Annotated in this window: 49 protein-coding genes and 1 pseudogene (1 of these 50 running past the window's edge); 41 read left to right on the plus strand and 9 right to left on the minus strand. The window is 36.0% G+C overall.

What is annotated here, in order from left to right:
- The 4 genes and pseudogenes from IKS50_RS07585 to metK all read left to right on the plus strand — a co-directional run.
- Window positions 1–3,006 (plus strand): annotated as a pseudogene (locus IKS50_RS07585) (hypothetical protein); the annotation flags it as partial.
- Window positions 3,007–3,231: 225 nt separating this feature from the next.
- The gene (locus IKS50_RS07590; protein WP_292847859.1) at window positions 3,232–3,525 is read left to right on the plus strand and encodes a hypothetical protein; all 294 of its coding nucleotides are present in this window, start codon (window positions 3,232–3,234) and stop codon (window positions 3,523–3,525) included.
- Between the two features lie 4 nt (window positions 3,526–3,529).
- Window positions 3,530–3,946, plus strand: coding sequence for a HEPN domain-containing protein (locus IKS50_RS07595; RefSeq protein ID WP_292847862.1), 417 nt, complete (start codon window positions 3,530–3,532; stop codon window positions 3,944–3,946).
- Between the two features lie 353 nt (window positions 3,947–4,299).
- Window positions 4,300–5,475 carry a methionine adenosyltransferase gene (gene metK, locus IKS50_RS07600; RefSeq protein ID WP_292847865.1) on the plus strand — a complete coding sequence of 392 codons (1,176 nt, stop codon included), beginning with the start codon at window positions 4,300–4,302 and terminating at the stop codon, window positions 5,473–5,475.
- A gap of 124 nt (window positions 5,476–5,599) precedes the next feature.
- Here the strand turns inward: metK and IKS50_RS07605 are convergent, their stop codons facing one another.
- On the minus strand, window positions 5,600–5,965 hold the full coding sequence (locus IKS50_RS07605; protein WP_292847868.1) for a hypothetical protein: 366 nt from the start codon (window positions 5,963–5,965) through the stop codon (window positions 5,600–5,602).
- 103 nt (window positions 5,966–6,068) lie between these two features.
- Window positions 6,069–7,499: a flippase gene (locus tag IKS50_RS07610; protein WP_292847871.1), complete on the minus strand. Its 1,431-nt coding sequence runs from the start codon at window positions 7,497–7,499 to the stop codon at window positions 6,069–6,071.
- Window positions 7,500–7,762: 263 nt separating this feature from the next.
- Between IKS50_RS07610 and IKS50_RS07615 the strand changes: the two genes are divergently transcribed.
- On the plus strand, window positions 7,763–8,596 hold the full coding sequence (locus IKS50_RS07615; protein WP_292847874.1) for a phosphorylcholine transferase LicD: 834 nt from the start codon (window positions 7,763–7,765) through the stop codon (window positions 8,594–8,596).
- A 53-nt stretch (window positions 8,597–8,649) separates the two neighbouring features.
- Here the strand turns inward: IKS50_RS07615 and IKS50_RS07620 are convergent, their stop codons facing one another.
- Genes IKS50_RS07620 through IKS50_RS07630 form a run of 3 tightly spaced genes read right to left on the minus strand, consistent with a single transcriptional unit; the run spans window position 8,650 to window position 11,199 of the window.
- Complete coding sequence (locus IKS50_RS07620; RefSeq protein WP_292847877.1) at window positions 8,650–9,345, minus strand: 2-C-methyl-D-erythritol 4-phosphate cytidylyltransferase; 696 nt, start codon at window positions 9,343–9,345, stop codon at window positions 8,650–8,652.
- A gap of 13 nt (window positions 9,346–9,358) precedes the next feature.
- A complete protein-coding gene (locus tag IKS50_RS07625; RefSeq protein WP_292847880.1) occupies window positions 9,359–10,327 on the minus strand; it encodes an NAD(P)H-dependent glycerol-3-phosphate dehydrogenase in 969 nt (322 codons plus the stop codon).
- A 32-nt stretch (window positions 10,328–10,359) separates the two neighbouring features.
- The gene (locus IKS50_RS07630) at window positions 10,360–11,199 is read right to left on the minus strand and encodes a phosphorylcholine transferase LicD (protein ID WP_292847883.1); all 840 of its coding nucleotides are present in this window, start codon (window positions 11,197–11,199) and stop codon (window positions 10,360–10,362) included.
- A 234-nt stretch (window positions 11,200–11,433) separates the two neighbouring features.
- On the opposite strand from IKS50_RS07630, the gene IKS50_RS07635 reads away from it, so the two are divergent.
- The 25 genes from IKS50_RS07635 (at window position 11,434) to IKS50_RS07755 (ending at window position 34,395) form a co-directional block, all read left to right on the plus strand.
- On the plus strand, window positions 11,434–12,141 hold the full coding sequence (locus tag IKS50_RS07635) for a class I SAM-dependent methyltransferase (RefSeq protein WP_292847886.1): 708 nt from the start codon (window positions 11,434–11,436) through the stop codon (window positions 12,139–12,141).
- A 10-nt stretch (window positions 12,142–12,151) separates the two neighbouring features.
- Window positions 12,152–13,228: an alanine--glyoxylate aminotransferase family protein gene (locus IKS50_RS07640; RefSeq protein WP_292847889.1), complete on the plus strand. Its 1,077-nt coding sequence runs from the start codon at window positions 12,152–12,154 to the stop codon at window positions 13,226–13,228.
- Complete coding sequence (locus tag IKS50_RS07645) at window positions 13,225–14,553, plus strand: Gfo/Idh/MocA family oxidoreductase (protein WP_292847892.1); 1,329 nt, start codon at window positions 13,225–13,227, stop codon at window positions 14,551–14,553. The genes IKS50_RS07640 and IKS50_RS07645 overlap by 4 nt, the downstream gene beginning before the upstream one ends.
- 12 nt (window positions 14,554–14,565) lie before the next feature.
- Entirely contained in the window at window positions 14,566–15,390 is an 825-nt protein-coding gene (locus tag IKS50_RS07650) for a phosphorylcholine transferase LicD (protein WP_292847895.1), read from the plus strand.
- A gap of 31 nt (window positions 15,391–15,421) precedes the next feature.
- Window positions 15,422–16,384, plus strand: coding sequence for a glycosyltransferase family A protein (locus IKS50_RS07655; RefSeq protein WP_292847898.1), 963 nt, complete (start codon window positions 15,422–15,424; stop codon window positions 16,382–16,384).
- A gap of 78 nt (window positions 16,385–16,462) precedes the next feature.
- On the plus strand, window positions 16,463–18,619 hold the full coding sequence (gene topA, locus IKS50_RS07660) for a DNA topoisomerase I (RefSeq protein ID WP_292847901.1): 2,157 nt from the start codon (window positions 16,463–16,465) through the stop codon (window positions 18,617–18,619).
- A gap of 170 nt (window positions 18,620–18,789) precedes the next feature.
- Complete coding sequence (locus tag IKS50_RS07665) at window positions 18,790–21,474, plus strand: STT3 domain-containing protein (protein WP_292847904.1); 2,685 nt, start codon at window positions 18,790–18,792, stop codon at window positions 21,472–21,474.
- 49 nt (window positions 21,475–21,523) lie between these two features.
- Window positions 21,524–22,618, plus strand: coding sequence for a GTP-binding protein (locus tag IKS50_RS07670; protein WP_292847907.1), 1,095 nt, complete (start codon window positions 21,524–21,526; stop codon window positions 22,616–22,618).
- Window positions 22,619–22,620: 2 nt separating this feature from the next.
- On the plus strand, window positions 22,621–23,151 hold the full coding sequence (locus tag IKS50_RS07675) for an adenylate kinase family protein (protein ID WP_292847910.1): 531 nt from the start codon (window positions 22,621–22,623) through the stop codon (window positions 23,149–23,151).
- Window positions 23,152–23,356: 205 nt separating this feature from the next.
- The gene (locus tag IKS50_RS07680) at window positions 23,357–23,746 is read left to right on the plus strand and encodes a hypothetical protein (RefSeq protein WP_292847913.1); all 390 of its coding nucleotides are present in this window, start codon (window positions 23,357–23,359) and stop codon (window positions 23,744–23,746) included.
- Window positions 23,747–23,777: 31 nt separating this feature from the next.
- Window positions 23,778–24,176 (plus strand): type II toxin-antitoxin system VapC family toxin, encoded by a 399-nt coding sequence (locus tag IKS50_RS07685; protein WP_292847916.1) that lies wholly within the window; start codon window positions 23,778–23,780, stop codon window positions 24,174–24,176.
- 201 nt (window positions 24,177–24,377) lie between these two features.
- A complete protein-coding gene (locus IKS50_RS07690; protein ID WP_292847919.1) occupies window positions 24,378–24,725 on the plus strand; it encodes a ribonuclease P protein component 4 in 348 nt (115 codons plus the stop codon).
- Window positions 24,712–24,969, plus strand: coding sequence for a YhbY family RNA-binding protein (locus IKS50_RS07695; protein ID WP_292847923.1), 258 nt, complete (start codon window positions 24,712–24,714; stop codon window positions 24,967–24,969). Before IKS50_RS07690 ends, IKS50_RS07695 begins: the two co-directional genes overlap by 14 nt.
- A gap of 91 nt (window positions 24,970–25,060) precedes the next feature.
- Window positions 25,061–25,498 carry a 30S ribosomal protein S19e gene (locus IKS50_RS07700; protein WP_292847926.1) on the plus strand — a complete coding sequence of 146 codons (438 nt, stop codon included), beginning with the start codon at window positions 25,061–25,063 and terminating at the stop codon, window positions 25,496–25,498.
- Window positions 25,499–25,522: 24 nt separating this feature from the next.
- Entirely contained in the window at window positions 25,523–25,879 is a 357-nt protein-coding gene (locus IKS50_RS07705) for a DNA-binding protein (protein ID WP_292847929.1), read from the plus strand.
- Between the two features lie 6 nt (window positions 25,880–25,885).
- Complete coding sequence (locus IKS50_RS07710) at window positions 25,886–26,470, plus strand: asparagine synthase-related protein (RefSeq protein WP_292847932.1); 585 nt, start codon at window positions 25,886–25,888, stop codon at window positions 26,468–26,470.
- A 20-nt stretch (window positions 26,471–26,490) separates the two neighbouring features.
- Window positions 26,491–26,646: a 50S ribosomal protein L39e gene (locus IKS50_RS07715; protein WP_004032463.1), complete on the plus strand. Its 156-nt coding sequence runs from the start codon at window positions 26,491–26,493 to the stop codon at window positions 26,644–26,646.
- Window positions 26,647–26,657: 11 nt separating this feature from the next.
- Window positions 26,658–26,903 (plus strand): 50S ribosomal protein L31e, encoded by a 246-nt coding sequence (locus IKS50_RS07720; RefSeq protein ID WP_292847935.1) that lies wholly within the window; start codon window positions 26,658–26,660, stop codon window positions 26,901–26,903.
- A gap of 27 nt (window positions 26,904–26,930) precedes the next feature.
- Window positions 26,931–27,605 carry a translation initiation factor IF-6 gene (locus IKS50_RS07725; RefSeq protein ID WP_292847938.1) on the plus strand — a complete coding sequence of 225 codons (675 nt, stop codon included), beginning with the start codon at window positions 26,931–26,933 and terminating at the stop codon, window positions 27,603–27,605.
- A 24-nt stretch (window positions 27,606–27,629) separates the two neighbouring features.
- Window positions 27,630–27,854 carry a 50S ribosomal protein L18Ae gene (rpl18a, locus tag IKS50_RS07730; RefSeq protein WP_292847941.1) on the plus strand — a complete coding sequence of 75 codons (225 nt, stop codon included), beginning with the start codon at window positions 27,630–27,632 and terminating at the stop codon, window positions 27,852–27,854.
- 16 nt (window positions 27,855–27,870) lie between these two features.
- Window positions 27,871–28,305 (plus strand): prefoldin subunit alpha, encoded by a 435-nt coding sequence (gene pfdA, locus IKS50_RS07735; RefSeq protein WP_292847944.1) that lies wholly within the window; start codon window positions 27,871–27,873, stop codon window positions 28,303–28,305.
- Between the two features lie 108 nt (window positions 28,306–28,413).
- Window positions 28,414–29,724, plus strand: a complete 1,311-nt coding sequence (gene ftsY / locus IKS50_RS07740) for a signal recognition particle-docking protein FtsY (RefSeq protein WP_292847947.1) — start codon at window positions 28,414–28,416, stop codon at window positions 29,722–29,724.
- The gene (locus IKS50_RS07745) at window positions 29,642–30,778 is read left to right on the plus strand and encodes a CapA family protein (protein WP_292847950.1); all 1,137 of its coding nucleotides are present in this window, start codon (window positions 29,642–29,644) and stop codon (window positions 30,776–30,778) included. Before ftsY ends, IKS50_RS07745 begins: the two co-directional genes overlap by 83 nt.
- A gap of 277 nt (window positions 30,779–31,055) precedes the next feature.
- A complete protein-coding gene (locus IKS50_RS07750) occupies window positions 31,056–32,843 on the plus strand; it encodes a putative glycoside hydrolase (protein ID WP_292847953.1) in 1,788 nt (595 codons plus the stop codon).
- Between the two features lies 1 nt (window position 32,844).
- Complete coding sequence (locus tag IKS50_RS07755; RefSeq protein ID WP_292847956.1) at window positions 32,845–34,395, plus strand: Ig-like domain-containing protein; 1,551 nt, start codon at window positions 32,845–32,847, stop codon at window positions 34,393–34,395.
- A 17-nt stretch (window positions 34,396–34,412) separates the two neighbouring features.
- Here IKS50_RS07755 and IKS50_RS07760 read toward each other — a convergent pair whose 3' ends face one another.
- On the minus strand, window positions 34,413–34,793 hold the full coding sequence (locus IKS50_RS07760; RefSeq protein WP_292847959.1) for a hypothetical protein: 381 nt from the start codon (window positions 34,791–34,793) through the stop codon (window positions 34,413–34,415).
- Window positions 34,794–34,842: 49 nt separating this feature from the next.
- Between IKS50_RS07760 and IKS50_RS07765 the strand changes: the two genes are divergently transcribed.
- Window positions 34,843–36,297: a sodium-dependent transporter gene (locus tag IKS50_RS07765; RefSeq protein ID WP_292847962.1), complete on the plus strand. Its 1,455-nt coding sequence runs from the start codon at window positions 34,843–34,845 to the stop codon at window positions 36,295–36,297.
- 21 nt (window positions 36,298–36,318) lie between these two features.
- On the opposite strand, the gene IKS50_RS07770 is transcribed toward IKS50_RS07765, so the two are convergent.
- On the minus strand, window positions 36,319–36,534 hold the full coding sequence (locus IKS50_RS07770; RefSeq protein WP_292847965.1) for a hypothetical protein: 216 nt from the start codon (window positions 36,532–36,534) through the stop codon (window positions 36,319–36,321).
- A 177-nt stretch (window positions 36,535–36,711) separates the two neighbouring features.
- Between IKS50_RS07770 and IKS50_RS07775 the strand changes: the two genes are divergently transcribed.
- The 4 genes from IKS50_RS07775 to IKS50_RS07790 all read left to right on the plus strand — a co-directional run bounded on the left by IKS50_RS07775 (window position 36,712) and on the right by IKS50_RS07790 (window position 38,706).
- Entirely contained in the window at window positions 36,712–37,140 is a 429-nt protein-coding gene (locus IKS50_RS07775; RefSeq protein WP_292847968.1) for a hypothetical protein, read from the plus strand.
- 115 nt (window positions 37,141–37,255) lie between these two features.
- Window positions 37,256–37,723 (plus strand): hypothetical protein, encoded by a 468-nt coding sequence (locus IKS50_RS07780; protein WP_292847972.1) that lies wholly within the window; start codon window positions 37,256–37,258, stop codon window positions 37,721–37,723.
- A gap of 23 nt (window positions 37,724–37,746) precedes the next feature.
- Entirely contained in the window at window positions 37,747–38,205 is a 459-nt protein-coding gene (locus tag IKS50_RS07785; protein ID WP_292847975.1) for a hypothetical protein, read from the plus strand.
- Between the two features lie 57 nt (window positions 38,206–38,262).
- Window positions 38,263–38,706, plus strand: a complete 444-nt coding sequence (locus IKS50_RS07790) for a hypothetical protein (protein ID WP_292847978.1) — start codon at window positions 38,263–38,265, stop codon at window positions 38,704–38,706.
- Between the two features lie 69 nt (window positions 38,707–38,775).
- On the opposite strand, the gene IKS50_RS07795 is transcribed toward IKS50_RS07790, so the two are convergent.
- On the minus strand, window positions 38,776–39,645 hold the full coding sequence (locus tag IKS50_RS07795) for an Ig-like domain-containing protein (protein ID WP_292847981.1): 870 nt from the start codon (window positions 39,643–39,645) through the stop codon (window positions 38,776–38,778).
- A 220-nt stretch (window positions 39,646–39,865) separates the two neighbouring features.
- Here IKS50_RS07795 and IKS50_RS07800 point away from each other — a divergent pair, with 220 nt between their 5' ends.
- The 6 genes from IKS50_RS07800 to IKS50_RS07825 all read left to right on the plus strand — a co-directional run bounded on the left by IKS50_RS07800 (window position 39,866) and on the right by IKS50_RS07825 (window position 57,414).
- Window positions 39,866–40,075, plus strand: coding sequence for a hypothetical protein (locus IKS50_RS07800; RefSeq protein WP_292847983.1), 210 nt, complete (start codon window positions 39,866–39,868; stop codon window positions 40,073–40,075).
- A 164-nt stretch (window positions 40,076–40,239) separates the two neighbouring features.
- The gene (locus IKS50_RS07805; protein WP_292847985.1) at window positions 40,240–47,934 is read left to right on the plus strand and encodes a hypothetical protein; all 7,695 of its coding nucleotides are present in this window, start codon (window positions 40,240–40,242) and stop codon (window positions 47,932–47,934) included.
- 43 nt (window positions 47,935–47,977) lie between these two features.
- A complete protein-coding gene (locus IKS50_RS07810; protein WP_292847987.1) occupies window positions 47,978–52,438 on the plus strand; it encodes a right-handed parallel beta-helix repeat-containing protein in 4,461 nt (1,486 codons plus the stop codon).
- Between the two features lie 121 nt (window positions 52,439–52,559).
- Window positions 52,560–54,602, plus strand: a complete 2,043-nt coding sequence (locus IKS50_RS07815; RefSeq protein WP_292847989.1) for a hypothetical protein — start codon at window positions 52,560–52,562, stop codon at window positions 54,600–54,602.
- Between the two features lie 21 nt (window positions 54,603–54,623).
- The gene (locus IKS50_RS07820; RefSeq protein WP_292847991.1) at window positions 54,624–56,414 is read left to right on the plus strand and encodes a hypothetical protein; all 1,791 of its coding nucleotides are present in this window, start codon (window positions 54,624–54,626) and stop codon (window positions 56,412–56,414) included.
- Between the two features lie 73 nt (window positions 56,415–56,487).
- Entirely contained in the window at window positions 56,488–57,414 is a 927-nt protein-coding gene (locus IKS50_RS07825) for a hypothetical protein (protein ID WP_292847993.1), read from the plus strand.
- 90 nt (window positions 57,415–57,504) lie between these two features.
- Here IKS50_RS07825 and dmpI read toward each other — a convergent pair whose 3' ends face one another.
- Window positions 57,505–57,671, minus strand: partial view of a 4-oxalocrotonate tautomerase DmpI gene (dmpI, locus tag IKS50_RS07830; protein WP_292847995.1) — the 3' portion only. It continues 22 nt past the right edge of the window; only the last 167 of its 189 coding nucleotides appear in the window; the start codon falls outside the window, past its right edge; its stop codon occupies window positions 57,505–57,507.

Genomic DNA, 57,671 nt, shown 5'->3' on the forward strand with positions numbered 1-57,671 from the left:
AGCGTAAGCGCAAGTGATGCGACAATAACTGCAACGGAAGACAGCTTAGAGATTGATCAACCGACAGATGATGTAATCGGTGTGGAGGAGGATACAGTGTCAGCTTCTTCACCCGCAAACGAGGTTTTAAAAGCGGATGAATTGACATTCGCACAGCTGAATACGACAATCAACGGCAATACTGACAACGACATTTATTTGGAAAGCGACTACAAGTATTCTGACGGCGATGACAGTTTTAAAGAAGGAATTGTCATCGACCACAATGTCAACATTTATGGAAATGGACACACAATAAACGGTAGCAATGAAGCCCGCATTTTCAAAATCAAAGGTGGAAACGTAGTATTCTATAATATAACTTTTGTAAATGGATATGCAAGTAATAGTTATGATAGTGGGGGTGCGGTCAATGGAGACTGCAAAGCAATAAACTGCACATTCAAAGAAAATCATGCATTTCGTGGTGGTGCTATGTATTATGGTTCTGCTGTGGACTGTACTTTCATCAATAATCAAGCAGATGCTTTTGGTGGTGCATTGTATTATGGTTCTGCTATGAACTGTACTTTCACCAATAATCAAGCATCATCTGGTCATCAGATGGGTAATGGTGGTGCTATGATTCATGGTTCTGCTGTGAATTGTACTTTTTCTGGAAATTATGCAGGTAATGTTGGTGGTGCTATGGAGGCCGGTTCTGCTGTGAACTGCACTTTCATCGGTAATCAAGCATTTAAAGGTGGTGCTATATGTGAGGGTTCTGCTGTGAATTGTACTTTCATTAATAATTCTGCCGAAAATGGTGGTGCTATGTGTGGTTGTTATAAGTTGAATTGTACAGGTCAAGAAGATAATGATTATTATGATACTGAGGAGCTAAATCTTCATTGGGATGTTCTTGATTCCCTTACAATCTATGCGGGTGAAACATTACCTATCCAATTAAAGAATCAAAAGAATAAATTAATAGCTTTTATCAATTATGATGTTGTTATCTATAAAAATGGCGCTAGAGTTGCGACTTATCATTGTTTAAGCAATGATGACTTATCTTTAGATTTGGAGGGGGGCATTTATACTGCTGAGCTCGCTGTCACATATCCAGGATTAAGCAATACTGAAACAAAAAGCATTACATTAACAATTACGGATGGAACAACATTTGGGGACTTGAACAAAACCATAAACGGTAATACAAATGGCACTATTACATTGGATAAGAATTATACTTATAATTCAGATATTGACTCCGTTTTTAGTGAGGGCATTGTGATTAACCGTGATGTGATTATCTATGGAAACGGCCATACTATTAATGGTAGCGGTAAAGTCCGCATTTTCAATATTACAGGTGGAAACGTGGAATTCCATAATATAACTTTTGTAAATGGTAATGCAAGAGAATATGGTGATGGTGGTGCTGTCTATGGAGACTGCAAAGCAATAAACTGCACATTCAAAAAAAATCATGCAGATGGATTGGGTGGTGCTATGTATTTGGGTTCTGCTGTTGATTGTATTTTCACTGGTAATTCTGCTGATGATGGCGGTGCAATGTGTGGTGGTTCTGCTGTTGATTGTAATTTTACTAATAATTCTGCAAATTGTGGTGGTGCTATGTATTTGGGTTATGCTGTGAATTGTACTTTTTATGGCAATCATGCTGATAGTGAGGGTGGTGCTATGATGGGTAATTCTGCCGTGGATTGTATTTTCACTGGTAATTCTGCAAATCTTAGTGGTGGTGCTATTGAGGTTTGTACTGCTGTGAATTGTACTTTCACTGATAATTCTGCAGATGACGGGGGCGCTATGTATCATAGCACAGCGGTTCTTTGTATATTTGAAAATAATGGTTATAATAATACTGTTATTGTCCCTGCTTATTTGAATGCTTCAAATTTCACATCCGTATGGGGGTCTGGTGAAAAACTGTTGTTCAATCTCACCGCAGACAATACAAACTATTATGCTTTCAATACTACAATCACTGTCTTTAAAGATGACCAACCAATAGGAACTTATTATGCTTTAAGCGGCGAGGATTGGATTGTAAATTTAACTTCCGGAACTTATAAAGTGGTTTTAAGCCTTGAGAAATATGAAGGCGTAGTGAATGGTACCGTAACATTGACAATCAATAAGGCAAATTCAACATTAACAATCAATAATGTTTCTTTTGATTATGGCACTAACGGATCTACAACTGTTGCTTTCACCAATGCCAGCGGTGTTGTGGCTGAAGTCATTGGTCAGCCTGATGCAGTTGTCGCTGTAAATGATACAACAATTACCGTTTCAGGTTTGAATGCAGGCACTTACACCTTAAGCGTTACAACAGTCACAGATGAAAATCACAATAATGTGACTAAAAATGTCACAGTAACTGTCAATAAGCTTAAAACACAGCTGACAGAAAGTGCAGTAACAACAACCTATCAAGTCAACAAGAACCTGGTAATCACATTAAAGGACGCTAACGGCAAGGCTTTAAGCGGCGCTAAAGTAACTGTTAAGTTGAAAGGAACCAAAACCTACACTACCGACAAGAACGGTCAGATAAAAATCAATGTGGCCAAACTGGTCCCTAAAACCTATGCTGCTAAAATCACTTTTACAGGAAATGATAAATACAAAGCATCATCTGCAAACGCAAAAGTGACAGTCAAAAAGGCAAAACCGAAAATAATTGCCAAAAAGAAAACCTACAAAGCAGCAAAGAAAACCAAAAAGTTCAAAATAACACTCAAAGACAACAAGGGAAAACCTATCAAAAATGCAAAGGTTAGACTGATTGTTAAAAAGATCAAGAAAAATGGCAAAAACGCAAAAGCAAAATCCAAAAACAACAAGAAGAAAAACATTCTAAAAACCAATAAAAAAGGAAAAATAACCTTCAAAATCAACAGAAACAAGAAAGGAAAATACATGGCCACAGTCAAGTTCTATGGAAACAAGTACTACACCAAAGTGGTCAAAAAAGTCAAAATCAAAATGAAGTAACTCGGCTTTGAGCCCGTTACTTTCTTTTTTTTAAATCAATAGCCATATTCCTTAAATAATTATTAAATTGTTTTCACTTTGTAAAATTGATTTATTCATGAAAAATTGACTTTATTTTATAATTTAAAGGTTAAAAATGAGTAAAATTTAAATTCAATCACGTTCAATATAGTTAATGTGGAAAAATACAATTTCTGCAAAACAATTTTAAAAGAGGTGAAAAATATGGTTACAAGATTGGATAAGTTCAAAAAGGAGATGGAACCTGCAAAAAAGCTCTACACCAATGAAATTGAAGATTTCGCTAAAAATTATGAATTTTTAGGTGAAATGACATTGGAAGAAATGCCTGACATCGATACCCAGGATTACATCTTCTGCTTTGAAAAGTTAAATGGAACAAGCGAGGATGTTCTTGACAAAACCCTTAAGGAACTCTATGTTCATATGAAAGAGTTTTCAAAAGAAAACGGCATTGACAGATTTTCTAGAAATGCGGTTATATCATATAGGGACTGATATTATGGATATTAGAAGATACCCGCAATTTCAACTGTATCTGTTAACGTTGCAGATGCTGATGTTGAAAAATCAGCTAATTCCAGAAAATTGCGACGAATGGTGTGTAAATGCAAGTATAATTAACAGAGCTTATTACAGCGCATACCTGTTCTGTGAGCTGTGGCTTGAAGATGTGAAAAAATTCAAAGTCAAACATCCTTGGGATTTTAAGGAGGGTGAAGAACGAATTGGGGAACATAAGCAAGTCAGAGAAGCATTAGATAATTATGGGGAAGAACAGATGAAAACTGAACTCCAAAAATTATTTAAACTAAGAAAAAAAGCAGATTATGATCCTTTCATCGATATCACATCAGAAGAAGTAACCAATGCAATCCATCACATGGAAAAAATCTTCAACCATCTCAAATTCGAATAGAAACTATTTTTTTTTAAAGCACTGAAATTTCATATTCAAAAATCAAAATTTCCTGAATATTGAGGACCTGCATGATTAAATCAATTCATTTTTTTTGAAATGCCCATTTTTGCATTTAGGCAAGAATAATGGAATTTATCAGCATTCTTGTCTTAATGTCGGTAAGATAATACTAATTCTGCCATCCATTTTATCATCAGGTAAGATTAATATATGTTTTAATGTGCATCACTAATTTATAAATATGATATGATATAAATATTAAAATAATATGTAATGCTTATTCGAATTTGAGCATTGGAATTATTAATGATAATTATATTGATTAAAGATTTAAGCTAATTGGTGATAAAATGAGCGAAATATATAGAACATTTACATCAGAATCCGTAACCCAGGGGCACCCCGACAAGGTTGCAGACATAGTTTCTGATGCGATATTGGATGCATACATGGCACAGGACAAGAATTCACACGTTGCATGTGAAACTTGTGTAACAACCAATTTTTGTATGGTATTCGGTGAAGTGACCTCAAACACTGATCTTTCAAAAGAGGACATTGAAAAAATAATAAGGGACACCCTTATCGAAATCGGTTACGATAAACCGGAATTGGAATTTGACGGCCATGACTGTGAAGTTGCAAACAGGCTCCACGCCCAATCCCAGGACATCAACCAGGGAGTTGACAGGGGAGACGAGGAAACCGGAGCCGGAGATCAGGGGATGATGTTCGGTTATGCAACCAATGAAACCGATTCATTAATGCCGTTCCCGATTGATTTGGCTCGCAAACTCACAAACAAATTAACCGAACTCAGGGAAAGCGGTGAAATCCCATACTTAAGGCCTGACGGTAAGGCACAGGTATCCGTAAACTATGATAAGGACGGAAATGTCATTTCACTTGATGCGGTTGTATTGTCAACCCAGCATGACGAGACAGTATCCGACAATCAGGAAAAATTAAAAGAAGACATTCGCGAAAAGCTCTTCAAGGCAGTCATCCCGGAAGGATTGATGACAGAAGATACCAAAGAGCACATCAACCCGACAGGCAAGTTTGAAATCGGAGGCCCTCACGGAGATGCGGGACTGACCGGCCGTAAAATCATCGTAGACACCTACGGAGGATATGCCCGCCATGGAGGAGGAGCGTTTTCCGGTAAAGACTGCACCAAAGTGGACAGGAGCGCATGTTACATGGCAAGATACATTGCCAAAAACATTGTAGCAAGCGGGCTTGCCGAAAAATGTGAAGTCCAATTGTCCTATGCAATCGGAGTAGCTGAACCGACTTCCGTAATGGTCGATACCTTCGGCACCGGTGCAGACATCGGAGATATGAAATTTGAGCAGATTGTACGCGAAAACTTCAAATTAACTCCTGATGGAATCATTGAAACTCTCGGTTTAAGGGATGTCAGCTACAAGCAAACCGCCAAGTACGGTCACTTCGGTATTGAAGGTCTTCCATGGGAGAAAACCGACAAGGCTGAAGACTTGAAAAAATACATTAAAGAATAAATAATTATGGAACTTGCTTTTAAAGTAAGTTTCAATCCACTTTTTTTATTTAATTGATATTAGGGACATGTTAGGGTGATGTTCCGGTTATAGATTTACTAAAAATAGAATAAAAAAGTTAAAATTATATTCTAACTTTAACTTTCCCGATTTTATGCTTTTTATCCATGAAATATTTGTGATATGTGCATGAATGGCCACCTTTATGCCATCCAGTATTTTTCCACTTGCCATTTTCTTTATAATAGACCTTTGACGAATATTTGGTATTTTTCATCATCTTACCATGTTTATAAGCCATAATGTCTACTTCTTGATAAGTGTAGGCCTGCCATTTCATGGCTTCAACTTTGTATTTTCCCTTTTTTTTAACAGCATATTTGTCTTTTTTCGGTTTGATTGTGACGGTTTTTGCAGTTGCACAGCTCATTGTCATGCCCACAACAAAAATTATTAAAACCGCAAAAAGAATCACTTTTTGTTTGTCCATAGTTTTTCTCCTTTGGAGTTGTATGTAAAATTATGTGGGCAATGATATTTAAATTATTCTTAAGTTGTGTAAAATGGGAAGTTTAATATTTTTTATTTTTAATTCAATCTCTACCTAAAATTTCTTTTATAACATACTTATCATCATCGTCAAAGACTCTGAGCATGTAAACAGTTGTGAAGTAAATTATTATTCCAACTGGTAGTGCAACCCACATATTTAGGTTTAAGAAGTAGAGAATTATTCCTAAAATAATTGATCCTATGATTATTTTAATTAAGTCTGAATATAGTTTCTTATTAGGCCTGTGGCCAAGTTTGAAGATTACATAAAATTGAATAATTACAATTAGTAAATCACTTAGAACAGTTGTAATTGCTGCTCCGTTATATGATAAATAGGGAATTAAAACGAAATTCAAAGCGATATTAAATACTGCTGCCATTGCATATATTTTTGTTACACTAACTTCTTTGTGGGATGCATTTAACAGATTGTTTGCAGCTCCACTAATGAATAATAAACAAACAGTCCAGATTAAAATTGATAGTACTGATGATGAAGCATCATAATTATGTCCATATATCAATCGGATTATGTCAAGTGAGTAGATCATTGTTGCAACAGCTATTGGAATAATTATAAGCATCAAATACTTTATGGATTTTTCAAAACTTATTAAAAGCATTTTTTCATCATTTTTGAAATATTTGTTCATAACTGGGAAAATTACTGCTGTGTAAACTGAGTAAAATAAGGTCAAAACGGAAATTAATTTAAATGTTGCATTATAAATTCCAGTAGCATGACTTCCAACTATATTTGTGAGCATTACCATGTCTATGGAATAATATATGTAATATAATAGACCAGTAATGGCAAAAGGTATTGAAACTTTAATAATTGTCTTACAAAAATTTGTGTCTAATTCATATTTTGGTTTTGTTATATGTTTGTTAAACACATAGTATTCGTATATTAAAGCAATTAAATTAGCTAGAATATATGAGGTAGCTATTCCATAAAGTCCTAAATCGGTAAAAATTGTTATTAGAATGAATGCTAATAAGATTAAGTTTAATATACTGTTTCCAATTCCTTGGTATTTTCCTTCTTCAAATGCTTGAAAAGACCCATTAAATAGATTTATATATGATTTAATAATCATTTCTATTGAAAAAAGTAATGTGACAGTTATCACACGTTCATCTGCATTCATTAAAATTAAAATAATTAATGATATAATAATGCATAAAATTGCAAAAATGATTTTTAAAGGCAATGCATTTCCAAGGTATTTAGGAGCAGAGTCATAATCAGTAGCAATATGCCTAACAATATGAGTACTGATTCCCAAATCCACTATAACAACTAGAATACCAGTAAATGATGTAGCAAATCCAAAAATACCAAAATCGTTAACTCCTAAATATCGGGCCATTAAAATGGTCCAGACAAATCCACAAATACAAGCTATTATTTGTGAAATTAGTAGCCAACTCATATTTTTAAATATTGTTTGAACTTGACTCATAATAATCCTCTTTACATTATATTCCAATTATATATATAATAATATCCTATTTTTATTATATTGTCATATCTAATAAATATATTATTTAATTTGAGTTTTAAAATATTAAAAGAATATTTAAATCGCATGACACAACAATTATTTTGTATATTAAAAAAAATTATATTACTGTTAATATAAAATATAATCTACAAAAAGAATACTTAAAAATTTCAAATAATGATATAAATTAGAAGCCATTTATCTAATTGGAGAACATTCACATGATTAAATCAAAAAGGTACGATGAAGAGACATTAGAACATTTACACCAAGTGGAATTGAAAATTTTAAAATATTTCATTGAAGTTTGTGAAGAAAACAACTTAACTTATTTTTTATATGCTGGAAGTTTACTTGGGGCTATCCGGCATGAAGGTTTTATACCATGGGATGATGATATTGATGTCATCATGTTTAGAGAAGACTTTGAAAAATTAAACAAAATTTTTGAAAAGGAAATTGATGAAAGATACAGATTTTTCAATGTTTTAAACGAAGAGACTTACCATTATACATGGGGGAGGTTAACACTAAAAAATACCCTCTTTAAGGAATGGTGGGCTAATCAAGTTGACTATACTCCAAATATTTTCATTGATATTTTTATTTTAGATAATGTTCCAAGTAATAAATTTAAAAAATTTGCCCATAAATGGACATCTTTTTCATTAAATCTATTAACAACATATTCTATCCTTAAATATACGAAATCTTCTAAAATAAAACAAGTAATTCAAAAAATAATTCATTATACATTAAAAATACTTCATATTTCTCCTTCTTATATTAAGAAAAAATGTGTAAATTCATTCACCAAATATCAAAATGAAGATTGTGTGGAAGTATGCGATTTTCCATCAGAAAACCTAATGCAAATGTCTTTTAAAACAGATTGGTTGCCTTTAAAAAGAGCAAAATTTGAAGGTATGGAAGTCAACATACCTAATAATTATGATAAAATATTAAGAATGGATTTTAATAATTATATGGAGTTGCCACCTGAAGAATCTAGATTTAATCCTGCTCCAGAAGAAATTGATTTTGGTGAATATTAAGAAATAGAAAGTTCATAATGGATTTTCCTGATTCCATTATAAAAGATTAACATTTAGTTTTTAAGAATAGTTTCTGCTAGTGTAATATCAAATGGATGTGTAATTTTGAAATTATTTCGGTTTCCAGGAAATAATTTCACATCAGCATTTCTTAAATAGAAAAGCATCATAGCTTCATCTAATTTAGCTATTTCATCTTCTGACAAATCTCCATATATTTCTAAGAATTTATCAATATTAAAAGATTGCGGAGTTTGTGCATGGTATAAATATTTCCTTAATGGAATATCATTGAGTTTTCCTTCTTCTCTTGATTCAAATATGACATCAGTAGCAGATATTACCGCACTTGCCGCACCCACTTCAATTGCATATTTAATACTGTCTTCAATTAATTTTTCAGAAACAAATATTCTTGATGCATCATGAGTCACTAAAATAGAATCTTTTTCACAGTTTTGATCTTTCATATATTTGATAGAATTTAAAATAGTTCCATTACGGGTTGAACCACCTTCAATAACGATAATTTTATCATTTTTCGGAAAATATTCGTCCATTAATTCTTTTGTTTTACCAATACAAACTTTTGGGGAAGATACAATGATTTTATCGATTTTTTTTACATTTAGAAATGTTTCAATTGAGTGAACTAAAATAGGTTTGTCATTAATATTAACAAATTGTTTAGGTTTATTTTGTTTTAATCTACTTCCTATGCCTCCCGCTAACATAGCCGCACAAATCATTTAATCACCAAGTTTATAATTTATCCCAAAACTTTTCAAATGCTTTTTTAGGATTTATTCTATCAATAATTACATCATAAGTAAAATCAACAGTTGCACATTCAAAATTAAATTCATCGCATAATTCTTTCATAATAATTATTGTGTTTTTTCCTTCAAAAAGAACTCCGGATGCTTTTTCATCAACTACAATCTTTTGACCATACAAAACACCTAAAGTATGATTCCTACTTACATTTTGAGTTGAAGCTGTGATGATATCTCCGAAACCGCAATAATCATCCACTGTTGATCTATTGCCTCCAAATTTTTCTATTAAATCTTTAGTTTCATTATATGTTTTTGTAAATACGGAAAAACGTGCATTATCATTTATTTTCATTCCTTCACAAATTCCTTGGGATATTGCAATTATATTTTTTATCACACCACAATATTCAACACCAATAACGTCATCACTTGCTGAAACTTTGAATTTAGGGGTAGATAATGATTTTTTAACTTTTTCAAGATATTTTTTATTTTTACAGGCAATTGATGCTGAAGAGAATCTTTGTTCAACCATTTCTGAAGCAATATTTGGCCCAGATAATACTGCAGCAGCCCTATTAGTTTCTTCTTCAATTACTTCACTCATTCTTTTTTGAGATCCTTTTTCAAGACCTTTAGCAGTATTAACAATAACGCAGTCGTCAGAAATAATTGTTCTTAAAGAATGAGTTGCTTCTCTAATTGAAGATGAAGGCAAAGTTAAAAATATTATTTCTGCATCTTTTAATTCATTTAAATCATTAATTGCGATAATATTGTGGTTTAAAGGAATATTCGGGAAATAATCTTTGTTAAAATGAGTTTCATTTATTGAATTAACTACTTCTTCTCTTCTAGCATATAATAAAACATTTTGGGTATTTTCACAAATAGTCTGGGCAATGGCTGTTCCCATGGCTCCTGCACCGACAACACCGATATTTGAAAACATAATTTAATATTTAGTTTATTAATATAAATAAATTAATATTCTCCAAAATCGAGAATGTCTGGCGCAGCATTATATCTATCTTCTTCAGGAGGAATTTTCATATAATCTCCATAAATCTGAGTTAAAAGTTTATCATAATTTTTAGGAATTCTAACTTCAAAATCTTCAAATTTAGCTTTAATTGCAGGTTCAAAGTCATTTCTTTGATAGGCCATATACCCACAAAGATTAAAACAATCAACGACTCTTTCAGTTTTTTTATAATTATAAAAACTCATTTCTTTTGTAAGTAATTTTTTCCAAGTTTCACGATTAATTGGGATGAAGTTTAAAATGTCATGAAATAGATGATGTAATTTAGTTCTAAATTTAGTATACATATCAACTTTAATACATGAATTGATGACAAATTGATAACAAAAAATATATCCATAATGATGTAATTTACCTAAAAAGTCGCTTTTTGGAATATTATCAAGTATAAATATGTCTATATTTATTCCTGTTTCATAATTTACATAAGATGTATACCATCGACTGAAGATAGTGCCTTTAAGCGATACTTTTGCGAATGAACCAAAGCAATCCTCAATATAGTCCATATGAACAAGGTTATATTTGTCAGGCAGTTCATTGTTGAGGATATCTAAAGCTTTATCAAAGTCTTCTCTAAATAAAATAATGTCTATATCATCATCCCAAGGAATAAAACCTTCATGCCTTATAGTTCCTAAAAGAGAACCTCCATACATGTAATATTTTAAATCATGTTTTTCTAAAAGTTTTACAACATCTTTGAGAATCATTAATTCGACTTCTTGTAAATGTTTGATTTCCTCATCATCATACTTTCTAAACTCTTCTATCCTCATAATTTATAATCTATTTTAAATGTATATAAAGATAATTTTATGGAGTGGGGGCATGTTTTTTCAAACGATTTGAATTTGAGAAGTATAATTTTTTTCTCTTATTCTGTCTATTTTAACTTTAAAATGAAAAAATTTTTCAGCTGATTAAAGACTATAATTAAATTTTTAAATAAGTTAGTTGTATATATTAAAATGATAAATATTTTATAATTTCTTTTTAAACAGGTGTAAAAAATGTCAAGATTATATGGTGAAAAAGAAGATATTGATTCTGAAGAAGTAAAGAATTTCTTTAGTGAAAGAGCAAGCAGAGATTTAGAAAGTGATTTATCAATTGTGCTTTTCCAAGATAAAGAAAATTCAGAACAAAGACACATTGAAGAAAAAAAATTATTCCATGAACACATTGATGTTGATGGAAAAAAAGTTCTCGAAGTAGGTTGTGGAATTGGCCGTTGGGCTGAAGCGTTACACAATAAATGTGAATCTTTTTTAGGTATCGATTATACAGAAGATTTAATTAAGATAGCCAACAACTCATATGATTTTGATGATTGTAAGTTCCAGGTAATGTCTGCAACTGATATTAAGGAAGATGAATTGTTAATTGAACCTCCATTTGATGTCATAATCTTTAGTGGAGTTTTAATGTACATTAATGATGAAGATATTAAAGTAGTTTTCAATGAACTTAATAAGATTGGTGTTGAAGACAAAAAATTATTCATAATGGAACCGGTTTCTCGCATGGGAGAAAGATTAACTCTTAAAGACTTCTATTCTGAAGGTTTAGAAGCTGATTATAGTGCAATATATAGGACTGAAGAAGAATACAGGGAATTATTTGAATGTTTAAACTATAATAAAATATTTGCTGATGATATTTTTGAAGAATTAAGTGATCATAGCGAAACTCATTATAAATATTTTGTAATTGAATGAGGGTGTTAATGTGTTAAATTTTACTGTTGGTCCGGTAATGAGCAGTTGTGATGTTTTAAAGATTGGTGGGGAACAAACTCCCTATTTTAGAAACGATGAATTTTCACAAATAATGCTTGAGAATGAAAAACTAATGAAAGAATTTGTATATGCTAGTGAAGATTCAAGAGTTGTTTTTATCACTGGATCTGGAACTGCAGCTATGGAAGCAACAGTAATGAATGTTTTCGATGAAAACGATAAAGTTTTAATTGTTAATGGTGGAGGATTCGGTCAACGTTTTGTTGATTTGTGCAAACTTCATAATATCCCTCACGATGAAATTAAACTTGATTTTGGTCAAGATATTACTCAAGAAATTTTAGATGAATATCGTAATCAGGGGTTTACTGGATTTCTAGTTAATATTTGTGAAACTAGTTCTTGTGTTTATTATAATTTAGATTTAATTTCTGAGTTCTGTAATAAAAATAACATATTTTTGGTTGTAGATGCAATAAGTTCTTTTTTAGCTAATCCTTTAAACATGGTTGAAGATAATATTGATGTATTTATTACAGGTTCTCAAAAAGCATTGGCTTGCCCTCCAGGGATTTCAATAATAGTTTTAGGCGATAAAGCATTAAAAAGAGTTGAGAATAACGAATGCAAATGCATGTATTTTGATTTAAAAGACATGTTAAACAATGGTATAAGGGGTCAAACTCCATTCACTCCTGCAGTAACAATATTATTGCAAATAAATGCAAGATTGAAAGAAATCAAAAATAAAGGCGGAGTTGAAGAAGAAATTAAAAGGATTTCTGATTTAGCTAATGATTTCAGATTAAGAATTAAAGACTTGCCATTAGAAACTCATTGTAAACATTTAGGAAATTCTGTTACTGATGTGCACTGTATTAATTCACAAGCAGAAACTATTGTAGATGCTTTAAAAAAGGAATATGGTATTTGGGTAAATCCTAATGGTGGAGAAATTGGAAAGAAAATGTTTAGAGTAGGACACATTGGGGATTTGACCATTGAAGATAACGATAAATTAATTGAAGCATTTCAGGATTTAGAACAAAGAGGAATATTAAAATGATTAAAGTAATTACCTATGGAACTTATGATTTATTTCATTATGGGCATCAAAGACTTCTTGAAAGGGCAAAAGCGTTAGGTGATTATCTTATTGTGGGTGTTACAACTGATGATTTTGATAAAAAAAGAGGCAAAATTAATGTTCATCAATCTTTAATGGAAAGGATAGAATCTGTACGCGCTACAGGTCTTGCAGATGAGATAATTGTTGAAGAATATGAAGGTCAAAAAATCGATGATATTAAGCGATTTGGAGTAGATGTTTTTACTGTGGGTTCAGATTGGGTTGGTCATTTTGATTATTTGAATGAATATTGTGAGGTTGTATATCTCCCACGTACTGAAGGTGTTTCAAGTTCCGATATTAGATCTAAACAAAGAAATATTCATTTAGGGCTTGTTGGAGAAGGTAATGTTTTGAAAAAGTTCTACGATGAATCAAAATTGGTTAATGGGATTGAAGTTAATGCAATGCTTCCAGACAATGAATCTGAAAAGGAATGTTATGAAAATGAAGACTTAACTTTAACCAATGATTATGAAGAGCTATTGGAAATGGTTGATGCAGTATTTATTATATCACATCCTTCCAAACATTATTCCCAAATTAAAAAAGCATTAAATCAAGGAAAACATGTTTTATGCGAATCTCCAATTGCAGTGAGTGCAAATGATTTTGAGGAATTAAGACAGTTAGCTTCAGAAAAAGATTTAATATTAATGGATTCTATTAAAACTGCATATTCAACTGCTTATAATAGATTATTACTTTTACTTAAAGGAGGAAATATTGGAGATATTTATTCAATTGACGCTACATGCACTAGTTTAAGAGATTATGATGATAATTCATGGAATAGTATTAGTTCATGGGCGCCAACTGCTCTTTTACCAATTTTTCAAGTTTTAGGAGTAGATTATAATAATAAAACTATTAATTCATTAACTTTAGATGAAAAACCAAACTTCGACTTATTTACAAAAATTGATTTCCAATATGATAATGCTGTTGCATCAATTAAAGTTGCAAACAGTGTTAAATCTGAGGGTGAATTAATAATATCTGGAACAGAAGGTTATGCTTATGTACCTGCTCCTTGGTGGAAAACAGATTATTTTGAACTAAGATATGAGAATTTAGAGGATAATAGAAAATATTTCTACCAATTGGATGGTGAAGGTATAAGATATGAACTTGTTGCATTCGCTAAATCTATAGAATTAGGTAAAAATAATGCATATATTGATTATGAAGTTTCAAAAGCTATTTGTAAAATAATTGAAGATTTTGAAAATAAAGATGTGAATTTCATTAAAAAATATTAATGAGGGAGTTAAGTGAATAATATTCTTAGTGATAATGTTTTATCACATCTTCAAGATGTTGAATTAATGATTTTAAAAGATTTTGTTGATATTTGTGAAGATAATGATATTGAATATTATTTAATTTATGGAACTCAAATAGGAGCCATTAGACATCAAGGTTTTATTCCATGGGATGATGATATTGATATTATAATGTTTAGAGAAGATTACGAGAAATTTTTAAAAGTGATGGAAGAAAATCCCTCTGAAAAATATACAATTTTTGATTCAAGATATAATAGCGAATATTTCTTTCAATTTGGTAGAATGTCTTTAAATGAAACCTATTGGTCTGAATATTGGGATAATCAAGTTTCATTTAAATTAGGAATTCACATAGATTTATTTATTTTAGACAATTTACCAGATAATAAATTAAAAAGGCGAATTTACCTTCGGCGTTGTTTTATTGATACAAGACTTTACTCTCTTTCCGTATTAAAATTTTATAATTTTTCTAAAATTGTTAATTTAGCTCTTAATATTACTCATAGTCTATTAAATTTATTTAAATTAAATGATAAGTATTTTCAAAAGAAGTTATCGAAGTTATTTAGAAAATATGAATCAAATAGCGGGCAATATGTTACGGATTTAACTTTAAGGGAAAGAGTGGTCTTTAAAAGAAGTGATTATAAACCACCAAAAAAATCTAAATTTGAAAATTATGTATTTACTATTCCTAATGACGATGATAATACATTAATACCAATATATGGTGATTATATGCAACTTCCTCCGGAGGAAGAACGTGTGGGGCACATTTTAAACGAAATTGACTTTGGAAAATACTAACTAACATCTATTAAAAATTAGGAGCAACAATATGGATAAGATAAGCATTGTCATACCTTGTTATAATGTCGAGGATAGTGTGGAAAGGTGTATAGAATCCATAAAAAATCAGACTTATGAAAACATTGAAGCCATCTTTGTAGATGACGGAAGCACCGACAATACCTGCAATGTAATCAGGGAAACAATCAAGGATGACAGCAGGATGATTTATGCCTATAAGGCAAATGCCGGACCTTCAGCCGCCAGGAATTTCGGCATAGAAAAAGCCACAGGCGAATATATCTGTTTTGTTGACAGTGACGATTATATTGAAGGGGATTATGTCGAGCAGTTGCATGACAGCTTAATCGCCAATGATTCAGACATTTCAATCTGCTATTTCAATCGCGTTTATGAGGACAAGACAACATTGAATGTGGTGAAAAGCGATTATACCAATCTAATCAGGCATCCGGCGCCATGGAATAAGCTATATAAGACCTCATTATTCACAAAGAACGACATCCTGTTTCCGGTCGGAAAATGGTATGAGGATCTGGACGCATTCTCCAAACTGCTTTTGATGTCCAGCAAGGTTTCCATAGTCGAAAAGCCCCTGTACAACTACATTCAAAATGACTCATCAATCATGCACACCTATGACGACAGAATCTATGACAGCTTTGACGTTACCGAAGACATAGAGAATTTCGCCCGAAAGCACAATATCTTCGAAGAGAATTTTGACAAGTTGGAATATATCAATGTATATCACGTTTTGACCGGAACAATGTATAGGGCAAGCTTTAAGGAGGATTTCAGCCCCCAAACAATCAAGTGCATACAGGACCATGTGAGGGCCAAGTATCCTAACTGGCATAAAAACAGGTTTATCCGGGATTTGCCGATGTTTTATAGGGTTTACTTCAAATTCCTAAATTTAAAGTGTTATCATGTGATTTTCATAATGTTAAAGCTATTGAACAGCAAAATCAATGTGGAAACATTGTAACTTCCACAATAGTAATCTTTTTATACTAATAATTTTATTAAAATATATTTATAAAAAATCGAGGCAGGTAAGAGTATAATGCATGAAGTAATAATTTGCGAAAAGCCGAGTTCAGCCGAAAAGATAGCAAAGGCGCTTTCTCCAAGTGCTAAAAAGAAAGTATACAATAAGAAAGTAAAATATTGGGAACTTGAAAGGGATTCAAAAGAAATCACAGTCGTATCCGGTGTCGGACACCTGTATTCACTGGTTCCTAGAAGATACAAATATGGCGTTTCATTTGATCTGCACTGGGTCCCTGCACATGAGGCAAGCAAAAGCAGCGCCTACACCAAAAACTATCTCAACGCCATCAAGAAATTCGGTAAAAACGCCGATTCATATATTCATGCATGCGATTACGATGTTGAAGGAACACTGATTGGGTACAATGCCTTGAGATATGCCTGCGGATTGAATTCCTTAAATAAGGCCTCAAGGATGAAGTTTTCAACATTAACCAAAAAGGACATCATAGATGCCTATGAAAACCGTATTGACATTGACATGCATCAGGTCGACAACGGTATCGCAAGGCACATACTTGACTATTACTTCGGAATGAACATTTCAATCGCATTGTCCAACTCAGTTAGAAAAACCAAGCACAGGTTCTTGAAGTTATCTGTGGGAAGGGTACAGACTCCTACCTTGTCAATTCTCGTTGACCGCGAAAAGGAAATTCGCGAATTTGTTCCTGAACCTTATTGGAACTTAAAGGCAATACTCGATTTTGAAGATATCGAAATCAAGCATGTCGACGGCAACATATTTGATGCTCAAAGGGCAGAGGAAATATTCGACAAATGCAACGGCAAGGATGCGGTTGTTAGCGAAATCGCTTTTTCAAAATCAAAAACCAGGCCTCCGGTGCCGTTCAATTTAAGTGGGCTTCAGGCTGAAGCATACAGCGTTTTCGGATTTTCTCCTAAAAGAACCCAAATTGCGGCTCAAAACCTTTACAGTGCGGGTTACACTTCCTATCCCAGAACTTCATCCCAAAAATTGCCGGGAAGTCTTGGTTTTGACAATATCTTCAGGCAATTGTCAGCAAACCATGAATTCAAAAAGCACATTGACAAATTGCCGGCCAAATTGAGACCTCACAACGGCAACAAGGAGGATGCAGCTCACCCTCCAATTCACCCGACAGGAATATTGCCAAACAAATTAAGCAAGGACGAGCAAAAAATCTATGATCTGATTGTTTACCGTTTCATTGCGGTATTTTTCGAATCAGCGGAATTCGAAACAATGAAGACAACCCTGGACATTGAAGGCGAGAAGTTCAAGTTCAGCCGCAGACGAGTTACCCATAAAGGCTGGATGGAACATTACCCATTCAAAAAAATCGACGATGAAAGGTTCCCCGATGTAAAAGAGGGGGACGTGATGAGCGTCAAGGAATTGATTAAGGAGGAAAAGGAAACCAAACCTCCTGCAAGGTATAATCAGGCATCACTCATCAAGGAACTCGAGAAAAAGAACCTCGGAACCAAGGCAACCCGTGCCGACATCATTGATAAGCTGTATGACAGAAAATACATAAGCGGAACAAAGATTGAAGTCAATGAGCTCGGCGAGAACCTAATCGATACCCTTAATACTTATTGTAATGACTTGACCTCCGAAGAGCTGACAAGAGATCTGGAGAACAAGCTTGAAGGCATCAACAATAATGAAACCACAAAAGAAGGGGTCATCAGTGAAGGGGAAAAGGATGTCAGGGAAATCCTATTGGACATTGACAAAAATCAGAAGGGCATCGGAAACAAGCTCTATGAAGCCTATCAGGCAAGCAATATTGTCGGAACATGCATTAATTGCGGAGGCAAACTGATTAAACGATATTCCAACAGGACCAAAAGTTCATTTGTGGGATGCTCCAATTATCCGGACTGCAAAACAATCTATTCAATTCCAAAAGGCACCCATTTCCTTAAAAAGACTTGTGAAGAGTGCGGACTTCCGATAATTTCATTCGGAAAACCTCGCCAAAGGGCATGCCTTGACCCTAACTGCGGCAAGGAAAGGCCAAAAACCGATGAGCCTCAACATGTCGGCGAATGTCCGGAATGCGGAAAACAGTTAATAAAACGTTCCGGCCGTTACGGCGATTTCATTGGATGCAGCGGATTTCCGAAATGCAGATTCACATGTTCAGTTGATGAGCTTGAAAGTAAATTGAAAAAATAATTTTTTTATTTTTTCCTATTTTTTTTGATTTTTACTTAAAAATACAAAATATTTTAATAATAGTAAAGTTAAATATATTACCCAATAAAAATTATTTTGCATATTGCGAGATTATTTTTATTTATTTCTTATAATTTTGATTAATTAATAAATTTAGACAGAGGATTTTAATGAATAAAGAGACATTATTGACAATAGGTAAAGGAATAGTCATTATATTGATTATTTTAGCTATTGTTTTCGCGTTAAAAGCCCCTGCTGCTGATTTAAATGTATTTGATGATGAAGGAAAAGCAATATACACCGATTCATCAGGTCTTCCGTATTACAGTGAAATGGATTCATACTATAACTATAGGTTGACCAATGATTATATTGATCACGGCTATGTAGGGGATAAAATTGTAAATGGCAGTGAATGGGATATGCACAGGTATTCTCCAGACGGTAACGAGATTGACTACGAACTGGGCATTGTTTATGTGACTTCATGGTTACACGATACCGTGAATAATTTCTTCGGAGGAAACTATTCAGTCAAGGAAGTTGCATTCTGGACTGGAGCAATTGTTTCAACCTTCTGTGTAATTCCGGCATTCATATTTTCAAGAAGAATCACAAACGATTATGGGGCAATTGTAGCAACATTGATTATCGCACTTGCTCCGAACTACTTTGCGCACACATTCCCAGGATTTTTCGATACAGATATGTTCTATTACATATTCTCAATTTTCTTCGTGTTCTTCTTTGTCGAATCGATAAGAAGCGAAAATTGGATATGGAAAGTCGTATTTGCGGTGCTTTCAATCATTTCAATCGGAATATTTTCCATTCAATGGACCGGTTGGATCTTTTACGTCGCAATGATGGGACTGTTTGCTGTAATATATCTAATTGCAACATTCTTCTTCAATGTCGATGAAGACAGAGATTCCTACTCAAACGTTGCAGAATGGCTGATCCACAATAAGGAATTCCTGTCAATCGTCCTTATTGGAGTAATCGGTTTTGCAGGCCTTGCAGTATTCAGAGGCGTTGACGGGGTTCTTGGAATCTTTTCAAGCGTATTCGGTTTATTGAACTTGCAATCAGCATCCGTTGTTGTAGGAGGATTCCCGAACGTACTTATTTCCGTTGCAGAGATGCAAATGCCTAGCATGTTGGGTGCAGGTATGACCTCAATGTTTTTAGCAAACACCAACGGATTCATCAACGGTATCGGCGGTATTGCAGTGTTCTTCGCCGCTTTAATCGTTCTATACATTTTGGTTTCAAGAGCTTGGAAATTCAGAAACGTCAGACAAAAACCTGTTGATGCAAAACCTCAAAAAGGTAAAAGGTTATCTGCAGCCGAAAAATTAGATAACAGTCGCAAATTCAAATTATCTCTCGCTGATTTGAAATTCGGTGGGGACAATCCAATTTTAGCAAATAAACGTTTAACTGTATTATATGCAACTTTATTCGTTGTATGGGTAGTAGTAACTGCACTCGCGGTTTCCCGTGGTTCAAGGTTCATTACCACAATCGTTTTACCGTTTGCATTCTTAGCAGGTATATTTGTCGGCTACGCATGTGACTACATCAAAAACAGACTTAATAACGACAAATGGTTAATCGCTGCAATATTATTCTGCGGATTTTTAGCGGCCGTGCCTTTAGCTACAATCAATACCGTTTACGGTATCCTGATATTTGCAGCTATTGCGGCAGCGGGTTTAATTACCGTATATGCTCTCAAATCCAATTCCGCTGATAAAAAACATGTTCCTCTTAAAAAATATGTTTTAATCATTGCTTTGGTAATTGCTTTGGTAACACCAAGTATCTGCGGTGCTTATCAGACTTCTGAAAGTGTTGTTCCGGGTACAAACGATTACATGTGGAATGCTATGCAGTGGGTTAATGAAACCCAACCTGACGATACTGTAATCACATCCTGGTGGGACTTCGGTTACCTCTTCGAGGTTGCTGCTGACAGGCAAGTAACATTCGACGGAGGTTCTCAGTCAGGGGAACGTGCCTTCTGGCTGGGTCAGGCTATGACAACCAGTGATTTGGAACTTTCAGCAGGAATATTCAGAATGCTGGATACAACCGGTACAAGGGCAGACGAGTATCTGATTAACCTCACTGACAGTCCGGGCAAAGCTACAGACATTATCATTGACATCCTGCCAAGGACTCCTGAGGATGCCCAAAAGGTATTGACAAGCAAATATGACCTGTCATCTGCAGAGGCAAAACAGGTTGTAGAATACACTCACCCAGACAATCCAAGACCGGTAATATTCGTCGCATCTGCGGATATGCTTCAAAAGGCCGGTTGGTGGAGTTACTTCGGTGCATGGAACTTCGATAACCAGACTTCCGAAAATTACAACTACCACGTACCTTATGACTCAGTTAAAGTCGGTCCGGGTCAATCCGGTAAAGTGGAACTGTTAGAAGATCAAGGTATGACAGTCAATGCTGTAATTGAGAAAGGTTCCGGCAACAATACAACCGAAGCTCATGTCGAATCAGTCTACACTGAAAATGGTGAGCCAATCAAAGTCAACGGCAGCGAATACAATCCATTGAAAGCATCCAGATTGCTTTTAATCGAAGACGGATATCTCGTTAAAAACGAATCAATCAAGAATGCAAAAGATGGAAATTACACATTATTCATAATCGGTTCAGACAACGATTACACTCCAATTCTAATAGATAAGAAACTTGAAAACTCCATGTTTACAAGATTATACTTACTCGGAGGATCAAATCAGGACATATTCGAACCGGTACACTCAGAAAACGGTGTAATGTTATTCAAAGTAAACTTTGACAATACAAAAGCAGGTAGTTAAACTTAACTACCTTAAAATTCTTTTTTTTTAAATAAGATATGGTGAAATTATGGGAATCGAAGACAAGATTAAATCAATTGAGGAAGAGATTCAAAAAACCCCCTACAACAAGGCAACATCTCACCATATTGGAAAATTAAAAGCGAAACTGTCTAAATTAAAAGAGGAATCCTTACAAAGAAGCAGTGGTGGGTCTAAAGGACAGGGATTTCACGTTAAAAAGTCAGGTGACGCTACTGTTGTTCTGGTAGGTTTCCCATCTGTGGGAAAATCCACATTATTGAACAACATCACCAATGCTGAAAGTAAGGTTGGCGCTTATCAGTTCACAACTTTAGACATTGTTCCCGGGGTCATGGAGCATAAGAACGCTAAAATTCAGATTTTCGATATTCCAGGAATTATCACAGGTGCAAGCAGCGGTAAAGGAAGAGGAAAAGAAATCCTGTCAGTAGCCAGAACTGCCGATTTGATTTTGGTTGTTTTGGATACCTTTAATCCACAGCACCTGGACGTCATCATCAGGGAGTTGAGGGCAATCGGCATCAGGCCGAATGAAAGGCCTCCTGACGTCACCGTCAAAAGGAAAAAGCTTGGCGGGGTCAAGGTGTCATCCACCTGCAAGCTGACACATCTGGATGAGAAAACCATCAGGTCAATCTTGAACGAGTACGGCTACATCAATGCGGATGTGCTTTTCAGGGACGATGTGACAATGGACCAGTTCATTGACGTGCTTGACCGCAACAAGTCCTATGTTCCGATGCTGATTCTTCTAAACAAGGTGGATTTGGTTGACGATGCATACATTGAGGAGCTGAAGAAATACATTCCTGATTTCATTCCGATTTCAGCCGACAAGAATACGAATATCGATGAGCTTAAGGACACCATATTCGATAATCTTGACCTTGTCAGGGTTTATTTAAAACCGCAAGGCAGAAAAGCGGATATGGAAGATCCTCTTGTCATCAAAAAGGGCTCTACCGTAATCGATGCATGCGGCAAGCTTCACAGGGAATTCGTCAAGAATTTCAGGCATGCAAAGGTGTGGGGAACTTCCGTAAAATTCCCTGGCCAGAAGGTAGGTCCCGACCATGTCCTTGAAGATGAGGATGTGCTGAGAATAATTCTGAAGAAATAAACATGACAGCTATTTTTATAACCGGCACTCCGTGTACGGGTAAGACAACTCTTGCAAGTAAATTAAATGGACACTTGATTAAAATCAATGATTTGGCATTAAGTCATGATTTCGTATTGGGTGTTGATGAGGAAAAAGGATATAAGGTCATAGACATTGACAAATTATCACATCATGTAGCTAAACTCATCACAGATTGCGATGAATTGCTTATTTTTGAGGGGCACCTGTCCCACTTGTGTGACGGGGCCGATAAGGTGATAGTCCTGAGGGTAGATCCCGACATCCTTAAAGAAAGACTGAAGGCAAGAAATTACTCAGATTCCAAAATCCGCGAAAACCTTGAAGCCGAAGCCCTTGGAGTGTGCTCAGCGGAAGCCTATGAGAAATATCAGGAGAAGGTCTATGAGCTGGATGTAAGCAATCTGACCATGGACGAATCAGTCGAGCTTATAGATGATGTAATCCGCAACGGCGGTGACTATCCTGTCGGTTCGGTTGACTTTATGGACTGGCTGATTTCAAACCCATAAGTTTTTTTTACAGACTCAAATCAATTTTTCAAAATCACTGCAATTTTACTTGATTAACTTAATTTTGATTTAAAGTGATTTATATCATAAATGCACAACTGTGATTTTGCACAATTCGAAAATATTATATTTTATCAGCACATAATCTTAATCAAGCTTGTACACAAACTTTTTATGTTGGGTATCATATATTTAAACTTAACAAGTGAAAGGTTGTGGTAATATCTCAAAGATAAGTTTTGACATTGATGATGGCCTGCTTGAAGATTTAAAAAAACGGGCTTTGGCAGAGGAATCCAGTTATCTGGATTTAATAGTTGAATATATTAAACAAGGTTTAAAAGAGAGTGATAACATGTCAAGAGTGATATTAGATGACGATGTAGTGAAAAAAGTGAATATAATGGCGGAATTAACTGACCAATCTCCTAAAGATGTTGTTAATGAAGCATTAAGGGATCAACTAAAAGATGTTGAAAATATTCCTCGAGAAATAGATGGGGATAAGATTTGGGCAATGCTGGAACATGATAAACCTGAAGGCGATGATATTCTAGACAATCTCGCTCGTTTTGGCGAAGAAAATTGGGATTAAATTCCTCATTAAACACCACTGAGGGATTTAAATGATTTTTTTAGATAGTTCTTATATTAAAGGGTTGATTATTAAACGGGATTCACACAAAGAATTTTCTAATAGCATTAAACCCTATTTAAAAAAGGAAACCAAGGTAATCAACATCACCGTTTTTTTGGAAGTTTTAAATGCTTTAAGGCAGAACAATTATCAAGGCGATTTTGATGAAATAATTCATGAATTATGTAATCTTGATGTTTTTGATTGGTTAACTAAGGAAGATTACAGATTAGCAATGGAAAAATTCAGATTCTACAATGGTAGCATTAACTTTGCAGATTGTACAATTTTGGTTACAATGGAGAAATATGGAATAACCAGAATTGTCACTACAGATTCGGATTTTGCAAAGATTAAGGGATTGCGTAGAATATGCGGGGTTTTATAGGTCCATTAATTTTTTCCAAAAATTTAATTTCAACAAAAATATCCCATAAATTCATAACCTTTATAAATAGTAATATACATATTTATTCTTAATATTCATATTAACCTAAGGTTATCTTAACTATGGTTTTTGTTTTAATTTGCGCAAATCATTTTAATTCAATTTTGAATATTATATCCTACATTTTAAAGGAGGATATTTTTGAGTAGAAGGAACAGACCAAAGTGGATGATTGAAATTGCGATTGAAAGAATGAACATTCTATTTGATCGTGCAGAGATGGAATTCATCACCCATCCCGAAAGATCCAATCGTTATGTAGAACTTGCATTGAAATTGTCCACCAAATACAATACTCCAGTGCCAGACAAATGGCGAAGAAGGTATTGTAAGAGTTGTAAGTCCTTTCTCAAGCCTGGTCGCAATTGCACCGTCCGGCTAGTTAACTCTGAGGTTAACATTTTTTGTGGTGAATGCGGTCATGCAATGAAAATTCCTTATCAAAAGGAAAAAAAGTTTAAAAGGAGAGCTAAATATGAGTCACGATAAAAAGGAAATGATGAATAGAGCTCTTAATGCGATGACAATTAACATTGGCAAATCAGGCGTTAACGATAATGTGATTGAAGAAATCAAACGCCAACTGAAAGCTAATGAAATTGTTAAACTTAAATTTGCAAAAAATATCGCTCGCGATAAAGATAAATACATCGACGAAATTGTCTCTAAAACCAAAGCAAAACTTATCGACGTTAGAGGCCACGTTGCTGTTATTTACAAGAAAAAGCCTTAAACATTATAAATTTAGAGTTACAGGCCCTATTTTTTAGGTCTTAAATTTACAGTGGATTAAGCTACAATAAAAAAAATATTGGAGAATTAATATGACTACTGTATTTGATGTACCTGCAGATTTATTAATTGAAAAAGTCGCAGAAGAATTTAAAGAAAATGATAAAATAGAGTCTCCTGCATGGTCCAATTTTGTTAGAACTGGTGTACACAAAGAAAGAAAACCAGAAAACCCTGATTGGTGGTTTATTAGGACTGCTTCTATCATTAGAAGAGTTTACATTGACGGACCTGTTGGTGTTTCAAGTTTAAGAACTTTCTACGGCGGTAAAAAAGACCGTGGCGTACGTCCTGAAAAATTCAGAAGAGGAAGCGGATCAATCATCAGAACCGCACTCCATCAGCTTGAAGACGCAGGATATGTGGAAAAAGTAGAAGGCGGAAGAGTCGTCAGTCCTCAAGGAAGATCCTTTTTGGATAAAATTTCTGGAGAAATAATCAAAGACATTCCTGAACTTGAAAAATATTAATTATAATTTTTGGGAGAGTTTGATATGAGCGATTTAGATGAAATTCGTCAAAGAAGAATGGCTGAGTTGCAAGCTCAACAGGCTGCTGCACAGAACCAAGCTCAACAACAAGCTATGGCTCAGGCACAACAGCAAGAAGCTCAAGCACAATTCGAAGCTCAGAAAAAACAAATCTTAGGTCAAATTATGACTCCTGAAGCTCGTCAAAGATTAGCTAATCTTAAATTAACCAAACCTGAATTGGTTAACCAAATCGAACTTCAATTGATTCAGTCAGCTCAGGCTGGCAGCCTAAGAGGAAAAGTAACTGATGACCAAATAAAAGTCCTTTTAAGACAAATTGCTGGTCAGAAAAGAGAAATTAAAATTACAAGGAAATAATATCGCATGAAAGCAGCTGTTTTATATAGTGGTGGAAAAGACTCATCTTTTGTGGCAGTCATGCTCAAGAGGTTAGGTCTTGATGTGGAATTGTATACTGCAAACTTTGGAGTTTATGATTCATATATTCCTGCAAGCAAATCCGCTGACGCATTAGGTTTTAAACACAATGTTTTAAAGATGGATACTGAAATCCTTGAAGAGACTTGTGATAAAATCCTCGAAGACGGATTTCCGAATGACGGAATAAAATACATCCACGAGAAAACTGTAGAAAAATTGGCTGAAAATCATGATATTATCGCAGATGGGACAAGACGTGATGACAGAACTCCAAAACTCAATATCAATCAAATCAGAAGTCTTGAAGATAGATTACAAGTACAATACATTAATTTAGACAGTTTTGGTCACAAATCAATAAAATTAATCACAGACAATCTATTTGAAATTTCAAAAGAAAAATCAAACCGTGACAACAGTTCAGATTTTGAGGTTGAAATAAGGACAATGATTGATAATAAAGGAGGAAATTCTCTAGATATTTTCCCTGAACATTATCAAACTCGCGTTATCGGATATAAACAATAATTATTATTACAGGTGAGAAAATGAGTAGAAATAAACCATTAGCTAAAAAATTAAGAATGGCAAAAGCAAACAAACAAAATAGGAGAATTCCAATCTGGGCTTATGCTAAAACTAATCGTAAACTTAGATACAGACCTAAACCTAGACATTGGAGAAGAAACAGTCTTAAATTATAAGAGGGGTTATTATGGAAAGAGTTTACACAATTCCACTTAGAAATGTAAAAGAAGTCAAAAGGACTATCAGAGCTCCTAGAGCTATTAGGGAAATTAAAAATTTCTTAACCAAACACATGAAAGCTAGTGATGTTAAAATCGACGAATCTATTAATCATGCTATTTGGGAAAGAGGTATTCAAAAAATACCTTCAAAAATTACTGTAAAAGCAGTTAAAGATGATGATGGTGTTGTAACAGCTACTTTAGCAGAATAGGCACTAATTTAGATGTGAGGTAACAATATGTTAAAAAGAGTAGATATTGTAGGAAATCCGAATGTAGGTGTTTTTATCACAGCAACCGATAATTTAGCAATAGTTCCTTATAATCTCTTAGACGAAAGAATAGACATTATCAAGGAAGCATTAGACGTTGATGTAATTAAATCTTCTATTTCCGGAAGCAGCCTTATTGGATCTTTATCTGTAGCTAATTCAAATGGTATTGTTGTTTCCCCACATGTTTTAGATAGAGAAGTTAAACAATTCGAGGATATGGGTTTGAACGTGGCTACCATTCCGGGTCAATTCACCGCTGTTGGAAATATCGTGGCGGCAAATGACAATGGAGCAATAGCTAGTCCATTTCTAGAAGAGGATGCAATCCAGGTCCTTGAAGAAACTTTGGATGTGGATGTTAAAGCTTCCCACATTGTCGGAAGCGACATTATCGGTTCATTAATTAAAGTAACCAATAAAGGATTTTTAATGAGTCCTCATGCATTACAATCTGAAGTTAACTTTGCTCGTGAAGTATTTGGTGTTGAAGGAGATATTGGTACTGTTGGAAGAGGAATTCCATTAGTTGGAGCTTGCATTATTGGAAATTCTAGTGGTGCAATTGTTGCTAAAGACAGTACTGGTCCTGAAATGGCTAGAGTTGAAGAAGCATTAGGCTTTTTGGATGATGATTTTTAATTAATATATCATGAGGGATTTTATATGATAACAAAAATTTACAGAGTTAAAGGTAAATTCGTAATGGGTGACGAATACCATGATTTCACCAAAGAATACAAAGCTACTTGCGAAAGCGACGTAGAAAGTAAAATCTATGAAAGATTTGGTAGCAAACATGGAATTACCAGGAACCAAATTTCAATTGACTCAATTGAAGAAATTGCTCCTGAAGACGTTCTCGACCCAATCGTAAAAGAAATTTTATAAACATTGAGGGATTAAAATGGAAGATCAACAAAGATTAAACAGTCTTCTTAACGAAATCAATGTATACAGGCAACAAGCAGACTTGATTCGCCAACAAATCGAATTAATTCAAGCTTCTATTGCTGAAGTTGATGCATTCCTCAATACTTTAGATGACATTGAAGGAAAAGAGTCAATTGAGGCTTTTGTACCGGTCGGTGCAGGTACCTTTGTAAAAGGGGAACTCAAAGACACCGATGAAATCATCGTAAGTATTGGTGCAGGACTTGCAGTCAAAAAAGATGCAGACGGCGCACGCGAAATAATCTCTGGGCAAAAAGATGAATTAAAAGACAGCTTAGATAAAATGCTTGCTAATTTACAGCAAGTAACTGATATTGCTGGCAATCTTCAAGCTCAGGCTGAGCAAATCGCAGCTGCAGCACAAGGTAATATGACCCAAATGGGTTAGATTATCTTTTTTTACTTTTTTTTTAAATCTTATTTTTTAAATAATATGAACAATAAAAACATTATTGATTATAGATTTTTTTAACTAGCTATCAAGGTTGGGTTAATTTTGTTTGATTCATTAAAAAAGAAATTTTCACGAACCAGTGAAAAACTGGAAGAAGAGCTTATCGAAGAAGCTAAACAGGAAGACAATATTGAAGAAGAAACCGGTGGAAGATTCTCATTCTTCTCCTTCGGCCGCAAAAAAGAAAAAACCGAAGAGGCTGAAGAAGAGGGCAATCTGCTTCCTGAAGCCGAAGAAGAGGGACCTGTTGAAGAAGAAACTCCCGAAGTAGAGGAAGAAGTTGCTGAAGAAGAGGAAGAAGAACCTAAAAAGAAATCCCGCTTCTGGAGCAGAAACAAGGATAAGGAAGAGGAAACCTCTGAAGAAGAGGGTGAAGAAAAAGAAGAAAAAGAGGAAAAATCCCGCTTCTGGAGCAGGAAACCTAAGGAATCAGCAGACGGCGAAGCCAAAGGCGGTGTATTTTCATTCGCACGTGAAAAAACCATCAAGGAAAAGCATGTTGAAGACATCCTATTCGAGCTTGAAATGGAACTCCTGCAGGGTGACGTTGCAATGGAAGTTGCAACAGATGTCGTGGAAAGCGTTAAGGATAATCTTGTAGGCAAGAAAATCAAAAGAAGTAATGATGTAACTGAATACACCTATTATGCCTTAAAGGATGCTGTTAAGGAGATAATCGATATTCCTGGAAAATCAATGACTGAAATGCTTGAGGAAAAAGTGGCTCAGGGCGAACCTTTAGTGGTCATGTTTGTCGGAATCAACGGAACCGGAAAAACAACCACAATAGGTAAACTGGCCAACTATTACCTGAAAAAAGGCTACACTCCGGTCATTGCCGCTTCAGACACATTCCGTGCCGGAGCAATCGAACAGGTTACTCACCACGCAGACAATGTAGGTGTTAAAATCATCAAGCACCAGAAGGGATCAGACCCGGCAGCAGTGGCATATGATGCGGTTGAGCATGCAAAGGCTCAAGGAAAAGAATTGGTTTTAATCGACACTGCAGGCAGAATGCAGACAAACACCAATCTTATGGATGAAATGAAAAAGATTAAAAGGGTTGCAAATCCTGATTTGGTCATATTCGTTGGCGATGCGATAACCGGTAATGACGCAACCGAGCAGGCCCGCAAATTCAACGAAGCGATTGACATTGACGGGGTAATTCTTACAAAAGCTGATGCCGACAGCAAAGGCGGAGCATCACTTTCAATCGGTTATGTCATCAAAAAGCCTATCATGTTTTTAGGTGTGGGCCAGGGTTATGACGACATCATGGAGTATGATGCCGATTGGATGCTGGACCAGCTGTTCTCCGATGATGAAGAGGTCGTTGATGAAGCTTAGAAATATTCTGCTAATTGTCTTGGTAATATTGGTAATGGTTGCTGTCTGGGCAACAATATTTAATCCGTCCAGTTCAATTGTTAATATTGAACCTAAAGAAAACGTTTCTGTTGCAGTTACAGGTGATGTAATGTTTGCCCGTAATATGGAAGGGGTCTTAAGCTTGGATTACTCCCCATTCAGTGGGGTAAGTGATGTCACATCCGATGTTGATTTGCTTTTGATAAACTTTGAAAATGCGGCAACCTCATCAGGTTATGCCCTAAAAGGTGATGTTCCATTAAGATGCAATCCGTCATATGTTCCTCTTGCCAGGGCGAACAATGTGACTGTCGTGTCACTTGCAAATAATCATGCGTTTGATTATGGCGTAACCGGTATGCAGGATACTATTTCAAACCTTAAAGCTGCAAACATCACTCCAATCGGTGCAGGAAATACTGAAGATGAGGCACATGCGGCGGTTGTAAAGGACATCAACGGAAGAAAGATTACTATTTTAAATTATATGGATTCCGAAAACTTCGCCGAATACTCTCAGGAAGTCATGCCGTATGCGGATGGGCAAAATCCGGGTTATTCAGCCTATGATTCAGAGGATGCCCAAAAGCAAATTTCCGAAAACAACGATTCCGATTTAATCATTGCATACATGCACTATGGAAACGAGTATTCACATTCTCCAAACGACAATCAGGTTAAGATTTCACATGAGTTAATTGATTATGGGGCGGATGTCGTAATAGGTTCTCATCCGCATGTTACACAGGGCATTGAAATGTACAATGGAAAGCCGATTTTCTACAGTCTGGGCAATTTCATATTCGACCAGTCAAATCCGGATACACATACTGCCTACTTTGTAAAGATTAATCTGGTCGATGACACAGGCGAGTGCACAGTTTATCCGATTTACATTTCCGGGTACCTGCCGCAGCATATGGACAGTGAAAGCGGAACTTCATTACTGAGCAATTTATCTCCTCAATGCAGCCAATTAGAAATCACAAGCAATGGAACAGGTAAATTAAGCTTTAATTTAACTGATAGTTAATGTTGTCAGTTAAATGCCTTTTATTTTTAATATGGTCCATTTTTTTGTTATTATTTTTTATCTTATTAAGTCACTATTTATCTAATAATAATTCAATATATTTAAGCTTATTATAGTTTATTTTAACATAATTATTCTTTTTATATTTATTTCTATATATTTTTAAGCTATTTTAATTAATTTAAGCAATTTTAAGCCGAATTTCCTTTTAAAAAGATTTATATATGTTTTTAGATAAACTTTTGTAGTAAGAGGTGAAATTATTTCGAAGACAAACATGGCATTGATTTTATCAATTGCACTAATCCTTTTTTTCATGATAGGTGCGGTTAGTGCAGTTAATGAAACCGATGTAATGACACAAGATGTTGTCTCTGACGATGCGGTGTCCGAAGATGTTGTTCAGGAGGATGCCGCTGGAGAAGAGACTCCTGAAGAAACAACCAATTCTTCACTAATCACAACAACCATTAAAAGCAACGATACCAACATTGTCAAGGGCAAGGATTTCAGCGTACAGCTGACAGATTCCAATTCCACTCCTCTTGCCAACAAGACAGTAAAGATTAAAGTTAAGAAGGTAACATCTGAGGTTGTAACTGATGATAATGGTGTTGCAAAGCTTAAGATTGACCTGGATCCCGGAACATACACTGTCAAATACTCATTTTCCGATGAGGGATATGCAAAATGTTCAAATTCAACAGAAATTTTTGTAATTTCAACATCAACTTCAAAAATTAAGGGATCAGATTATACTGCTTATATTGGCGTTGCCAATAAATATAAGGTAACTTTAACAGTCGGTGGGGTTCCATTAGCCAACAGGACTGTCGTTTTTAACATCAACGGTAAAACAGTTTCCAAAAGAACAAACTCAAACGGAGTGGCAAGCGTCAAGATAGACGAGAAGGCAGGAACCTATAAGATATCATATTCATATGCCGGTGAGGACAACATAAAGAAATCCTCAGGCACTTCCAAGATAACCGTCAAAAAGGGAATGCCGACAAAAATCGTCAAGGAGAATTCCAAAGTCTATACCCATAAGAAGAAAGACTATTTCAAAATCAAATTAAAAGACTCTCGCGCCAATCCGTTGGCTTCCAAAAAGGTAACCTTCAAAATCAAGGGTAAAAAATATACAAGAAAAACAGACAGCAACGGAATTGCAAGCCTGAAAATCAAACTGAAATCCGGTTCATATAAGATAAAAGTGTATTTCAAAAAGACTTCAGTCTACAATAAGGCAACCAAAACATATAAAATCAGGGTAAAGCCGGTGCACGACAACAACAATGGAATGTGGCTTTTCGCTTCCGACATGAAAAAGGTCAACTTCAAGACCCTTCAGAAATACGGAACAAAACACATCCTGCTGAACTTCATATGTTTCCATTATTACGGCAAAAGCTATGTCCAGTCCTGGATTAATAAAGCCAATTCCCATGGAATCAAAGTTCATATATGGATGCAGGTATTCTACGGCGACCATGGTTGGCAATATCCTGCCAAAAACGGCAAGATCAATTATAAGCTAATCAATTCCAAAGTCAAGGAGGCCAAAAAATACGCTAAGGTAAAAGGCATTGCAGGAGTTCACTTTGATTATTTAAGATATCCCGGAACTGCTTATAAGCATGCCGGTTCTGTAAAGGCAGTCAACCTGTTCGTTAAAGAGGCATCTACTGCTATTCACAAGATAAATAAGAAACTAATCGTGTCAGCCGCAGTCATGCCGGAACCTTCCTCAATGAAGCATTATTATGCTCAGGACATTCCGACAATGGGAAAATACCTTGATGCGATAGTGCCGATGGTCTATAAGGGAAATTACCATGGAAACGCTAATTGGATCAAGTCAGTCACCAAAACATTTGCAAAGCAATCCAAGAAGGCACAGATATGGACTGGCCTTCAGGCATACAGGTCAGATTCCCATGTGACAAAACTGTCAGCCAAGGAGTTGACAAGTGATGCAAATGCGGCGATTGATGGTGGAGCAGATGGTGTAATACTATTCAGATTCGGTCTGTTTAACTACATTAACTTCAAGGGGATATAATATGAAGAGGATGCTTTTCTTATTCGTTGTGCTATTGGCATTGATGTCCGTTTCGGCGGTTTCTGCAGATGATAACATAACCGATGTGGTAGGTAGTGATGCCGATACCGGCGACGCATTGGAAGAGGTTTCAGCAGATGAGGGTGATGTCCTGATGCAGGATGGTGCTGATGTCTTACAGGAGAACGCTACAGCAGATGTTGAAAAGACAGCATCAAAGATAGAGTCTTCTAAAGTAAAAGGTTATGAATCATTCAAGACAACAGTGTCCTTAAAGCTAACCTCAAACAATAAGCCGCTGGCTTCTAAAAAGGTGACAATCTCCTTGAATGGTGAAAACTATACTCGGACAACAGACAAGAATGGTATGGCCACACTGTCTTTAAATCTTAAGACAGGCTCATACACTGCTAGGTTCAGCTATTCTGGCGATGAGTCTACCGAAAGTGCAACAGGAACATGCAAAGTGACCGTTAAAGACCCTGTCAAAACCAAACTCAAACTTGGTGATAAGTATATCATCTATCGCCAAGGCTCAAAATGCCTGTTCTATGTCAAGCTGCTCACCGATGACGGCAAGCCTGTCAAAGGGCAAGTGGTCAATTTCAAGGTGGCCGGCAAGAGATACAGCGCAGAAACGGATAAGGATGGAATTGCCAAAATCTATCTGAAGCTCAAGAAGGGCAAGCATAAGGTGAAATATTCATTCAAGAAGAACGCTCCATATTTGTCCTCAAGCGGTTATCATGTCATTAAAGTGAAAGCCAAGATGGGCAAAGGAAACGGATATTGGCTATGGGCTGCACACATGAAAAAAATAAGCCTTAAAAGCCTGGCCAGCAAAGGCACCAAGCAGATCTTTTTGCATGTTCAGGCGATTTCAAGCTACGGCAGGTCTGCTGTCGTTTCATTCATCAGCAGGGCGCATAGCTATGGAATGAAAGTTCATTTGTGGATGCAGGTATGCTGTGTTGGTGAAAATTGGGTAAGTCCGGTCAATGATGACGGGTCATTCAAATACGGATTTATCAACAAGAAAGTTCGTGAAGCCAAAAGCTATGCTAAAATTAAGGGAGTTGACGGAATCCACTTGGATTACATGAGATTTGGAGGAACAGCCCACAAGCATAAGAATGCCGTAAAGGTAATCAACTACATCGTTAAGAAGACAAGCGTCAAAGTCCATAAGGTAAATCCAAACTGCATACTTTCTGTGGCTTTAATGCCTGAACCTTCAATGATGAAGTATTATTACGGTCAGGATGTACCTACTTTGAGCAAATATACTGATGCGTTGCTGCCGATGGTTTACAAGGGCAATTACCATCAGACAAGAAGTTGGGTGACTTCAGTAACCAAATCATATGTCAGCGATTCAAACGGGGCACAAATCTGGACAGGTTTGCAATCTTATCATTCAGACAACAATGTCCGCAAATTATCCCAGAAATCCCTTGTCAAAGATTCAAAGGCCGCAATCAAAGGCGGGGCAAAAGGAGTAATTTTATTCCGTATTGGCATAAGCTGCAATTTTAATTTCAAAAAGGTTTAAAGGATTATTCTTTTAAACTACCATTTTCTTTTTGACAACGCTTTCAGTCTCTTTTTTTCAATTGCTTTTTTCTTTTCAGATTGATATTGCTTATTTTGGCGATTGGTTGTTGTTTCATTATTTCTCATAGCTGTTACTAAGTCAATTGAATTGCCGGAACAGGCCATGATCAGTCTTATTTCCTTATAATCCTTATTGGCGGGAGCATTATATACAACCGCATATTTGTTGTCCTCGACATGTTCATAGCTTATTGGCTCTTCCATCATTAGGCAATCAATAACATATTCTCTTGACAATCCATTTTCAGACAATCTGTTAATGAAATGTCTGTTTTCAAAGCACCAATTTATGCTGGTTGTCTCTCCCATTAAAAATTTGTCAAAAACGTTCATCATATTATTATAATGTAAAGTTTATTATATAGCTTTTTACAGAATTTATATTATGTCACGACAGGGTCAATGGGATTCATCTCTCGAATTTATTTTGGCTATGATTGGAGCCGCAGTAGGATTAGGAAATATCTGGCGTTTCAGCTATGTGCTTTATTCTAATGGAGGAGGTTCATTTTTCGTTCCTTACCTGATTGCCATTGGAATTATGGGAATTCCGTTTTTAATATTGGAATATGGTATCGGATTCTCATTTAAAGATTCCTTTTCGAATATTATGAAGAGAATTAATCCCAAGTTTGAGATTGTGGCATGGATTTTGGTTTTATTCGTATTTGTAGTTACAATTTATTATATGGTTATTTTGGGTTGGGATTTGGTATATCTCGGATCCAGCTTTAGCTTTAATTGGGGAACCGATGCCGCCGCTTACTTTGTAAACGAGGTAGGGGGAAGTTCCAATTTGGCCGATGCCAGCTTTTTACTTGTGCCGACAACTGTTGCGGTTTTATTCTTATGGATTGTTTTATGGTTTATTTCTCATAAAAACGTTGAGGACGGTATTGGTAAAGTCTCAAAAATCCTTATTCCCGCATTATTTGTTATAATGGGATTCATTATTATTTACGCTTTGACATTGCCTGGTGCAAGTGTCGGTATAAATACATTGCTGTCTCCGGATTGGTCAAAACTTCTGGACGTGAATATCTGGCTTGCCGCATTTGCGCAAATCATCTTTTCATTAAGTATGGGCCAGGCTATCGCTTTGATATATGCAAGCTACCTGCCTGAAAACTCAAAATTAATCGACAATGTATTGATAGTTGTTGCATCCAATTCATTATTTGAAGTCTGTACTGCATTTGGAGTATTTTCAATTTTAGGATATATGTCTGTAACCGGAGGTACACCAATGGTTGAATTGGTCACCGAAGGAACCGGTTTGGTATTCATTGTATTTCCAATGATTTTCAACATTATGGGTCCAATTGGAAGAATACTTGCTCCATTGTTGTTCTTGTCCATATTATTTGCGGGTGTTACTTCAGCACTTGGATTTTTCGAACCGATGTTAAGCACTACTTCAAGCAAACTTGGATGGTCAAGAAAGAAAACTTCAACAATTCTATGCATTATCGGATGCGCATTTTCCCTGCTTTTGACATCAGGTATCAGCAGCTATCTTGTTGGAATAATCGATTCATTTGTAAATGAGTTCGGTATCTTAATTTTAATCGGCATCCAATGTATAATATTTGCATGGTTTTATGGTGTGGAACATATCATACCGGTACTTAATGAAGCTTCCACCTTTAAAGTAGGCAAAATTTGGACATTGATAATTAAATACCTGCTTCCATCCGTTTTGGTGGTGATGTGGGTAGTTGGAATTTTCAATCTTTTCGCTTCTGCAAAAACCTTTGAATTGATAATCGATTTGATAATCATTACTCTGGTACTCGTATTCGCAGTAATTTTAACAAGGGTCAAACAAGCAGAAGAATAATTGATTTTCTTTAATTCCTTTTTAATAGTTTTTATATGCGTCATATCCTGCATATAGGTGATATAGTGTTTGAACAATGCTTCCAAAGGCATTATTCATGAAAAACCATATGATGATATGAAGCATTATGGCCGCGGCAAACAGTCCGAGCCCTTTTTGTTTGTCGTCGTTTAGATATTGTCCGAGTCCAGGTATAATAAATGAGAAAATTCCGTTTTTTATTGAGTTAGTGTCCATATTTGTCATCTCTTTTGTGTAGTTTATGATAAGTATTGCTTAAATTTATTTTGTCTTTGATAATTTTAATAGTTTTAGGATAATCCAACTGAAATATTTGGGTTGCATTTCAAAATTTTAATTAGAATTTGGGAAGGCATGGAAATATTTATTTTATATTAAAATCAATTATTTACTATGAAACTAAGATTTCTTTCACTAATATTTGTTGCGGCATTGCTTTTGGCAACAGTAAGCGCAAGCGAAAATATTAGCTATTCAAATGAATCAGAAAACATAACATTTGAGGGTGTGAATTTCACAATACCTGCAGGATTCGGCGAATCAAAGGACGTTGAAGACTTTGATGAGTTAGGATCATATGGAAAATCCTGCTTTTATGTTAATGAAGCCAATGGCGAAATTATCATCACAGTCATTTCCGATTGGATGGGAATGAACGTGGATGAATTCTACAAAGAGGGAGCGGTCGAGTCAACAGTTAATGGCCATACCGGGTGGAATTATACAGAAGATGATTTGCATTACTTCGGATATGTTCATGATGATAAGGGAATTCTGATTGGGGTTACCAACGAAACCAGACTATACGAAATCGTCTTGTAGATTAATCTATGAACCCTTAAACTATTTTTTTTAGCATTTCACTTCCAATCATGTAAACAATAAATATATTTTAAACTATTTATAAATTATTAATTACTTAATTGGAGGTTTTGAAATGAATCGTAAGATACTTGCAATATTTGCACTATTGATCGTAGCAATAAGTATAAGTACAGTTTCGGCATTCGGATTGGACGATTTAATTGGATCAAGTTCTGAAGCTGAAAATGTAACAATTGACGGAATTGATTTCAACATTCCTGCAGGATTTGTTGAAGACGAAGACATGGCTGTAAACGGTGAAGTCAACGAATCTCAAGGAATTGAATACACAACATGGGGAAAAACATACGCAAACGATGAAAATGATGTAATATCAATCGGTGTTGCAACATACGACGGCGTTGAAGTTGACGACAGCATACCTGCATATATTGGCGGAGACAAATTGTCTGTAAACGGTGTTGACGGATATGATTATAATGTTCCTCCGTTTGAAGGATTTACCTATGCAAAAGATGGAAAATTGGTAATCATATCAGTAACTGATGATGCATTACTAAAAGACATTGTAATTAAATGAATAGATTCTTACGGGTGATTTAAATGAATAGGAAACTTTTATTGATTTTGATATTGATAAGCCTTTTCAGCATAACTGCCGTTTCAGCATTCAGCTTTGATGATTTATTCGGCAGCGGGGAAAACCAGACTGTTGAAGTGGATGGCATTGAATTCAATGTCCCTGCAGGATATAGCGAAAATGCCACACAGGAAATCATCAACCAACAGCAATCCGTGGGTGGAGTAAACTATGTAACCAATGGAAAATTCTATTACAGTGGATTGACAACTGTCCTGCTTTATGTCGCCAGTTATGATGGATATAAAGTGGATGAAAGCATTGTCGAAGCAGTCGGAGGTAATGCAACAACAATCAATGGTGTTGATGGCTATCTGGATTATGGCGGAGGATATTACAGTTTCAATTATCCGAAAGATGACAAATTGGTTGTAATCACAACAAACGATAAAGATGTAATCGGGGATTTCATAATCCCTTAGGCGATGCTTTGGGTAATATTTAATACATCCTAAATAAAATTATTATATAGTGATTGTATGAACATAAACAGAAAACATATAATTATTCTTTTAATCTTAATAGGTGCGATATTCATTGTTTGCGCCGCTTCCGCTCAGGGGGTAAGTGCAGCAAAAACATCAAAAACAACTGTTAAGATTCATAATTTTAAGTCAGGAGTATTATGGGCTCCAAAAGCTATAAAACTTAATAATGGCGATGCTATAGCAGGGTATGTTGAATACTCCGGAAACATGCAGTTTAACAAAGGAACTGGAGTGGTAACCTGGTTTGTCGGCAATGGCATGAATGGGGACATCGAACCTCACCACACCAAGCTTGTTAAAGTCAAATTCTATTTCAAGAATGCTAAAGGCAAAGTCAAAACCAAAACAGTAAAGGGAAATAGCGCTCACATTTCCACCAGCTTAATTAATGGATACACTCCTTATAAAGCTACTGTCTGGTATAAAACTAAATAATGTTGAATATTATTATTCAACTTCTTTTTTTTTATTTGATCTGAAAAAATAAGAAAAGACTCAAAGGAGCTATTTGATTCTTTTATAACTCTCTTGAGTGTATTGTACTTTTACTTTATTAACTTTGATGTTTTTAGGATACCAAGTAGTATACTCGCTGTTTTTTGAAACCTTATACCATTTGGTCCATATCCATTTGCCGCTTTCTTTAAAATGCATTTTAATTGAAAACTTAATGGTTCCGGATGTGTCCTTCTTGGCCATTAAAGCCCCGAACACATAAACTCCACTTTCACTGCCTCTATATGTGTAAAGACTATATTTGCCTTTTTTAAAAGTTTTGCTGCCTTTTTTAAGAGGAACGGTCATAGTCTTTTTCTTATGGACTATCTTGTATTTTTTAACAAGTTTAGGTTTTTTAGAGATTACTTTAAAAGTACTGCTCTCTCCGCTATCAACTGATGCACTGGCAGTATAAGTTTTTGAATAATACTTTGTTTTAGTTAACTTTTTGCTAGTTTTTTTAGTAGTTGTTTTTGAAAGAGCGGTTTTGGGACACTTGACGGTCTTGGTTGCAACACCATTTGCATCGGTTACTGCGGTGTATGTTTCACCGTTGAGTTTAAATGTCACTTTCATTCCTTTAACTGGGCCGCTTGAGTTTTTTACAACCGCCTTTAAAGTAATGTACTTACCCTGAGTTCCACTAACGGCATATGTGGTAATTGTCGGTTTTCCAGGTGCAGGTGTTGGATTGTCGTGTGTCTCTTGTGGAGTTTCATTCTGAAGAACTTCTGCATCTTCTGAAAGAGTTAAATTTTCGGTTGGCGTTTGCTCAACACTTAACGTCTCGTTGTCGTCGTTGGTTAAATTTTCACTAGCTGAGACAGCGCCCACCAGTATGAATAGTAAAACGACGAATATTATTGTTTTTTTCATGGATTATTATATTTGTGAAAAGCATTATATAAGTTTCACTATTCAATTAAAAGATAATTCTTTTGATTTAGGGTCAAAATCCAAAGATAATGCCTTTAATTAAACGGATTCTTTTAAAAAAGGAAAACAGATGATGTGGCAGGCATTGAAAAATAGGCCAATAATGAGGATTGAATCCAATCAGGTTTCATAGACAAATTAACTATAATAAGTCATAATCATGTTTGTTTTCATATTGGATGGTAGAAAATATTTTGTTTTAAATTTCAAGTTCATCATTGGCCTGATGATTGAAAATACAATTATTTCAGTGGATATTAAAAAGATGTTGTTAATGAAAAATAGGGAGAAAAAGGACAACTTCCATGTTGATTTGATTGCCCATGAATTGGCAGTATTGAATTTTTTACAAGGTGGTATTTTTGAATGAAAAGTTATCTGTTTTTTGAACATTCATCATAAAATATCGAATTTAATGGAATTATTTTCACTATTTTTTAGAAATGTCAATTAATTCATTTTTCAAAAACTGAAAGTTATAAATACTTTTCATCGCATATATATACTTGTATATTTAATGAATTGGGTTTTAACATGAAGATTAAAGAGATTGTGCTGGTATGCATTTTACTGGCAATTTTAACAATGGGAGTTGTTAGCGCAGAGGAGGGCTCTGATTTTAATGAAACGCTAACAGCAGATATTGATGATGAAGTGTCGGTTGATGCTTCACTCGACGATGAAATGATTTCTGGGGAGAGTGGCGAGTTGGCTGCATCCTCAGACAGTGATGTAATCGGTGATGATTCTGACGAGATTATAAATGTAGATACCGAAACGGAATTTTCCACTAATGAAGATGATCTGGATGAAATATTTGCATCAGTTACAGTTCCTGAAGGCACTAACGGAAACGTAACATTCACAAAAGGCAACAATGTATTTTTCAATAGGGCTTTAAGCGACTTTGCAGATGACCAAATTGATGGTGATACATATAATATTGCCCTTAGGGAAGACGGCAAATTCCTCTTTGAAGATTTTGAAAATGATGACATGTTCTTTGTTACATTTTTAGATGAATATGGAGATAAGGTTGCAAGGAAAGTATACTTCATTAACCTGGGTGAGAACACCATTAGTTTTGAAAATGATGACAGTGCGGATCCGGACAATTATGAGGAAGTTGAGGGTGGCTTATCAATATTTATTATGGAAATGGATATCAATTCACCTTATTCCCTAATTAAAGTCAGCAAATGGCCGGAAGGAATTGACGATGATTTTGAAATCAGTCTTAAAAAGGATGATGACGATGCAATAGTGACTTCATGGAATTTGAATTCACTTGATAGAGACCGTGCAGGATATGCAATGTGGAATCTTGAAGATTTGGAAATTACCAGTGATGGCTGCTATTCAATAAGTTTTTTATTCACCATTGATGGCGCTCCTATGGAGATTGATGCGGGAGAGGTAGATATATGGCCTGCTGAAGAAATAGGTCCGGAAAATTTCGATTGCTGGATATCTACTCATGAGTCCAAAGATAATCATGATGCAGAGATATGTAATGTCTGGATTAACGGAGAACTTCACGGAGGCACTTTCATTTTAAGAATTGAGAAATTCGATGGAACCAGTGATGAATATACTATGGATGTTGGTGATGAAGATATTCGCTGGAAATTGGAGGATTTGGACATTATTGATGAAGTTGGAGTCTACACCATCAATTTGACATACGTAAATGAGGATAATGGAATATCCTTGGCCGAAAACCATATTTTCGAATTGACACAATTTAATTATAATACCTGTGACAATGTTTATGAAACCTATCCGTTCGACGTTATAAGGTTCCATGACGAAAATTTCATCGAAGTTTATGTCAACGGAGAAAAATGCGATCCTAGCGGTGAAAATCCATACAGATGGACATTGGCAGATTTGAACATTAAAGACGCCGGCGAATATGAAATTGCCATCAGCGCATATGATGAGGAGGAATTAGTTGAAAATTTCACCTACACATTAAATGTAAATGAACTGAATGATGAAGATATTTACTTCATCTATGATAATCTCGGTGTTGAAAGCTGGGGTTTGGACAATCCTGTTTTATATCTCATATTCCCTAACGACATGGCAGGAAAACAATTCAAAATGTTCATCCACGATATATTTTTCGAGTTGGAATTTGAAGAAGGAATGAACTGGACTTTGGAGGATTTGGAAATTGACCATAACGATGATTATGAAATCAGACTTTATGTTGAAAATGAAGAGGGCGAAGACGAAGAAAGGGCTTCTGCATGGTTCAACGTCAACGGCATAATCTCTCAAGACAGCTTCGGCTGGTGGATATCCTCCCATGAATCAATAGAAAATTCTGGAAGTGACATATGTAACGTCTGGCTTCGTGATGATATTGGCGAAGGCACTATAATTTTAAGAATCGAGAGATTTGATGGGGCCTTTGAGGAATATTCTGCAGATGTTGACGACGGCGACATACAATGGAAAATGAGTGATTTGGAAATCCTCAGCGAACTTGGAGCATACACCATTAATCTGACATATGTAATCGATGATAAGGAAATACCATTAGCTGAAAATTATGGTCTCACATTGACAAAATTAGGCAATTATGAGGTATGTGAAGATGTTCATGCCCTATATCCGTTTGAAGTTATAAGATTCGATGATGCGGGAGGAGCTTATACAGTTGAGGTTTATGTTAATGGAGTACAATACCTTCCTGGAAGCAGCAATCCGTTTAAATGGACATTGGAGGATTTGAACATTGCAGATGCCGATGAATATGAGATTACCATCAGCACATATGATGATGACGGATTCATTGAAAACTTCACCTACACATTGAATGTGGATGATGACGCTTCCAACTTCAGAGCTTTTGTAAATCCATTTGGTATTGAAAGGAGTGAAATGAACGGGCCTGTACTATATCTCTTATCTCCTCAAGAGCGCATTGGCGAACATCTGATTATCCGAATAAATGAAAATGAAATTCCTATTGAGGTCACTTCTACTTTGATGGGATGGACCTTGGATGATCTGGGAATTGACCAAAATGGCAATTATGAGGTCCAATTCCTCGATGAAGAGAATGATGAGTTGGACAATACAGAAATGGAAGTTAACTGTTTCATAAATATTTATGTAAAGACTGAAGCTTACAATGATTATTGGGACAATATAATTTCACTTTCTATTCCATATGGCGAATCAGGATTGGCCTATGTTATTGTGGATGGCGAAGTAAAATTTACCACTATTGTCAGAAATGAAGGCTGGAATGATGGTTATGTATATGGATGGAGGTTAATCCACTTAAACATGACTCAAGTGGGGGTCTATGATGTTGAAGTCATATTCTTCAACGGCAATTATAACGAAACACTTTATGATGAGACTATCGAAGTCAAAGAATTTGCAAATGATACCTATAGGGCAAAATTCGATTGGAGTAATTATTTCGAACTGTTCTGTCCGGAAGGTTTCGATGGAGAAACTATTAATGTATCAATATGGAATTATGAGGATGATGAAATCGTCGACGTTGTTACTTATGAAATCAACAGCACCCATCTCAATAAATGGAATAAATTCTACTTTGAAGATTATGATATTGAGGACATCGGCATAGAAATTGAAATAAGTAATTTTGGCAATGTCGAAGCTGAAAGTTATTCACATGAAGAGGATGATGATGAAGCGGACTACGTACAACATTGGATAGATGCCATGTATGGACAGCGCGGTCCCGGCAGCTATGTTGCAGAAATCACCATTCCATTTGGAAGGGATGTAAGCAACGCTACTGTCACTGCTAAAAGCAGAAACTTCACTTTCACCAGAAAACTAAGTGATTTCGGCGATTATGAATGGTTATATGGATGGTACACCTATTATATCACTTATGAGGATTTGGATTCCTTTGAAAGCATTGACGATAAGGATATAATCGATTTCACATTCGAATTTGAAAACGGAAAGGATACTTCCACTTGGGTTGTTCAAAAAGAGGATGACTGGGTTGCATTATATAAATATGTGCCTTCAAAAGATTATGAAAATGACTTATTTGATGTGTTTGCCGGTGATGAGGATGATGAAAATCAATATAGTCTTTCCAGACCGGATGAGGAATTTGCAGAAGCAAAGATTGCGGAAATCTATAATGTCACAGTAGCCGAAATCAACATAACTTCCAACGGCAGAGTCCTGAAATACATCAAACTAACAGATTTCGAAGACAAATATGAATTCCATTATGACGGAGGATATTATATGTATGCCCGTGCCATTAAGTTTGGCGAAGTCGATTGGTCCGGTGTCGAGGATGGAGATATGATTGAATTCACCCTGATTTATGACGGTAAGATAATGTCCGTCAAGCAAAGGACATATTGTGTCTCTGAAGACGATTCCGTATATTTCGGCATATACGACAAAGATGAATTGAGAGGCACTGTCCATTGGGGAGACATTGACACTCCGGAATATGGACAAAGCCAATCCGATGGCAGTTTCATCATTGTCGATGTTCCGTATTCATGCAATATCACTGAAGGAACAATCATGATTATCCGTGATGATACAGGAGAAGTCATATATCAGAAATCCTTATCCGAATTCGGCAACATTAGCGAGACTTATGTCATCAATGCAACCGATGTTGACAATGATCTCATTCCTCAAAATGTCAATTTGACTTTCGCCTTTGACTACAATGACACCCAATTGATATTCGGTCGTGGTATCAGAATCGGAGACAACATGTACCGCCATGCAATGCCGTACGAAGTGGAAGAGTATTTCAGTGTAATCTTCCCTGATGAGGACATACTGGTCAACGGCAGCGATAACGTCATAAGGATATTCACCACTGATCATGCAAACCATCAAAGCGTTCCTATCGGAATAGGCAGCGGTTACTTCAGCATATATGTCAACGGTGAAAAAGTTGAGGATTTAGGAAGATTGATACGTGTTGATGGCGAAACTGAACTTGATGTGCAGCGTCTGGTTGATAATTTCGGCAGATTATACATCTATCTGGATGATTTAAACATCACAAAAAACGGCGTATATGACATTAAAATCTTTTATGAGGTTGATAGCAATACGGCAACAACAGGAATCTATAAGACCGAATTGTACAACAACAACATCACTTTAACATCAAACGTTAAGGCAAACTATGAAAACGAGAGCGTAGAATGGCTTACAGGATATGGAGTCGATCCGGTCCTGTTATACCTTGACACCTATTATGGAGACATCAACTCAACAACCGGTACAATAACAGTTTTAAATTCAGACAATGCCACAATCCTTACCAAAAACATCAAGGACTTGACTTACGAAAACGGACGCTACTCCTTGAGATATTCAGACTTTACAAATAAGAACTTTGGAGATAAAATCACCGTCAAATACAGCGACGGAAATGAAAGAAACGGTGAAACCGATTTGGACGTACTGTGGAAAGATTTGGAACCTGAAGATTTCAATACAACAGTAATTGCTGATTTGGATGATTACTATGGCAATTTCATTAACATGAACATTCCTGATGTAATCAACACAGGCCAAATCATCGTGACTGTCAAATTCAAGAACAATCATTCCTCAAATATTTCAAACATGAACATCTCCACAAACTTCGACAGCAATGCAGTTTACACATTCAATGTGGCCGACATCAAGGCCAATTATGAAAACGGCAAATTCGGATTGTCACTGTCTGATTTGGAATTCTATGAAGTCGATGGCGCTTATGATGTTGATGTCAAATTCACAGGCGACGGAACAAGCATTTTGAATGTTGCAAACAAGACATTCGACGTTGCACTTTCAGAAGATGTGATAATAACCATCAATGAGACTTCAAGATTCGGATTGGAACTTCCGTTTGCCACAGTCCAGATATTCGAGCCTATGGGAGCCTACGCAGAATTGTACATTGATGGCGTGCTCTACTCACACAAAACATTTGAAAAAGGTTTGATTACATTCATGTCCTCTCCTAAATGGACTCCTGGAGTTCACACTGCTGAAATCAAGGTTGTAAACAGTCAGTTTGAAGTGATATTGAACCAATCATCAACAGCATTTGAAGTTCTAACTCAAAGCGAAGGCATTGAAGTCACAGTTCCTGAAATAATCAAGGAAAATGAATTGGCTTACATTACATTCAACGCTCCTGTAAACGGTACACTGCTGATTAGAGTTGACAACGGAAACATTGAATTGTTTGAAGTTCATGAAGGCAAAAACCTAATTCCTTTAGGTTCATTGGCATACGGCAACCATACCGTCTGGATGTTGTACAATGAGACTCTTGAAAATGGAAGCATCGCGTTTTACAATAACTATCTATACATTTTCGCCGGCGATGACGGACATTGGGTAGACTTGCCTGACCCGCTGGTATTGAACGACGACGATACAATCAGATTTGACCTTGGCAAAGATGCGACAGGTACCATTTCACTCTACATTGACGGAGTATTGTATAAAGTGATTGATTTGGTCAACGGTACAGGTGAAATCAAAATAGATGAGGAATTCTTCAATGCAACCGGCAAATATGGCCTTCACAATTACACCATAATCTATTCCGGTGACGGCACTCATCCTGAACTGATACGAAACGGCACATTCAATGTGGAATACCTATTCAGGGACAACATTCCAGATGAAGGTTTCCCTTTAAGCGACATTTACAGTATTGTAATCACATTACCGGAGGATGCAAAAAACAATGCGACTTTCACTATTGGTAATGATGTCTACAACTGTCCGGTTGTAAACGGTCAGGCCACATTGGAATTGGAAGGTTTGGACATGGGAGAATATGTTGTGGACATCAGCTATTTGGGTGATGACAGGTATCCTCAAACCACCTACAGCAAAGTTCTTAACGTCTCATATTACGGTGTTGTCGGATACATCAAGGACGGCAGAAGAATTGTCAGTCTAAGACTTCCGGGCAATGCAATAGGCAATCTAACAATCTATAATGACAACATGAATTCCAAATTATACACTAAGGCTTTGGTCAATGGCAGAGCTTCATTTGACTTAACTGATTTGCCTGTTGGAATTTATGATTTAAGAGCGGTCTATGAGGGTAATGACTATGATGTTAAAGCATATAACGATCACTTCAAGGTAATGCCTTATGTATACATAACTCAGGATGTGCTTATGGATGATAACGTGACCATATTCATGGATCTGGACAACTCCACAGGTTACATATTGATTGTTATGGATGGCCTTTCACCTGTCCTTCAGGAGATTGCAGACGGCAAGATAAACTACACCTTCTCAACCAAAGGATACTCATATGGAAACCATACGGTTACATTCCAATACTTCGGAAAAAGTTTTGATGGTGAAATCTTCTATGAAGAGGACAGCACAGGCAAACTCGTACCAATCAAATATGACTTGCGCATTTTGGGCTGTGAAGTAAATGTAAACAATGCATCAGATTCAGACAACTACCTGGAATTGCGTTTCTCACAAGATGCAAAAGGAACAGTTGAATTCTTCATCAACGGTGTAAAATATGCCGTTGTCGATATCGTTGACGGAATTGCAAGGTTAGACATCTCCAAATTCAAAAACGGAAAATATCTAATCAGTTGGGTATATTCAGGTGACTCCAAATATAAATCCACTAAAAACGATTTCTACTTGACAGTCAGCCACAAAACCGCAAAAATCGTTGCTCCAGACTTCAAGACACTTTACACAGCAAACAAGAAATATTCCGTCAAGGTCTATGACGCCAAAGGCAAACTTGCAAGCGGCGTGAGCGTCATATTCCTGATTAACAATAAGGCATACAAGACAGTCAAAACAGATAAGAAGGGTATAGCAAGCGTTGCAATAGCGCAAAAACCTGGCACTTATAAAATTACCGCTAAAGCTTTAGGCACAAGTGTGACCAAAAAACTGACAGTTAATCACTTATTAACTCTTAAAAAGGTTAAAGTGAAAGCTTCAGCCAAAAAACTTGTCATTAAAGTCACACTTAAGAAGGTGAACGGAAAATACTTGAAAGGCAAGAAAATAACCCTCAAGTTCAACGGCAAAAAATTCAAAGCCAAAACCAACAAGAAGGGTGTTGCGAAATTCACAGTCAAATCAAGTGTACTTAAAAAGCTCAAAGCAGGCAAAAAGGTAAAATATCAAGCAACATATAAAAAGGACACAGTAAAACAATCAGTAAAAGTTAAAAAATAAGGATTCATTTCCTTATTTTCTTACTTAATTAGGGTGCGGATTTATGAAATACAGGGGAATAATGTTAATAACGCTTTTATTATTAGCAATTTTAATGATAGGGGCTGTCAGTGCATCCGATGAAAACGTTACGGATACATTGACGGTTGAAGATGACTCCGATGAAATTGAAATGGATTCGGCTGATGAAGAATTGATGGCCAGTGATGACAGTGAAATAGTTGGTGATAGTCATGTATATGGAAATACTGCAGAGGATGTTGCTAACGAGATTAAAAATGCTCAGGAGGGAGATGTCATCTATTTAGATGGGAGATCATTTGAAGGTACATCTTATGCACTTCAAAACAGTAATATTAGAAATATCACCATTCATGGAGGAAGTAACGAGGATAGTCCTATAATGGCAACATTCACTTTTAATGGTTGGGCTTTCTGGATGGGAGGAGCAAATTTAGACCATGTCAGATTTGTTAATATCAAATCTTCAAGTTCTTTGTTCCAATGCTCAAGCCCGGGATCAATGACCAATTGTGAATTTATAAACTGTGAATCAGTTGGGCAGTTCATATCTTGGTCGGGTGATAAAAATACTCAAACTGCTTATCCGGTTTATAATTGTACTTTTATCAATTGTCATCAAACTTATAATAGTTTTGAGGACGGTCATGGTCAATTTGCTGTCGGTTTTGGCGTTCATATTGATGGATGTAATTTTATCAATACCTCATCCGCCCATCATGGAGGGGCCATATGTATTGCTGATGAGTCTCGTTGGGGTTATGACGAATTTCCTCCATTTGAATACCTGCCTTCAACTATAACTAACACAAATTTCATTGGCGTTACGTCCAGATGGTTTGCTGTTTATATTCATGGTCATTTTTCAGATTCTCCTTGCACAGGGTTATCTGGAAATGAAGTTGTAGAAAATTGTACATTTATTAACTGTAGCGCAACAGAAGGATTTGGGGCCTGTCTTGGAATCGGCCATGATGATATTGTTGTTCGGAATTGCAAATTCATAAACAATACTGCCGGACAGGGAGCGGCAATAATGATTGGCGGAATTTCACATGAAGACGGTAGTTTGGGGAATTTTGCATTCAATGAGATGGGAAATGGAGGAAATAATGTATCAATTATTAACTGTACTTTTGTAAACAACACCGTTTCCGTATATGACTGTCCTTGGATAGATTATTCTTTTATTGAACATCCTTTCACATCAAGCGGAAAGGGAGGAGCAATATATGTTGGAACAAATTCCACTAAAATAGCCGATTGTGTTTTTGATCAAAATACCGCTTATGAGGGAGGTGCAATCGCTTTTGCACCAGATTCTTCCGTAGAGATTTTTAATTCAAATTTTACCAACAATTCCGCTTCAAATGGTGGTGCAATACATTCTAATCAAAGTACTAATGTCGACATCTCCAATTCCAAATTCCTAAGCAATGTTGCGGTCTATCGCGGAGGAGCCATTTATTCCGAAGGACATCTTAGTGTAAGATGTTCTACCTTTGATGGAAATGACATTGAATACCGGATTGCAAATGACCATAACGGCGGAGCGGCCATCTATAACCATGGCGGAACCCTTGTTTTGGATGATGTTAATGTTACCAATAACCTTTTAAACATTGTTATTCGCGATGGGGATAATGGAGATTTAATCGATGCGGCAATATCCACCAATGGGGATACTTTAATTAACAATTCATACATTGCAAATAACACCGGAAGCTATGGTGGGGGTGTTTTAATATATGATGGTGCTACTTTAACAGCCACTAATTCCGTTTTTGAAGGAAACAATGCTACTTACGGCGGTGCAATTTATTGCGACGGTGCAATAGTCAATGTGGATAATTGTACATTCAATAACAATGCAGCTGTAGGATCAGGTTCATATGAGGCAGATACTCAAGGTGGTGCAATTGCGATAACATATTGGGGCTCTGCAACTATTGTCAACTCCAGATTCAACAAAAACAGTGCCGCAGTTGGAGGTGCTGTAAGCTTTGCGGGTGTTTCAGACAGTTCAATTTCCAACTGTAATTTTACCGAGAACTCAGGTTCTAAGGAGGGTGGAGCAATATACTCCTGGACTCAGGAAGGAAAAACAGTAACAGTTTCCGACTCTATATTTACAGATAATACTGCAAACTTTGCAAGTGCAATTTCCAATGACGGTAAAATAATATTATCTCATAATACAATCAGCGGAGGAAATACAGTACCAATTGGAAACTATTATGGTACTATAGAATCAGAAACTTTTGTTGTTATTTTAGACAACACAACAGTCGTTACCACTTCACCAACCAATAATATAACTGCATATGTCAGTGACGATGCAGGCAATAGGATTGTCGATAAGACTCTTGTTTTCATAGTAAACGGCGAGGAAGTCCTCACTGCTTACAACAGGAATACGGGAGTTCATACAGGAGAATATACTTTCATAAATCCCGGAACTTATGTGGTTGGTGCAAAATCATATGATGCAGAACATGTATCTGCAGGAGAACTGATGTTTGAAAGTCCGTTAAGCATGTTGCAGGATCTGATTAACAACAATACGAATGGAACAGTTGATTTGAAGTGCTCATATGCATACGTAGAATCATATGATTTGGGAAATAAAGATACAGGTATCATAATCGATAAGGATTTAACAATAAACGGCAATGGATTGTTTATTGGCGGAGGGGATATTTCCAGAATATTCACTGTAAATTCAGGCAAAACACTTACCTTGAACAATGTCAGCATAATCAACGGTAATGCCAATGAAGGTGCGGGGGTTTATGTAAATGAAGGTGCCACTTTACTCGTAAATTCCGTATTATTCGCCAATAATCTCGCCGCAAACGAGGGTGGAGCAATATACCTTTGCAATAATGCTGACGGTCAGGTGAACCACTGTACTTTTTCCAGTAATAGAGCAGCGAATAACGGTGGGGCAATATATTCCCTGAATTATCTCTTCCCTGTTTCAAATTCCCATTTCGCAATGAATTCCGCTGTCAAGGGAAGTGCAATTTACAACTGTACTGTTGAAGGCTGTACCTTTGAAGGAAATGCTCAGCCGGAAATCTATCCAATCAAGGTTCATCCGGAGATAGAAGTCACTTTCAATCAAACGCTATACCATTACGGCCAATCAGCAGAGATTATGATCTCCCTTCCAAGCAATGCCACAGGAGTGGTCAATGTTGCCATATCCACTAAAAAAGATGGAGTCCTTTCCAATTACACATTTTCCTTAAGTGAGGGCAGTGCATGTTTGTTTGTTCAAATTTTGCCTATTGATTTATATAATTTGACAATACAATATTCCGGCGATCCTAATTATTATGAAGGAGAATTGAATACTGCATTCAGCATACTGCCAATAATCAATATCACGGAAAAGGTTATTGCGACCAGTTACGGACAGATTACAATGGACTTTGGCAGTATCTCAGACGACTTTGTTGACATATTCATTGACGGCAAACGCTATGCAAGTCTAATAATTGATGAGGGCATATTGAACTACACCTTCTCAACAAACAAACTTCCAGTTGGAAACCATGCGATAACATTCAAATATGATGGAACCGCCGTTGACGAAAACCTTTTCAGTTACTGGGATTTGGCTTCAGGCAAATACAAACCAATCGAATTCACTATCGAAATATTGCCGATAAATGTAATTATCGAGCCGGAAACCAGTGAGGAATACGAATATTATGAAGCATGCGTATATGATGATGAAGGAAAGGTTGCAACTGATGCTGAAGGTACCATAGAATTCTTTGTAAACGGAGTTTCAGCGGCAGTTGTTAAAGTTGTAAACGGTATTGCGCTGCTCGACATATCAAAATATAAAAACGGGCAATATGAAATCAGCTGGAAATATTCAGGAGATAGCAAATACAACAAATCTTCAGGCCGGTCAGTCATGAAAATCAACCGTATACCTATCAAGATTGTTGCAGGTGATTTAAGCATTGTATATACTTCAGCCAAAGTGTATTCCGTGAAAGTTTATGGGGTTACAGGCAAAATCGCAAAAGGGGCTAAAGTAATCTTTTTAATCAACAACAAGGCTCACAAAACAGTCAAGACAAATGCCAATGGAGTTGCAAATATCGCCATTTCAAAAACTCCAGGATCATATAAGATTACCACAAAAGCTTTAGGTGCCACAGTAACTAAAAAACTCACTGTACAACATGCTTTGAGTCTCAAAACAGTAAAGGTTAAAACATCAGCCAAAAAACTGGTTATAAAAGTAACACTTAAAAAGATTGACGGCAAATACTTGAAAGGCAAAAAAATAACCCTCAAGTTCAACGGCAAGAAATTCACCGCCAAAACCAGCAAGAAGGGCGTTGCCAAATTCACAGTTAAATCAAGTGTGCTTAAAAAGCTCAAAGCAGGCAAAAAAGTGAAATACCAGGCAACCTATAAAAAGGACACAGTTAAAAAATCCGTTAAAGTTAAAAAATAAGGTTTTTCCTTATTTTTTCTTATTTTTTTGAAATTTATCATAATAGCTAGTTTTTTTCAAAATCAATTTAAAACATCTAAATGTAAAGTTATATTTACTTATTATATAATAATATTATAATATGAAACTTAAGCTAACAATTTTGAGTATAATTATTTTAACTATTATCTCATTGTCCTGTGTTAGCGCTGCTGACAATTCAACAGCCATAAGTGCTGATGAAAGTATCGTTTGCGACAATCCGATAAGCGTTAACACTGATGAAAATGCTGTTCCTGATGTATCGGCTGGCGTCAGTGATGAAATCAATGTAACATTTGATGAAATGATGTGGGAGCAGAATTTAACAGATATTAATGTGGAATTGCCTGAAGATGCTTCAGGCGATTTCTGTATCAAGATTGATGATGAGGTAATCTATAACCAGACAATCACCGAAAAGTCATTCAAGGTTCCGGTCAAGCTTCCTAAACGCTTTCCGGAATTTGTCATAACTATCTATCCTCCGGTGGATTGTAGGCAGTATACGGTCAGCGCCTTCTACAACGGCATTGATTTGAACCTTACAGCTCCATTGAAAATCATGAAGTATCCTCCGGATTACAGTCTCCTGCATTTTCCGGACGAAATAGTCCAAAACGATAATAACTATTTGATGTTGGCGTTTCCAAGATCTGCAAACGGCATCGTGGAGTTTTACATTGACGATAAACTGTTCAATAGGACTACTGTAAGGCCTACCTTCAGCTGGGACAACGCACCGTTTTCAAAGTTGTCCTTGGGCAACCATACCTTGAGGGTGCATTATCTGGGAGACAAATATTACAATGCCTTCAATAAGACATTCAATTTCACCGTAGTCAATGTTCGCATCGACATTCCAAAAGTTGTCAATATCGGTCATGATGACTGCATTTCAGTCAAAACATTGAAGAAATACACAGGAACCGTTAAGGTCTACATTGACAATAAACTGGTTAAGACTTCAAAGACACAAAACGGAGAATACATATTGTCATTGGAGGAGTATATCAAGTACACAAACCATGAAATCAAAGTGGTCTACAGCGGAAGCGATTTCTCAAGAACCAAAACACAGTCAGTCAACATGACATATGACTTTGACGTTTGGCCTATGTATCTCACATATGGCGAGGATAGCACCATTGAAGTCATATTGCCTGACACCCTAAACAGGAAGCTTTTGACAATCACTATAGATGGAGTGAAATATAAATTCACACAGCCTAAAAACAGCGGCAACAACATGGCTGCAGTCGATGTATCAAAGCTCGGTGCGGGAAATCATTCAATGGTCGTCTCATTCGCAGGTGACGATAAGTTCTATTCCCTAACCAGAACATATAACTTCACCGTCAACTATGAGTTCATGATTCCAACCGATATAGAATATAAGGATTCATCCAAAATCTATCTTAAGCTTCCAAGCAATGCAAACGGTGCTTTGGTGGTTTATGTCGACGGCAAGCTATTCAAGTCATCCAAATTGAATAACGGATATGCGGAAGTTAAGATAGGTAAATTGGCTCCTGGAAATCATAATATTACAGTCAAATACGATGGCAAAGACTATAATCTCAGCGATGAGCATTCAAGCGTCTATGTGGCTCCAAAGATTTCATTGACATACTTCTTCAGGGCAGGCGAGAACAAGTACATAAGCGTCGAAGTTCCGAAAGACTGCAAAGGGTATGTGATTTTCAACATCGACGGCAAAGACCATAAGGTCGCAATCAAGGATGGAATAGCAAAATTCTCACTTAAAAAACTTAAAGTCGGCGAACATGATATTTACGTCAGCTATTATGGAAACAACGGTGTTGAGGATTTGGACAACTGGAGAGTGGTTACAGTTTCCAAGCAATTGGTCAAACTGACACTCAAAAAGGTCAAGGTCAAAAAGTCAGCCAAAAAGCTTGTTATTAAGGCAACTCTAAAAATCAATAAAAAAGCGGTAAAAGGCAAAAAACTCACCTTCAAATTCAAAGGCAAAAAATACACAGCAAAAACCAACAAAAAAGGAATCGCAAAAATAACCATTAAGAAAAACGTGCTTAAAAAACTTAAAGTAGGCAAAAAAGTCAAATATCAAGTTAAATATGGCAAAAAAGTTGTTAAAAAAACAGCAAAAGTTAAAAAATAAGTTAACTTGGGAGGGAATGTTTTGAAGATTAATAAGTTGTTCTTATTAACTTTATTTGTGATTGCTTTATTTGCGCTAAGCGCGGTAAGCGCAAGTGATGATGTGAATGCCACAGACAATAGTCTTCAGGCAACTGAAGATGATGAATTGTCTGCGGGAGTAGATATTTATACAGACACTGACGATGGCGAGTTTGTCGTCGGAGAGGATGATACAATAACCGTTGAAATACCTGAGGGCACAACCGGTGAGTTGACCGTCAGCATCAATGGAACTCCCGCCAGGCTTTATTATGATGAGGACATGGATGAAGACGGCTACATATATTTAAATCATTCCAAAGCAACAAGCACATCACTGCCTAATTTGCCTTATGAAGACGACATTGATGAAGATGAAGGCATTGCGGAATATGAAATCTCATTGGATAAGCTGCCTGTAGGAAAAACCTACAAAGTTCTTGTCAAATTCGTAACTTCTTCTAAAACATACTCCAAATCATTCACAATTAAACTGCTTGGTGAAGGCGGCCAAGACCCGGATGATGATGTTGACATCGATGTTGAAGACAGCTACCTTTTCAACAAGTCAACCAACGTAATCAACATTACCGCACCCAAAAGCATAATCGGCAATCTGGACATCAAAATCAATGGAAAATCCTATGATTTAAATCTAGTTTCAGATACTATGGGATTCATCAATATTTCAAAACTGGAAATAGGGGAATATACAATTGTCGTAAATTGGGATGGTGATTCAACTGAGGATTATTTTGAGGTTGTGGCTATTCATTGGCCGGAAACTCTGGTTTACGGATCTTCAGGTTACGTCACTTTTAATTCACCGGATAGTGTAGCGGGTAATTTCACCGTCACAATCGATGGAAATATTGTAGGCAGGGTTAAAGTGGAAAAAGGCTATGCCCAAGTATTGATTGCGAATTTAAGCGCCGGAACTCATGAAATTAAAGCTGAATATCCTACCGAGGGAAATGAAACAGATGAAGTTGAAGGGGAAATGGAAGTGATGCCAAAAATCACTATTCCAAGTGAAATGACCGTCGGAGAGGACAAATACTTAATTATAGAGGTTGGAAATACAACTGGCGTCGCCCATATTCAAGCCGATTTTGAAAATTATGCAACAGTTAATGTAAAAGGCATCACTCGCATATCCTTAAAAAATCTTGAGGATGGGGTTGTAACAATCTCTTTAAACTATGTGAGTGGAGCGTTTGAATTTGATGAGGATTATGATATATTGGTCAATCCTGTCCCGATTAAAATAGTCTCCAATGATGTAAGCGTTTTCTACACTCAAGGAGGAGCTTTAAATGTCAAAGTCTATGGCACCAATGGAAAATTGGCTGATAAGGAGGACATCCAATTAAAACTTGGCAAGAAGACATACTGGATAAGCACCAACAAGAATGGCATAGCAACATTCAAAATACCAGGGGATTTGGCTCCAGGCAAATATCAAATCACTGTAAAATACGAAGACGGTGTGGTTAAAAGCGCTATTGTAGTCAAACACATATTGAAGCTTAAGAAAGCAAAGGTTAAGAAATCCGGCAAAAAATTGGTATTAAAAGCAACCTTAAAATACGGTAAAAAGCCTATCAAAGGCAAAGAAATCACCTTCAAATTCAAAGGCAAAAAATATGTTGCAAAAACCAACAAAAAAGGAGTTGCAAAGGTAAAAATTAAAAAATCAGTTCTTAAAAAACTTAAAGTCGGCAAAAAAGTAAAATGCCGAGCAACATACCTAAAAGACACTGTCAAAAAATCCGTAAAAGTTAAAAAATAGGAATTTGTTTCCTTATTTTTCTTATTTTTTTTAATATCAAAACTTATCTACTCATAAAGACAAAATATTTTCAATGAGCCATAGATACGTACGTCAAAATAGAAATTCATTTGCGGTAGTTAAGAATTCTAAAACTTATGGAAAATTCTCTTCTCTTGACGAAGCGCTATTTTTAAGGGATGAACTGATTGAAAATGAATGGGATTTAAGTTCAATCAAGGAAATCTATGAATTTGAAGGGGAATATCTGGTTGTTAAGGTAATCGACGGAAGATTGGATGTTCTTGGAAGGTATGAAGAGAAACCCGCTCATGAAACTATTGAAAAACTTGCTAAAAATAAATCCAGAAATCCGAACAACTCAAGATACGGCCTCAACATCACAAAAATATTTGACACATATGTCATAAAGAAGCGAATTGCAGGCGACGATTACATATTCGGATATTTCGACAACCTTCAGGATGCCGAATTCGTGAGGAATTTCCTTTTGGAGCACAACTGGAACGTCAACGACTTTTCGCAAATCGAATATGATGAGGATACGGATACATATAAGGTCATTGAAGTGATTGATGAGAGGGTATATGTTCTGGATACCTTTGAAAGCCAGGACCAAATCAGCATCAAGAAATCCCACGAGGAATTCCTCAACAGGATTACAAAGCACAAATTGGGTCTTGCCCAGCACTCAAATCTTGACGAGCTGACAGGCAGGATTCCTGAATTGGAAGAGAGATTCAACGCAAATGCCCGTGATGATGTATGGTCATTCAAAAACACTCAAGATCCGTTAAATGACATAATATTTAACCTGACTCCCTTTCAGAAAAGCGTCTATGATGCAATTGACAATTCAACATTCGATGACATCAAAAAATCTTTGATAAGATACCAGTCTAAAAATTTCGATGAAAAGATACAAAGAAATCTCGATGAACTTGAAGAGATGGATTTAATCCTTAGGAATCAAAATAATTATATTAAAAGAAGTCAATAAATAATGCTTGTATTTGTTTATCAAATACTAAGTTCTTTTTTGGTTTGAACTTAAAAAGAGGGGGTTATGCCTCCCTCTTTGTTATAATTCTTATTTTCTGTCACTTAACAGTTCTCCAGCCACTCCAATGCTTTCCTTTGGATAAGCCTGTACCAGAACTGTAATCGCTTCAATAGGCAAATCGTATGCCTCAGCTACAACTTCAGATACTTTTTTAACCATTTCTCTTTTCTTTTCTACACTTATTCCATCGTTTC

It is taken from the genome of Methanobrevibacter sp., from assembly GCF_017539065.1.
In the GTDB taxonomy this organism is placed as follows: Archaea; Methanobacteriota; Methanobacteria; order Methanobacteriales; family Methanobacteriaceae; genus Methanocatella.

Bases quoted from the DNA above. Each gene is read 5' to 3' on its own strand.
- IKS50_RS07590 (WP_292847859.1), top strand. From the start codon at position 3,232: ATGGTTACAAGATTGGATAAGTTCAAAAAGGAGATGGAACCTGCAAAA.
- IKS50_RS07595 (WP_292847862.1), top strand. From the start codon at position 3,530: ATGGATATTAGAAGATACCCGCAATTTCAACTGTATCTGTTAACGTTG.
- metK (WP_292847865.1), top strand. From the start codon at position 4,300: ATGAGCGAAATATATAGAACATTTACATCAGAATCCGTAACCCAGGGG.
- IKS50_RS07605 (WP_292847868.1), bottom strand. From the start codon at position 5,965: ATGGACAAACAAAAAGTGATTCTTTTTGCGGTTTTAATAATTTTTGTT.
- IKS50_RS07610 (WP_292847871.1), bottom strand. From the start codon at position 7,499: ATGAGTCAAGTTCAAACAATATTTAAAAATATGAGTTGGCTACTAATT.
- IKS50_RS07615 (WP_292847874.1), top strand. From the start codon at position 7,763: ATGATTAAATCAAAAAGGTACGATGAAGAGACATTAGAACATTTACAC.
- IKS50_RS07620 (WP_292847877.1), bottom strand. From the start codon at position 9,345: ATGATTTGTGCGGCTATGTTAGCGGGAGGCATAGGAAGTAGATTAAAA.
- IKS50_RS07625 (WP_292847880.1), bottom strand. From the start codon at position 10,327: ATGTTTTCAAATATCGGTGTTGTCGGTGCAGGAGCCATGGGAACAGCC.
- IKS50_RS07630 (WP_292847883.1), bottom strand. From the start codon at position 11,199: ATGAGGATAGAAGAGTTTAGAAAGTATGATGATGAGGAAATCAAACAT.
- IKS50_RS07635 (WP_292847886.1), top strand. From the start codon at position 11,434: ATGTCAAGATTATATGGTGAAAAAGAAGATATTGATTCTGAAGAAGTA.
- IKS50_RS07645 (WP_292847892.1), top strand. From the start codon at position 13,225: ATGATTAAAGTAATTACCTATGGAACTTATGATTTATTTCATTATGGG.
- IKS50_RS07655 (WP_292847898.1), top strand. From the start codon at position 15,422: ATGGATAAGATAAGCATTGTCATACCTTGTTATAATGTCGAGGATAGT.
- topA (WP_292847901.1), top strand. From the start codon at position 16,463: ATGCATGAAGTAATAATTTGCGAAAAGCCGAGTTCAGCCGAAAAGATA.
- IKS50_RS07665 (WP_292847904.1), top strand. From the start codon at position 18,790: ATGAATAAAGAGACATTATTGACAATAGGTAAAGGAATAGTCATTATA.
- IKS50_RS07670 (WP_292847907.1), top strand. From the start codon at position 21,524: ATGGGAATCGAAGACAAGATTAAATCAATTGAGGAAGAGATTCAAAAA.
- IKS50_RS07675 (WP_292847910.1), top strand. From the start codon at position 22,621: ATGACAGCTATTTTTATAACCGGCACTCCGTGTACGGGTAAGACAACT.
- IKS50_RS07685 (WP_292847916.1), top strand. From the start codon at position 23,778: ATGATTTTTTTAGATAGTTCTTATATTAAAGGGTTGATTATTAAACGG.
- IKS50_RS07695 (WP_292847923.1), top strand. From the start codon at position 24,712: ATGAGTCACGATAAAAAGGAAATGATGAATAGAGCTCTTAATGCGATG.
- IKS50_RS07700 (WP_292847926.1), top strand. From the start codon at position 25,061: ATGACTACTGTATTTGATGTACCTGCAGATTTATTAATTGAAAAAGTC.
- IKS50_RS07705 (WP_292847929.1), top strand. From the start codon at position 25,523: ATGAGCGATTTAGATGAAATTCGTCAAAGAAGAATGGCTGAGTTGCAA.
- IKS50_RS07710 (WP_292847932.1), top strand. From the start codon at position 25,886: ATGAAAGCAGCTGTTTTATATAGTGGTGGAAAAGACTCATCTTTTGTG.
- IKS50_RS07715 (WP_004032463.1), top strand. From the start codon at position 26,491: ATGAGTAGAAATAAACCATTAGCTAAAAAATTAAGAATGGCAAAAGCA.
- IKS50_RS07720 (WP_292847935.1), top strand. From the start codon at position 26,658: ATGGAAAGAGTTTACACAATTCCACTTAGAAATGTAAAAGAAGTCAAA.
- IKS50_RS07725 (WP_292847938.1), top strand. From the start codon at position 26,931: ATGTTAAAAAGAGTAGATATTGTAGGAAATCCGAATGTAGGTGTTTTT.
- rpl18a (WP_292847941.1), top strand. From the start codon at position 27,630: ATGATAACAAAAATTTACAGAGTTAAAGGTAAATTCGTAATGGGTGAC.
- pfdA (WP_292847944.1), top strand. From the start codon at position 27,871: ATGGAAGATCAACAAAGATTAAACAGTCTTCTTAACGAAATCAATGTA.
- IKS50_RS07745 (WP_292847950.1), top strand. From the start codon at position 29,642: ATGACGACATCATGGAGTATGATGCCGATTGGATGCTGGACCAGCTGT.
- IKS50_RS07750 (WP_292847953.1), top strand. From the start codon at position 31,056: ATGGCATTGATTTTATCAATTGCACTAATCCTTTTTTTCATGATAGGT.
- IKS50_RS07755 (WP_292847956.1), top strand. From the start codon at position 32,845: ATGAAGAGGATGCTTTTCTTATTCGTTGTGCTATTGGCATTGATGTCC.
- IKS50_RS07760 (WP_292847959.1), bottom strand. From the start codon at position 34,793: ATGATGAACGTTTTTGACAAATTTTTAATGGGAGAGACAACCAGCATA.
- IKS50_RS07765 (WP_292847962.1), top strand. From the start codon at position 34,843: ATGTCACGACAGGGTCAATGGGATTCATCTCTCGAATTTATTTTGGCT.
- IKS50_RS07770 (WP_292847965.1), bottom strand. From the start codon at position 36,534: ATGGACACTAACTCAATAAAAAACGGAATTTTCTCATTTATTATACCT.
- IKS50_RS07775 (WP_292847968.1), top strand. From the start codon at position 36,712: ATGAAACTAAGATTTCTTTCACTAATATTTGTTGCGGCATTGCTTTTG.
- IKS50_RS07780 (WP_292847972.1), top strand. From the start codon at position 37,256: ATGAATCGTAAGATACTTGCAATATTTGCACTATTGATCGTAGCAATA.
- IKS50_RS07785 (WP_292847975.1), top strand. From the start codon at position 37,747: ATGAATAGGAAACTTTTATTGATTTTGATATTGATAAGCCTTTTCAGC.
- IKS50_RS07790 (WP_292847978.1), top strand. From the start codon at position 38,263: ATGAACATAAACAGAAAACATATAATTATTCTTTTAATCTTAATAGGT.
- IKS50_RS07795 (WP_292847981.1), bottom strand. From the start codon at position 39,645: ATGAAAAAAACAATAATATTCGTCGTTTTACTATTCATACTGGTGGGC.
- IKS50_RS07800 (WP_292847983.1), top strand. From the start codon at position 39,866: ATGTTTGTTTTCATATTGGATGGTAGAAAATATTTTGTTTTAAATTTC.
- IKS50_RS07805 (WP_292847985.1), top strand. From the start codon at position 40,240: ATGAAGATTAAAGAGATTGTGCTGGTATGCATTTTACTGGCAATTTTA.
- IKS50_RS07810 (WP_292847987.1), top strand. From the start codon at position 47,978: ATGAAATACAGGGGAATAATGTTAATAACGCTTTTATTATTAGCAATT.
- IKS50_RS07815 (WP_292847989.1), top strand. From the start codon at position 52,560: ATGAAACTTAAGCTAACAATTTTGAGTATAATTATTTTAACTATTATC.
- IKS50_RS07825 (WP_292847993.1), top strand. From the start codon at position 56,488: ATGAGCCATAGATACGTACGTCAAAATAGAAATTCATTTGCGGTAGTT.